The following is a 57,671-nucleotide window of genomic DNA, read 5'->3' as shown; positions in this document are numbered from 1 at the left end:
CGCGGCGCGCGGTGTCGGTGATGTTCTCGTCGCCCGACACGGCGGTCGGCGCGTCAATTCGCTTGGGCGTGGGACCACCCGGCATGCCGGACCGCCCCTCCGAACCGGGGCTGGAGGAGCCCGGATTCTTTCCGCTTTCCATGGCGTTCTCACTCTCGCTGCTGGACAGGGCTCAAGCGGCCCGTTCGCCCATCAACGAGATGGCGAGGGCTTCTGTTCCGGCGGTCATGAGGGGGAAAAACGCCGACGCAAGGGACGGCGGACGTGCCGCCGCAACCTAGGGCGGACCTTCGTTCGCCCGTCTCCCGAACCCAAAGGGCGGGCCCCGTCCGCCCGTCTCCCGAACCCTAAAGGGCGGACGCCAGTCCGCCCGTCCCCGGAGCCCCGCAGCGTCAGCGGAGGGGCATCCGGGGTCCAGCGCATGGATGCTGCCGCGAAGCGGCGCTTCATGGAGACGGCCCATAGTGGCGCGCTGACGCGCGACATATTGCGCTGGGTCCCGGCTCCGGTTCCGCTGTCGCTCCACCGGTCCGGGAACGGGCGGGCCGGAGGCCCGCGCTAACGAAAGACGCTTGCGCTGCGGAACGACGCTTGCGCCACGAACCGGGCCAGCCGGACCGGTCCACTTCCGCCACGACTTCGCCCGTCTCGACGCCCGGCCGCCAAGCAAAAAGCCCGGCCGAGGGGCCGGGCTTTCGCGTTAGATGTCTGGCGTCAGTAGAGCCCGCCGGTGCCCGAGCCCACGGCCCGGTCCATCTCCGGCGACAGGCTGAACGGTCGTCCACCCGTGTCGCCGATGACTGAGAAGGTCTCGGGCGGACCGGTGCCGGGCTTGAAGGCTTCCAGGATCGAGTTCTCGCCCGGGCCGGCGCGCATGCCGGTGCCGCTGGCGACGCGGATGAGCTTGATGCCGGGCGGCACGCGGAACGGCGTGGCCGGCTTGTCGGCCAGCGCGACCTTCATGAAGTCGCGGAAGATCGGGGCGGCGTACTGGCCGGCCGTCGCCGAATTGCCGAGCGAGCGCGGCTTGTCGTAGCCCATGTAGACGCCGACGGCGAGGTCCGGCGAGAAGCCGACGAACCACACGTCCTTGGCGTCGTTGGTGGTGCCGGTCTTGCCGGCCAGCGGCTTGCCGACTTCCTTCACCACGGTCGCCGTGCCGCGTTGCACCACGCCTTCCAGCATCGAGGTGATCTGGTAGGCGGTCAGCGGGTCCAGCACCTGCTCGCGCCGGTCGACGAGGCGCGGCTCGTTCTGGCCGCTGAACTTTTCGGCGTCGCAGCCCACGCACTGGCGCTCGTCGTGGCGGTAGATCGTCTGGCCCCAGCGGTCCTGGATGCGGTCGATCAGCGTCGACTTGATGCGCTTGCCGCCGTTCACGAACATCGAATAGGCGGTGGTCATGCGCAGCACGGTCGTCTCGCCCGCGCCCAGCGACATGGAGAGCAGCGGCGGCAAGTCGTCGTAGACGCCGAAGCGGCGCGCGTACTCGGCGATGAGCGGCATGCCGACATCCTGCGCGAGGCGCACCGTCATCAGGTTCTTGGAGTGCTCGATCCCGTAGCGCAGCGTGCGCGGGCCGGCGAACTTGCCGTCGTAGTTGTCGGGCCGCCAGATCTCCTGCCCCGCGCCGGCGTCGATCTCGATCGGCGCGTCGAGAACCACGCTCGACGGCGTGTAGCCGTTGTCGAGCGCCGTGGCGTAGACGAACGGCTTGAACGAGGAGCCCGGCTGGCGCAGCGCCTGGGTGGCGCGGTTGAACTTCGACTGGTCGAAGGAGAAGCCGCCGACCATGGCCAGCACGCGGCCGGTATACGGGTCCATGGCGACGATCGCGCCCGAAATCTCGGGCATCTGGCGCAGGCGCAACGTCGCGCCCGAGCCCTCCGGCTCGACATAGATCACGTCGCCGGGCGACAGCACCTGCCGCACCGGCTTGCGCGTCCACTTGGCGCCGTCATTGTTGATCGTGCCGATCTCGCGGGCGCGCTCGACGGCCCCCGACGGCTCGCGGCGGGGCTGCAGCCCGACGCGCGCCACGTCGCCGTTGACGTCCAGCACGACGCCGAGCCGCCAGGGCTGGACGTCGCCCAGCGTCGGCACCTCGGCCAGCGCCTCGCCCCATTCGCGCGACGACGACTCGAGCCGCTGGATGGCGCCGCGCCAGCCATGCGCCTCGTCGTAGCGCACCAGGCCGTCGGTCAGCGCCTTGCGCGCCATCAGCTGCATCTTGGGATCGAGCGTGGTGCGGACGGACAGGCCGCCCTCGTACAGCTTCTTCTCGCCGTAGCGGTCGGCCAGCTCGCGGCGCACCTCCTCGGCGAAGAAGCCGGCGGCGAAGGTGTTGGGCGACAGCGAGCGCGGGTTGACGTTAAGCGGCTCCTTGCGCGCCGCCTCCCCGTCCTCGCGCGACACGTAGCCGTTCTCGACCATGCGGTCGATGACGTAGTTGCGCCGCGCGGTGGCCGCCTCGCGGAAGCGGTACGGGTGGTAGTTGTTCGGCGCCTTGGGCAGGGCGGCGAGGTAGGCCGCCTCGGCGATGGTCAGCTCGTGGACCGATTTGCCGAAATAGTTGAGCGAAGCGGCGGCGACGCCGTAATTGCCGAGCCCGAGATAGATCTCGTTGAGGTACAGCTCGAGGATCTTGTCCTTGGTGTAGGTGTTCTCGATCCGCAGCGCGAGCAGCAGCTCCTTGATCTTGCGGTCGAAGGTCTGCTCGTTGGAGAGCAGGAAGTTCTTGGCGACCTGCTGCGTGATGGTGGAGGCGCCCTGCGGGCGCTGGCCCTTCTCGCGGCGCAGATAATAGACGGCGGCGCGGCCGATGCCCTCGATGTCGACGCCCGGGTGCTTGTAGAAATTCTTGTCCTCGGCCGAGAGGAAGGCGGCGACCACCATCTTCGGCACGGCCTGGATCGGCGTGAACAGGCGGCGCTCGCGCGCGTACTCGGCGAGCAGGCTGCCGTCGCCGGCATGGACGCGCGTCATCACCGACGGCTCGTGCGTGGCGAGCTGCGAATAGTCGGGCAGGTCCTGCGAGTATTTCCACAGCAGGAACGCCATGCCGGCCGCGCCGACGAGGAAGACGATCGCTCCCGCGGTGAACAGAAAGCCGATCAGTCGCAGAACGTAACGCATCGGGATCCGGGCCGTCGCTTCAGCATCAGGGGTCGCTCGCGCCGGTCGCTCGCGCGCCGGCCCGACAGGCGGCTCGTCCCCGCGGCGGCGCGCGACGCGGATGACGGGCCTTAATCTACCACTCCGGAGCCGCCGGCAATACAACTCTTGCGGAGGCGGCGCTACGCGCGGTGGTCCGTGATGGGTTGCCCGCGCAATGTGGTCAAAACACGACCGGAGCGCCGCGGAGCCTCAGTTCGACGTTTCCTGGTGCGCCAGGCGCGGGGCCAGGAACGAGATCACCGCGGCGGCGATGGCGTCCGACGCCTTGTCGCGCCACGCCGCCGTCTTCAACAGCTCGACGTCGGACTTGCTCGACAGATAGCCGAGCTCCACGAGGACGGAGGGCACGTCCGGCGCGCGCAGCACGACGAATCCGGCCGAGCGCGCCGGGTTCTTGTTGAGGCGCGACGCGCCGTCGAGCTGGCCTAGCAGCGTCCGGGCGAAGAGATGCGAGAAATTGCGCGTCTCGCGCACCGTGAGGTCGCCCAGGATGCCGGCGATGTCCTCGTAGGTCTCCGGAAGCGCCAGCCCGACGGCGCTGTCGGCGAGGTTTTCCGATTCGGCCAGCCGCGCCGCCTCGGCGTCCGAGGCGCGGTCGGAATTGGTGTAGACGGTGAGGCCGCGCACCTCGGGACTGACCGTCAGCGTGTCGGCGTGAATGGAGACGAACAGGCTCGCCTGCTGCGCCTGCGCCATGCGCACGCGCTCGCCCAGCGACACGAAGCTGTCGCCGTCGCGCGTCATGACGACGCGGACGAGGCCGCTCTTCTCCAGCTTGTCGCGCAACTCCCTGGTGAAGGCGAGCGCGACGTCCTTCTCGATGGTCTGGGCGATGCCGATGGCCCCGGTGTCGATGCCGCCATGCCCCGGGTCGAGCACCACGACGGGCCGGCGGTCGCCGGCCGGCGCGGGCTTGGGCGCGGCCGATTGCGGCAGCGGCGGCAGCGCGGCCACCGCCTGGCGGGAATAGGCCTCGCGGTCGGTCTTGCGCAGCTCGATGGAGAAGGACAGCGCCCCGCCGGCGGCGGGCTCGTTGCGCGCCTCGCCGGGAAGCGCCGGGCTCGCCAGCTCGATGACGATGCGCGAGCGGCCGGGCGCGACCATGCCGTAGCGCAGCGATTTCACCAGCCCCCTGCCCTTGCGGCCGAGATCGAGCGGCGCGGGGAAGTTCACTTCCGGCAGGTCGAGCACGATGCGGTCCGGCTTCTCCAGCACGGAGACGCGCGGCTCCAGCGGAGCGGTGACGGTGAAGGACAGGCGCGCCTGCGTCGCGTCGGCGGCGAGCTGGGCGTCGAGGGCCCCGGGAATCCCGGCGCCCGGCGGCGGGGCGGCGGTCGCGGTCTGGGCGGTCTGGCGCGGCGTCGCGGAGCCGGCGAGCGCGAGGCCGGGTGCGGCGCACAGCGCGGCGGCGAGCGCGACAAGCCGCCACGCGGCGACGCCCGGTCGCTTCGATCCCTCTCCGGAACGCCGCCGGAGCGGCCCGATCATCGGCATGGACACCCTCGGTGAGCGTCGCCCCCGCGACGACGGCCCGGCAAGGCCTTCGCCTTCTTAGGCTATAGGAGCCGACTGGTTAACCAACCGTGACCGGCCCTCGCGGTTTCACCGGCGGCTGTGGCGCGCGCGACACAGTTCACCTCACGCTTGCCAAATCGGCCATTCGGTCGTTAAGAGAGGATCGTCATGCAACCCGCGCGATGCGGTGCGGAAGACCTCGTCCGGGTTTCCCGTCGCTTGTCGCGTTTCGTCTCCCGGCTCTTGGACCCGTTTCCAGTTCAGCCGGGGCACAGGACTTGCTTGATCCGTCAATGTCTCGTGCCCGGCGCCTGATCGGCCCGGCGAGGCGCAACGGTCCGCCGCCCCGTCTCCGCCCAGGAGCCGCGCGCGCGGGCCTCAAAGGTGTCGAGGTCAATGGGCGAGAGCGCGCTGCTCCGAACCCGTCGAGAGCCAATCTCCAGCGGCTGTCGCCAGACAGCCGGCGCTCGCGTTTCTCGCCTCACGAGCCCCGTCCTTTCCGTTCCAGTATCAACCCAGCACGACGCAACCCACGCCGCATTCCGGCGTCAACCGCGCTCTGCTCCCTTTTTCGACCGCCGTTCCGTCTCCAGCCTCGCGCTCGCGCGCCCTTGCGCGCATCGATCGCGGACGAGCCCCGACGGAACCGGCCGACCCGGGGGAGCCGGGCCATTGAGAGTTCCTCATGGCGAACAAGATGCTCATCGATGCCTCGCACCCGGAAGAGACCCGGGTCGTGGTGGTCCGCGGCAATAGGGTCGAAGAGTTCGACTTCGAAGCCGCCAACAAGAAACAGCTCCGCGGCAATATCTATCTGGCCAAGGTCATCCGCGTCGAACCCTCGCTGCAGGCGGCGTTCGTCGACTACGGCGGCAACCGCCACGGCTTCCTGGCCTTCAGCGAAATCCATCCCGACTACTACCAGATCCCGGTCGCCGACCGTCAGGCGCTGCTCGCCGAGGACGCCCGCCAGGAGCGCGAGGCCGACGACGCCGAGGAGAGCCGCCGCGGCCGCGGCAACCGCCGCCGCCCGCGCAACGCCGCCCGGTCCGCCGCCGCCGGCGAGGCGGTGAGCGCCGAAGCCGAGGCGACTGAAGCCGCCGCCCCGCTTGAGGGCGAGCCCGCCGCGACGCCAGGCGAGGAAGCCGGCGAGTCCGCGCCGCACGAGACGACCGCCGACGCGGATGCGACCGCTTCCGTCGAGACCCAGCCCGAGGGCGATGCCCGGCCCGAAGCCGAGACCGCGCCCGAGGCCGAATCGTCCGACCGCTCCGGCGACGACAACCACGACGACCACGACCACCACGACGACGAGGCCGGCGAGGCCCACGAGGAGCCCGTCATCGAGCAGGTCGGCTCCGAGGACGCGATGGAGGAGGTGCCGGAGCGCCCCCGCCAGATCCGCCGCCAGTACAAGATCCAGGAAGTCATCAAGCGCCGGCAGGTTCTGCTGGTGCAGGTCGTCAAGGAGGAGCGCGGCAACAAGGGCGCGGCGCTGACCACCTATCTCTCGCTCGCCGGCCGCTATTCGGTGCTGATGCCCAATACGGGCCGGGGCGGCGGCATTTCCCGCAAGATCACCAACGCGGTGGACCGCAAGCGGCTGAAGTCGGTCGCCCAGGAGCTCGACGTTCCGGAGGGGATGGGCGTCATCCTGCGCACGGCCGGCGCGTCTCGCACCAAGGCCGAGATCAAGCGCGACTTCGAGTACCTGATGCGCCTGTGGGAGACGGTGCGCGAGCTGACGCTGCAGTCCTCCGCGCCCGCCCTCACCTACGAGGAAGGCTCGCTGGTCAAGCGCGCCATCCGCGACCTCTACAACAAGGACATCGACGAAGTGCTCGTCGCCGGCGAGGCGGCCTACAAGGAGTCCAAGGACTTCATGCGCATGCTCATGCCGAGCCATGCCAAGAACGTGAAGCCCTACCGCGACGTTCAGCCGCTGTTCGCCCGGTTCGGGGTCGAGGCGCAGCTCGACGCGATGTTCTCCAGCCAGGTGACGCTGAAATCCGGCGGCTATATCGTCATCAACCAGACCGAGGCGCTGGTCGCCATCGACGTCAACTCGGGCCGCGCGACGCGCGAGCACAATATCGAGGACACCGCGCTCAAGACGAACTGCGAGGCCGCCGACGAGGTGGCCCGGCAGCTGCGCCTGCGCGACCTCGCCGGCCTCATCGTGATCGACTTCATCGACATGGAGGAGAACCGCAACAACCGCACGGTCGAGCGGCGGTTGAAGGAGGCCCTCAAGAACGATCGCGCCCGCATCCAGGTCGGCCGCATCTCGCCCTTCGGCCTGATGGAGATGTCGCGCCAGCGCATCCGCACGGGCGTGCTGGAAGGCTCCACCGTGCCGTGCCCGCACTGCGCCGGCGCGGGCATCGTGCGCGCCACGCCGTCCGTCGCGCTGCACGTGTTGCGCGCCGTCGAGGAGATGCTGATCAAGAGCAACGCGCACAACCTCATCGTGCGCACCCGCACCGAGATCGCGCTGTACATCCTCAACCAGAAGCGCAGCCATCTGCGCGGGCTGGAGGACCGCTTCGGCGTCGACATCACCATTCTCGCCGACGAAACCCACACCGCGCAGCACGCCTTCGCCATCGAGCGGGGCGAGCCGGTGCTGAACCCGCGTCCCATCCCCGCCGCCGTGCATGTCGACAGCGTCGCCATGCCGGAGGAGGAGGAGTTCGAGGACGTGGCGGAAGCCGAGGACGATGAGGACGCGGACGAGCTCGCTCCGGCCGAGGCGCGCGCGCCGGGCGAGGAGCGCGAGCGGTCCGAGCCGCGCGGCGAGCGCGGGCGCGGCGAGCGTCGCGAGGACCGTCCGCGCGACGACCGTCGCCAGGACGAGCGCCGCGCCGAGGGTGACGAAGGCGGCCGTCGCCGCCGCCGTCGCCGTCGCCGTCGCGGCGGTCGCGACCGGCAGGAGGGCCAGCCGCTGAACGGCGCCGCGCCCATGCCGCTCGACGCGCCCCAGCCGGATGTCAGCGGCGTCGTGTTCGGCGGCACCGCCACCATCGAGCCGGGCAGCGACATCGCCGCCGAGCTGGCGCTGAACGAGGCCGAGGGCGGCATGGTGGGCGACGCCGAGGGCCGCGACCGCGGCAACGGCCGCCGCCGTGGCCGCCGTGGCGGCCGCCGCCTGCGCGAAGGCGCGGTCGAGGCCGGAGCCGAGGGCGAGGTGTCCGCCGAGGCCGGCGAGACCGTCGCGCCCGCCGGCGAGGCCCCGACGCCGGAAGCCCCGGCGGCAGAGGCCGCCGAGGCCGCGCCCGTCCGCAAGCCGCGCGCCCGCCGGCCACGCAAGGCCGCAGCCGAAGCGCCGTCCGAGGCCGCCGTCGCGGAGGCCGCTCCGGAGGCCGGAGCGGAGGGCAACGCTTCCGCCCAGGCCGCTGCCGAGGCTCCCGCGCCGCGGCCTGCTCCCGTCGCCGAGGTCGCGCCCGCCCCCGTCCGGGAGGAAGCGCCCGCCCCGGCCGAGCCCGCGCCGACGCCCGAGCCCGAGGTGCTGGCCACCGAGCCGATCGTCATCGGCGCGGAGCCGACCGCGCCGCGCAAGGCCGGCTGGTGGGCCAAGGCCAAGTCGGCGCTGTCCGGCGGCGATTGAGTCGAACGCAATGTCGAGTTAGGCGACGGGCCCTGCGGGGCCCGTCGCTTTTAGGCCCAGTCCTCACCCGCGAGCACGGGAGGCAGGGCATCGGATCACGTCCACGACTCGGGCCTTGAAATCTCTGACCCATCAGGCAGCTCGATCCGATCGGGAAACTGAGCCGATGCAAGGTGGGCTGGGTGCAGGCGGCGGACGAAAGTCGATACGCTTCGAAGTCCTGGGTTCGGATTTGCTACGGGCGTGAGCAATCCTACGATCCGGCCCAGCTTTACGGTCGCGATTCGAATCGGTTCGATCAGATCGCTGTCGTTCGATATAACCGCAGCGACGTCGTACTTGTCCTCAAATGCGTCCAGCAGCATATGACAAGCAAGATTGACGTCACTACCCTTCTCTTCTGTTTTATGTATTTTGACCACGGAAGGCCAGGGTTCCAATAGCTGACCCTGTTGAGGGGGGCGGAACTCCGGCGGATGGACAAGCGCTGCGAATTTCTGCGCGGACAGGAATGTTCCCCGATGCACGGAAATCTCAGGTATTGATGCTAGCGCATTCAGATACGTCTGTTGACGGGCTGGCGCGGTCGGGTCTGTCCGACCTGAGATGTTCGCCGTATAGTATCGAACTCCCCGCACATCGTTTTGGGGATTAAGAACTTCTTCCGCGAGGCGCTTCGGATTTAGCCATTTCAGATGAGGATGTTTTTGAAGCAGGCGGTAATAAAGATTGAAGCCATCGACATAAACAATGGTTCTCATGAAATTAACGCCTAAAAAAGCGAAGGCCGCATCGGGTTGCCCCTAGCGGCCTTCGGGCCGGCAGCACGCTGCTCGGCGGGTAAGGCGTTATATTTAAAGCTAGAAGAGTGGACTGGCAATACTGAACAGGCACCCCGCACTGCAAGCGGCGGAGTTGCAAATGAGCGCGCTCACTCCACGATGTCGACGCCGTCGAAGGGGTGGCGGCCGAGGGGGTCGATGACAAAGCCCTTCACGCCCTTGCGCGTCGCCATGAACACCACCGAGTGCGCGAGCGGCACCCACGGGGCCTGGTCGTGGAAGATCTCCTGCGCCTGGCGGTACAGCGCCTCGCGCGCGGGCCGGTCCGGCAGCCGCTTGGCGCGGTTGACGAGGTCGTCGTAGGTCGGGTCGCACCACCGCGCGATGTTGTTGCCGCCCGTGCGCGCCGAGGTGCAGCCCAGCAGCACGTTGAGGAAATTGTCGGGATCGCCGTTGTCGCCGGTCCAGCCGTAGAGCGCCAGCGCCGGGGTGCCGGCCTGCAGTTCGCGGCGATACTCGCTCCACTCGCGCGTCTCCAGCCGCAGGCGGATGCCGAGCGGAGCGAGGTCGGACTGGATCATCTCGGCGATGCGCTTGCCGTTCGGGTTGTAGGGACGGCTCACCGGCATGTACCAGAGGTCGGCGTCGAAGCCCGACGGGTAGCCCGCTTCCGCCATCGCGCGCTGCGCCTGGGCGCGGTCGAACCGCACGTCGCTGATCGCGTCGTTGTAGGACCACAGCGTCGGCGGGATGGGGTTCTTCGCCACCGTACCGGCGCCCTGGTAGACGGCCGCGACGATGGCGGCCTTGTCGATGGCCATGCTCACCGCCCGGCGCACCCGCACGTCGTCGAAGGGCGGTCGCGAGGTGTTCATCGCCAGATAGCCGACGTTCAGCCCTTCCTGGCTGAGCAAAGTGAGATTGGGGTCCTCGGCGATCTTGGGCACGTCGGCGGGGTTGGGGAACGCCATCACGTGGCATTCGCCGGCCTTGAGCTTGGTCAGGCGCACCGCCGGATTCGGCGTGATAGAGAAGACGAGCGTGTCGATGGCCTGGCGCCCGCCCCAGTAGTCGTCGAAGGCCCGGTAACGGACGGTGACGTCCTTCTGGAAGCCCTGGAAGACGAACGGCCCGGTGCCGATGGGCTGGGTGTCGAGCATGTCCGGCCTGCCGATGGTGAGCAGGCGCTCGGCGTATTCGGCCGACAGCACCACGTTGAACGGCATGGCGAGGTTGGCGAGGAACGGAGCCTCGGGCCGCGTCAGCGTGATCCGCACGGTGCGGTCGTCGACCTTCTCGATGCTCTTGAGCAGTTCGGGCATGCCGAGGTCGCGGAAGAAGTCGAAGCTGTAGCCGGAGATGTTGTGGAAGGGGTGGTCCTCCTTCCACTGCCGCATCAGCGAGAACACCACGTCGTCGGCGTTCATGGTGCGCGTCGGCTGGAACACGGCGTTGGAGTGGAACTTTACGCCCGCCCGCAGATGGAACACGTATTCGACGCCGTCGGGCGACACCGTCCAGCTCTCGGCCAGCGCCGGCTCGACGGTGGTCGTGCCCTTGGCGAACTCGACGAGGTTGTTGAACATCGGCCGGCCGGCGTTCATCCCGGTCGTGGTCGTGACGATCTGCGGGTTGAGCGCCTCGGGGTTGCCCTCGGAGCAGAAGACGAGCGTCTTGGCGACGGCCGGGGCCGACGCCGCGAGCAGCATCACGGCCAGCGCCGCAACGCCGGCCACTCGCCGGCGGGCGCCGGCCATCGCGTCGATCATCCTTGCGTCCCCTCCCCTTCGTGACGTCACACGGCCTCGACCTCGGCTTCGGCCGGGGCGACGGCGAGCGACGTGCCCGGAATGTCGATGCGGAACGTCGTGCCCCGCCCGGGCTCGCTGCTGACCTCGATCTGCCCGCGAAGCGTCTGGACGACGAGGTTGTAGACGATGTGCAAGCCGAGTCCCGTGTTGCCGCGGTGGCGCGCCGTGGTGAAGAACGGGTCGAAGATCCGCTCGATGCGCTCCGGCGGGATGCCCTTGCCGTCGTCGGCCACCTCGATCGCGACGCGCCCCGGGCCGGGCTCGCGCACGGCGATGCGCACGTGGCCGCCGCAGCCGTCGTCGTAGCCGTGGACGGCGGCGTTGACGATGAGATTGGTCAGCACCTGCCCGAGCGCGCCGGGATAGGTTTCCACCGTGAGGCCGGGGCGGCAGTCGACGTCGACGGTGAGGGAGCGCCGGCGCAGCACGGGCCCCAGGCTGGTCAGGAGCTCGTTGAGCCACGTCCGCAGGTCGAAGGCGCGCCGCTCGCCGCTCACCTGGTCGGCCGAGACCTGCTTGAAGCTGTGAACGAGGTCGGCGGCGCGGGTGAGGTTGACGGTCAGCAGCCGCGCCCCCTCGCTCATCCGCTCGGTGAAGGCGATCAGCCGCGAGCGCAGTAATTGCTGGCCCTTCGCCTCCTCGGCGAACTGGCGGGCCTCCTCGCCGACCAGCGTGGCGGTGGTCAGCGCGACCCCGACGGGCGTATTGATCTCGTGCGCGACGCCGGCGACGAGCTGGCCGAGCGAGGCCATCTTCTCGGCCTGGATCAGCGTCGCCTGGGTGCGGCGCAGTTCCTCGAGCGCCGCGTCGGCGCGGTCCACCGCGTCGCGCAGCGCGCCTTCGCGGGCCACGATCTCGTGCACGAAGAAATTGGCGGCGCGCGCCATGTCCCCCAGCTCGTCCTTGCGGTCCGAGTCGCTGACTCCGCCCGACGCGGGGTCCTCGGCAAGGCGGATCATGCTCTGCTGAACGCGGCGCAGCGGCCGCGTGATCTGCCGCGCCACGACGAAGCCCGCCAGCGCGCCGAACAGCAGGCCGAACGACCCGCCGACAAACAGGATGGTGCGGATGGTGGCGCCGAGCCGGTCGGCGGCGCCGGTGAACATGTCGTTGAGCGAGCGCGCCCCTTCCGTCAGCTCGACCGCCGAGCGGTCCATGTCCCACAGCGTGGCGTTCTGCTCGCGCAGCCCGGAGACGGTGGTGAACAGCCGGTCGCGCCATTCGCCGATGGCGTCGATCATCTCGGTCTGGATCAGCGGCGAGATCGGCAGGCTGGCCATGGTGGAGGCGAGCTTGTCGCTCTCCCGCACGATGGCGATGACGGCCTCGATGTCGCGCTTTCCGAGCGCCTCGGAGGTGCGCTGGCCGAGCTTCAGCACGGCGATGGCGATGTTCTGGGTGGCCTGCTCGGTCTCGTTGGCCTGCACGGAATAGGTGAGCAGCTGCGCCAGCTCCTCATGCAGCGCGCGCTGCTCGGTGTCGTCGACCTTGAGCATGCGCTCGCACCACTCGACGAGCGCCGTTTCGGCCGCGGCGCCGCCGGCGTCGAGCCCGGCGAGGTGCTCACCGAGCGTCACCGCGTCGTCCTTGCGCCCGGCCGCCTCGAGCGCGCGCATCAGGTCGAGCACGGCGTTGCGCAGCTGCGAGCGGGCGAAGGCCTGTCCGCGCTCGCGGTCGTTGGCGGCCGCGCCGCCGCGGCCGTCCTCGGCCAGGCGCGCCGCCTGCAGGCGAGCCGCCGCCACCAGGGCCCGCAGCTCCTGCGCCTTGTCGACGATGTCGCGGATGAGGCGAAGCCGCCGGTCCTTCTCGGTCAGCGAGGTGACGATGTCGGCGTTGGAGGCGTGCTGGCGCATGCGCGCCTGCTCGGCAAGGCCGGTGAGCACCGTGGCGCGCTCGGCCATCTCGCGCACAAGCCGGTCGTTGCGCTCGGTGGAGGCGGTGAGCCGGCGCATCTGCGCCGTGTATTGCTCCAGCGTCTGGGAGGCGAGCGCCACCGCCTCCGCCTGCTCCGGAGTGCGCGCGACGCCGGCCAGCGCGGCCAGGTCGTCGCGCGCCCGCAAAGTCTGCGAGGCGAAGCGCTGCGCCGTGTCGCGCCGGTCGGCGGGCGGCGCGATGACGTAGCGGTCGCGCTCGGCGGTGGCGACGAGCAGGTCGCGATAGATGGAGCCCGCCAGCACCGCGCCGTTGCGCGCCCGGTCGGCCTCACGCAGCAGCAGCCAGGCCGCCGCCGCGATGACGGCGGCGATGGCGATTGGAATTCCGCCCACCAAAAAGACTTTGGACGCGATACGCAGGACCGGATCTCCACGCCGGCCCCGGGGCCGGATGCAACCTGAACGTTAACAGAGCCTCCCGGGGAGAAAAGTGCGTCGCGGCACCCACGACCGGCGGTTGCAGCCCTCCCCGCAGAGCGGCTAGCCTGACCGCCCTTGGCCCGGAGCCCCGACGTGTCCGAGTTGACCATCCACCACATCCCCGTCTGCCCGTTCAGCCAGCGCGTCGAGATCCTGCTGGAGCTGAAGGGCATGCGCGACCGGGTGCGCTTCGAGGTCGTCGACATCACCCGCCCGCGCGACAAGGCGCTCCTCGCCAAGACGCGCGGCACGACCGCGCTGCCGGTGCTGGAGACGGAGGACGGCGGCGTCATCAAGGAGAGCCTCGTCATCCTGCGCTACCTCGAGGGCCGCTTCCCCGACCCGCCGGTGATGCGGCGCGACCCCTACGAGCACGCGCTGGAGGGCATGGTCGTGGCGCTGGAAGGCGACTTCACCTCCGCCGGCTATCGCTTCGTGATGAACCAGAACCCCGACCGCCGCGATGCGCTGCGCGACGACCTGCTCGCGCAATACGCGAAGCTCGACGACGCGCTGCGCGCGTGGTCGCGAGGCGGGCCGTTCCTGTTCGAGCGCTTCGGCTACGCCGAGGCGGTGTTCACGCCGATGTTCATGAGATTCTGGTTCGTCGACTACTATGAGGGCGTGGACATCCCCGACACGCCGGCTTTCTCCCGCGTGCGGGAGTGGCGCGACGCCTGCATCGCCCACCCCGCGGCGCGGCAGGTGACGCGCGAGGAGATCGTCAAGCTCTACTACGACTATTCGCGCGGCGCGGGGAACGGCGCCCTGCCGCCTGGCCGCGCCGTGTCGAGCTTCGTCTTCGAGCCGCACTGGCGCGCCCGGCCGTGGCCCCCGCGCGACAAATGGGCGCGCGCGGCGACCGACGCCGAGCTCGGGCTCGCCTGATCACAGCCGGTTCTGGGTCGGCTCGTCGCGCAGGATGTCCTTGAACCGGCGCAGGAAGCGCTCCATCACGGTCAGTGCGCGGTCGATGTCGGCGTCCGACGGCCCGCTGGGCTTCGCCTCGCCGGGCGCCGGGGTCGGCAGCGCCGGGGCGGGTCCGCCGGCCACGCGGGAGCGCAGCTCGGCGTTCTCGCGTGACAGGCGGTCGATCTCGTCCTGGAGCGCGGTGCGCTCGTCCGGCGTGAGGCGGCACTGGTAATCGCCGCCCTGCCTCGTGCACTGGCTCACCGCCCCGGTGCGGGTGTCCATCTTCAGATAGCCGTCCGGGGTCGGCGACATGACGAACCGGCCGTTGGCGTCCTGAGCGCGCGCCGACGGCGCGACGGCGAGGACGGCGGCAAGCATGATGGTCGAGCGCATGTGAACCTCCGGCGCGGAAGCGGGCATCTCCCTAACATCTGGGGACGCCATCGGCTCCGGACGAGGGGTCAGCGGCTCGCGCCGAACGTGCGGTTGATGCTGTCGCTCAGCGAGCCTGAGCGCATCGAGGCGGCGACCTGACCGAAGAGCAGCACCGCCACCAGGGCGGCGAGCGCCCCGGCGAGCGCGGCGGTGAGCCGCGGCGTCGACTTCGCGCGCGGCGGCGGCGCAAGCCGGGCCCGGAACTCCTCTTCCAGCTTCGCCCGCGCCGCCATGACGGCCTCCGCGAAAGCCTGCTCCTGCTCGCCCGTGGCGAGCTGGACGCCGCTCTGGTACAGGCGCGCCACCTCGGCGTTGGCGATCAGCACGGTGCGGCCGTGCACCGCCTCCCCCGGAGGCGACGGTGCGGCGCGCAACAGCGCGATGCCGAGGTCGAGCGCCAGCGCCGGCTGATGCAAGTCGTGGTAGCGGGCGCGCCCGGCGTGTTCGTCCGTGAAGCGCTCGACCGAAACCCAGGTGTCGGCCGGAAGCCCGGTGACGCGCTGGCCGGCGGCCTGGTACACGGCCAAGTGGAAATTAACATCTGGCAATTGCGTGGACATGAAATCTCCCGTCCAAGTCGAATGAACCTGACGGATTTTCGTTACAATTCCATCAATTCGCGGACGCTAAGCCTCGTGACGGCCGGCCGGGTCCGGAGAAGGGCGCGGACGCAGCGCCCGCCGCAGCAGGTTCGACAGCCGGCCCGACCGACGCGGCGGCTCGCCCTCGTCCTGCATCTGGGCGCCGCGCGGCTTGCGCACCAGCTCGACCACCCGCTCGTGATACTCCTCCAGCCCCGGACGATGGCCGATGCTGAGCAGCATGACGTCGGCGAGCTCGTGCTTGAACAGCGACATCATCGAGTCCTGGCTGGCCTCGTCGAGCGCGGAGGTCGCCTCGTCCATGACGACGATCTCGGGCTTCTGCAGCAGCAGGCGCGCGAAGGCGACGCGCTGCTGCTCGCCGCCGGAGAGCGTCTTGTCCCAGCGTTCCTCGTCGTCGAGCCGTCCCGCCAGGTGGCGCAGGCCGCAGCGGTGCAGCGCGTCGAGCATGGCCTGGTGTTGGCTGTCGTCGGGCGGATCGGGGTAGGAAAGCGCCGCCTTGAGCGTGCCGTTGGCGATGTAGGGCCGCTGCGGCACGAACATCACCCGCGCCCCGCGCGGGATCTGGACCTCGCCGTTCCCCCACGGCCACAGCCCGGCGACGGCGCGGATGAGCGTCGACTTGCCCGCGCCGGAATCGCCCTTGATGAGGATCTTTTCGCCGGGCTGGAAGCTCGCCTCGGCACCGTTGATGACGACGCGCCCGCCATATTGGTGGACGCTGAGGTTGCGCAGGTGGATGGCCTCGTCCGGGCTCTCGGTGAGCGTGATCCGCTCTTCCTCGTCCTCGCGGGCGAGACGGCGCAGCGTCGTCCACAGCGCCACCACGCGGTCGGCCGAGGCCGACCATTCGGCGAGCCTGATATAGTTCTCGACCAGCCAGTTAAACGCGAGCTGCACCTGCACGAAGGCCGCCGCGATCTGCATCAGCTGGCCGAGCGACATCTCCCCGGACAGGTATTTCGGCGCGCCGAGCAGTAGCGGCAGCACGGGCGCGAGGATGGTGTTGCCGTGGATGATGAAGGTCATCAGCGATTGCTGCCAGACCACCCAGCGCCAGCGCCCGAGCGCCTCGTCGAGCGTGCCGCCGAGCTGGCGCTCCTCGCCCTCCTCGCCGCCGATCAGCGCGATGCTCTCGGCGTTCTCGCGCACCCGCACCAGCTCGAAGCGCACCTGCGCCTCGGCCGCGTTCTTGCGCTCGGTGTAGCGGATCAGCGGGCGGCCAAGGAAGATCATGACGCCGGAGGTCAGCCCGCCATACAGGGCCGCGCACACCACCAGGTAGCCCGGAATGGTGAAGCCCATGAAAGTGATCGACCCGCCGGCGTTCCACAGCACGCCGACGAACACCGCCGCCATCAGCACGGCGTTGGAGAGGCCGATGGCGAAGTCGACGATCGGCTCGGTGGCGATGCGCACGTCATCGGTCATGCGGAACTCGGGGCTGTCCAGCTCCGGCACCGCGATGCTCATCTGGTAGAAGCGCCGCCCCGCCAGCCACTGGCCGGCGAGCGAGCCGGTGAGCCAGCGCCGCCAGCGCGCCTGGAGCGTCAGGCGGCAGAACACCTGCGCCACCATCGCCAGGATGGCCCCGGCGGCCAGCGCCGCGAACAACAGCATCGCGAAGCTGATCCGCCCCGGGTCGTGGGCGTCGAGCGCGTCGAAGAAATAGCGGTTCCAGCGGTTGATGCCGTACTGGATGGCGATGTTGGCGCCGACGAGCGCGATGATGGCGCCGGTCAGGAGCCAGGCCGCGCCGGCCGACTTTCCCCGCCAGAATCCCGACGACATGGCCCAGAAGCGACGCTGCAGCGAGGCCGCCGGCTGCTCCGCGCTTTCCTCGGTCGCGAAGAGCGCCGTCAGGCCCTGAGGCGCGCTCTGTTCCGGCTCGGTCAAGACTGTCTCCTGGGGTCGCGGCGGCACCGTCCCCCTAAGTGCTTGGCCTTGACCAGAACGCGCCGCGGGCATGCGACGTTCCAGGCGAGTCGCACCACGGCGTTCCCCCGTGAAGAAACGGTTGCCGCCACAGAGCGTTGTCGGAGAACGCTCCTGCGCCAGGGAGGTTGAGCCCGGCGTCCCCCGCTGGGCCGGCTGGAGGGAAACGCCCATGTGGTCTCAGGTCTACAATCCGTTCGGGAGCGCGGTGCTGTCCACCGTCGCGGCCGCCATACCGGTGGTGACGCTGCTGGTGCTGATCGCCAGCGGCAAGGTCCAGGCCCACTGGGCGGCGCTGCTGGCGCTCGCCGTGGCGCTCGCGGTCGCCATCGTCGCCTTCACCATGCCCCCCGGCCTCGCCGTGCGGGCGGCGCTGTTCGGCGCGCTGACCGGTTTCTTCCCGATCGGCTGGATCATCCTCAACGTCATCTTCCTTTACCGGCTCACGGTGGAGAAAGGCTGGTTCGAGATCATGCAGCACTCGATCGGCGGCATCACCAATGACCGTCGGCTGCAATTGCTGCTGATCGCCTTCTGCTTCGGCGCGTTCTTCGAAGGCGCGTCGGGCTTCGGCACGCCCGTCGCCGTCACCGGCGCGGTGCTGATGGGCCTCGGCTTCTCGCCGCTGGCCGCCGCCGGCCTGTCGCTGATCGCCAACACCGCCCCGGTGGCCTACGGAGCGCTCGGCGCTCCGATCGCCGGCCTCGCCGCCGCGACCGGGCTGGACCCGTTCAAGCTGGGCGCGATGGTCGGGCGGCAATTGCCGTTCTTCTCCATCCTGGTGCCGTTCTGGCTCATCTGGGCCTTCGCCGGGTTCCGGGGCATGATCCAGATCTGGCCGGCCATCCTGGTGTCCGGCGCGACCTTCGCCATCACGCAGTTCCTGATGTCGAATTTCCACGGCCCGACGCTGGTCGACATCGTCGCCTCCATGGTGTCGATGGCCTGCCTCATCGGCTTCCTCAAGGTCTGGCAGCCGAGCGTCGTGTGGACGTCCACGGCGCTGCGCGTGCGCGACGAATCCGCCTCGACCATGCCGCCTCCGTCCGCGGCGCCGGTCGCCGCCGAGCAGCGCGAGCGTGTCGTCCAGGCGTGGATTCCGTGGCTGATCCTCAGCATCTTCGCCTTCGTCTGGGGCACGGTGACGTTCAAGAGCTGGGCGAACGGCCTGTTCGCGCCGAACTTCCCCATCGAGGGTCTTCACAACCTCGCCCAGAAGGTGCCGCCCATCGTGGCCAAGCCCGCTCCCGAAGGCGCGGTGTTCGGCTTCACCTTCCTCTCCTACACGGGGACGGGCATCCTGCTCGCCGCCATCGTGGCGGGGCTGTACATGCGGTTCTCGCCGCTCGCCCTGGTGCGCGCCTACGGCCAGACGCTGTGGGTCGTGCGCTACTCGCTGATCACGATCTGCGGCATGCTGGCCCTGGGCACCCTGACGCGCTACTCGGGCATCGACGCCACGCTGGGCCTCGCCTTCGCGGGCACGGGATTCCTCTATCCCTTCTTCGGCGCCCTGCTCGGCTGGCTGGGCGTCGCGCTGACGGGGTCGGACACCGCCTCCAACGTGCTGTTCGGCGGACTGCAGCGCATCACCTCCGAGCAACTCGGCCTGTCGCCCATCCTGATGAGCGCGGCGAACTCCTCGGGCGGCGTGATGGGCAAGATGATCGACGCCCAGTCCATCGTCGTCGCCTCGACGGCGACGGGGTGGTTCGGCCACGAGGGCTCGATCCTGCGCTTCGTGTTCGGCCACTCGATCGTGCTGGCCTGCCTCGTCGGCATCCTCATCATGCTGCAGGCCTATGTCTGGCCGTTCACCGCGATGGTGGTGCAATAGAGAACGGGGGCGGCGCGGCGCGCCGGCCCCGCCCGTCACTCCTGCTGCTGGCCGCAGTAAGCGGATAAACGGCCGCACATATGAAAAGGCCCGCTCGCGGGCGCGAACGGGCCTGATTCCGAAGGGCCGGAGGGCTCAGATGGAGCCGGGCGGCAGCGTTGTCGTGGTGGTCGTGGTCGTCGAGCCGCCCGTCGACGAGGACGTCGAGGTGGTGGACGTGGTCGTCGCGGCGGCGTCGGTCGTCTCCGGCGGGTTGAAGTAGTCCGTCACCGCCTGTCCCGTCGTGTCGTCCAGCGTCAGCCCCAGATTGGCGTTGACCTGGTTCACCACGGACTGGTCGAACGACTTGTTGGCGATGGCGGCCAGCGCGTCGAGCGCCTCCTTCACCTTCGCGTTCAGGTCGTCCTGCGTCGGCGTGGTCGTCGTGGCGGTGGTCGTGGTCGTCGTCGTCTTGCTGGTGGCCGCAGCGTCGGCGGCGGCGATCTCGTCGGCGATCTGCATCGCCTCGAACATCAGGTTCATGTAGGTGGCGATGACGCCGACCGTGGAGTTCGGGGCCGCGTGGGCCAGCGCCGAGGCCGAGGCGTGGGAGGCGTTGAGGCGGCCGAGCTTGTCGGGCGTCGCGAAGACCGTGGCGGTAGTCGTGGTCGTCGTGGTCGTCGTCGCGGTCGACGAGGACGCGCGCGTGGAGGACTTGCTGCCGCCAGAGACAGAGGCGGTCCGCTCCGTCTTCTTCGATCCGCCCTTGAACAGGTCGCCGCTCAGCAGCGAGCCGACGAAGTTCGAGACGGGGTCCTTGCCGCCGGCCTTGCCGCCGCCCTCCCCGCCGCGTCCGTTGCCGCGACCGTCGGCGGCCGAAGCCGCCTCCGCGCCCCGGCCGTTGCCGCCGGCATTGCCGTTGCCACCGCCATTGCCGTTGCCGCCGCCATTGCCGGCGCCTTCGCCGCCCTTCGCGAGCGCCGCCGAGACGCCCGGCGCATGGGACGAGCCGCCGAGGCCGATCGGCTGGGCCGCGAAGACGAGGCCGAGAACGACCGCCGACGCGGCGGATGACAAGCGCACTTTGGACATCGGGCTCTCCTGTAGGCGACCGAACCAACAAGCGACTCGATCATGGACTCGTTGCATTAACTAATTTCGCAGGCGATCACTCAATCTTGATCAAAAGGTGGCGGTTGTGAAGTCCACCCGGCGGTCGGCGCCTGAAACGGCCGCTTCTTCAGGCGCAGCGCCGGCGGAACGGCACCGGATATTGGCGGGTCATGCCCCGCCCATCGCGACAATACTGGACCGCTCGCGCGCTGCTTCGGCGGCGTTATTGAAGCGAATGGTTTCGCGCATGGCGGCAATTGTGTGACAGCACCGGCCGGCGCCGAGGCGCGTCAGGCAGCGTCGCGGCCACGCTCTGGTTTCCTTCTTTCGTTTCGGTCCAGTATTGCGGCGTGATTTCCAGCTGCACCTATGCCGCCCAGCTTTGGCGTTGCTGGTCTGGGGAACCGATACGGACCAGCTTAAGCCACAGCGAACTTTTCCAAAGCTGAGATGTCTTGACACAACCGCCTCGATGACTACCTTCCTGGCACTCTCCCCGCCCGAGTGCCAAGGCCTCGCCGGGGGCTCGCCCATCATCGACCAGAGGAGCGCGACAATGGCATTCCGACCGTTGCACGACCGCGTCGTCGTCCGCCGCATCGAAGCCGAGGAAAAGACCAAGGGCGGCATCCTCATCCCCGACAGCGCCCGGGAGAAGCCGCAGGAAGGCGAGATCGTCGCCGTCGGCTCCGGCGCGCGGGACGAGACCGGCAAGCTCACGCCGCTCGACGTAAAGCCCGGCGACCGCGTGCTGTTCGGCAAGTGGTCCGGCACCGAGGTCAAGATCGACGGCCAGGAGCTCCTCATCATGAAGGAGTCCGACATCATGGGCGTCATCGAAGGCGCCGAAGCCGGCCGCCGCGCCGCCTGACCCATTCGACACCGGAGATCATCAATATGGCTGCCAAGGAAGTTCGCTTCGCCGCGAGCGCGCGCGAAAAGATGCTGCGCGGCGTCGATATCCTCGCCGACGCCGTCAAGGTGACGCTCGGCCCCAAGGGCCGCAACGTCGTCATCGAGAAGAGCTTCGGCGCGCCCCGCATCACCAAGGACGGCGTCACCGTCGCCAAGGAGATCGAGCTCGCCGACAAGTTCGAGAACATGGGCGCGCAGATGGTGCGCGAGGTGGCCTCGAAGACCAACGACATCGCCGGCGACGGCACCACCACCGCGACGGTTCTCGCCCAGTCCATCGTCCGCGAGGGCGCCAAGGCGGTCGCCGCCGGCATGAACCCGATGGACCTGAAGCGCGGCATCGACCTCGCCGTCGAGGAGGTCGTGCGCGACATCCAGGCGCGCGCCCGCAAGGTCCAGTCGAGCGACGAGATCGCCCAGGTCGGCACCATCTCCGCCAATGGCGACAAGTCGGTCGGCGAGATGATCGCCCAGGCGATGCAGAAGGTCGGCAACGAGGGCGTCATCACCGTCGAGGAAGCCAAGACCGCCGTCACCGAGCTGGACGTCGTCGAGGGCATGCAGTTCGACCGGGGCTACCTCTCCCCCTACTTCATCACCAACGCCGACAAAATGGTGGCGGAGCTGGAGGAGCCCTACCTCCTCATCCACGAGAAGAAGCTGTCGTCGCTGCAGGCCATGCTGCCGATCCTTGAGGCCGTGGTGCAATCCGGCCGGCCGCTGCTCATCGTCGCCGAGGACGTGGAGGGCGAGGCGCTGGCCACGCTGGTGGTCAACAAGCTGCGCGGCGGGCTGAAGATCGCGGCGGTGAAGGCCCCGGGCTTCGGCGACCGCCGCAAGGCCATGCTGGAGGACATCGCCGTCCTGACCGGCGGCCAGATGATCTCCGAGGACCTCGGCATCAAGCTCGAGAACGTCACCATCGACATGCTCGGCCGCGCCAAGCGCATCCGCGTCGACAAGGAGAACACCACGATCATCGACGGCGCGGGCTCGAAGGACGACATCGAGGCGCGCGTCGGCCAGATCAAGGCGCAGATCGAGGAGACGACCTCCGACTACGACCGCGAGAAGCTGCAGGAGAGGCTGGCGAAGCTCGCCGGCGGCGTCGCGGTGATCCGCGTCGGCGGCGCGACCGAGGTCGAGGTGAAGGAGAAGAAGGACCGCGTCGACGACGCCCTGCACGCCACCCGCGCCGCGGTGGAGGAAGGCGTCGTGCCGGGCGGCGGCACCGCGCTCCTGCGCGCCAAGCTGGCGGTTCGCGAGCGCCTGACCTCCGACAACGCCGACGTGCGCGCCGGCTTCAACATCGTGCTGAAGGCGCTGGAGGCCCCGATCCGCCAGATCGTCGAGAACGCCGGCATCGAGGGTTCCATCGTGGTCGGCAAGATCTCCGAGAACGCCTCGCAGACCTACGGCTTCGACGCGCAGACGGAGCAGTACGTGGACATGCTGCAGGCCGGCATCCTCGACCCCGCCAAGGTCGTCCGCGCCGCCCTGCAGGACGCCGCGTCGGTGGCCGGGCTGCTGATCACCACGGAAGCGATGGTGGCCGAAGCGCCCAAGAAGGACAGCCCCGCCCCGATGGGCGGCGGAATGGGCGGCGGCATGGGCGGCATGGGCGGCATGGACTTCTGAGCCGCGCCTCTACCCGTCGTTGACACCGAAAGCCCCGGCCTCGCGCCGGGGCTTTTTTCGTCGGCGGCGTCGAGCGGCTACCGCTCCGGCGGGTTCGGCCGCGAGGGCACGTCCGGCATCGGGCGAAGCGAGCCGGTCGCGGTGGGCGGCACGTCCGTGCGCGCGGCGTTCATCACCATCGACAGGAAGCTGTAGTAGCCGCTGACCCCAATGAGATCGACGACCCCTGTCTCGCCGAAGAGACGAGCGGCGCGCCGCCAGGTCTCGTCGCTCACCGATTTGTTTTGGTGCAGTTCCGTCGCGAATTCGAACACGGCCGCCTCGTCCTCGGGCAGGCGGTCGGGGCGACGCCCCTCGGCGATGGCGGCGATCGTCTCCGCGGCCACTCCCTCGCGTTCCGCGATGGGCGCGTGGATCGCCCATTCCACCTGCTGCGACCAGTGCCGCGCGGTGATCAGGATGGCGAGTTCGGACAGGCGCAGCCCGATGGCGCTGCGGTAGCGCAGATACTCGCCCATGCGCTGGGCATGGGTCATCAGTTCGGGGCTGCGCAGCAGCGGAACGAACGGCGAGATCAGCCCGCCGCGCGGACCGTCGATGATCTCCTGCGCCGCGACGCGCTGGCCCTCCGTCCACTGCTCGGGAGGGATCGGCGGCAGTCGGTCGGTCATGCTGGTCATTCCTCCCTCGGGCGGGGCCTTCGAGCGCGCGGAGCGCCTTCCGGAATGGCGTCAGTTCCGGTCGAGCCTGAAGCGATTATCGGCGCCGCGCGACAGCGTCATGCGGTACTCGAAGCGATCCGGCCGGTAGAACAGTTCCGCCGTATAGACGCCCTTGTTCCTGTCGTCGAAAAACGTCCGGCGCAGCTTCAGCAAAGCGCTGCCGGGCTGCACCGCCAGACGCTGGGCGGCGACGTCGTCGGCGAGCGTGGCCGTGATGCTCTGCTTCACCGAATCGACGTTGGCCCCGGCGCGGGAGATCAGGTCGATCATCGGGATGGAGGCGAGTTCGTCGCGCGTGTAGGTGCGGCCGATGCGGTCGAGCACGTAGGTCGTCGACAGCGAGAACGGCCCTTCCGCTAGGCTGCGGACGCGGACCGCGCGCTGGACCATCTCGCCCGTCTTGAGCCCGAGTTCCGCCGCGACCGCGCCCGGCGCGGGCACGTGCTCGAATTCGCAGATCGTGACGGTCGTCTGGCGTCCGATCACCGAGAGGTTCGCCATCAGCCCCTCGATGCCGGCCACGATGGGCGCGCCGCCGATCTGGGCGGCCGCGCTGGCCGAGACGATGGTTCCCCGGCCGCGCGCCCGGTCGACCAGGCCCTCGTCCGACAATTCGTCCAGGGCGCGCCGGGCCGTGATCCGGCTGACGCCGAATCGCTCCATCAGCTCCGCCTCGGTGGGAATCGCCTCGCCGACCTTGTACGCGCCCGTGGTGATCCCTTCGCGCAGGATCATGTAGATGCGGTGATACAGGGGAATGGGCGAGCGAACGGGAGCGAGCCCCGACGGCCCGTCGAGCGGGTCCTGCGCCGCCGGCGCGCGCGCCTCCGCGGCGGATGTCGATGGCGTCGACCCCGCGCGCCGCTGCGTTCCCGATCCCCGTTGCGGGGCGCTCACCTGTCTCACCATTCACCCAACCCCATCCGCGACGGCGGGCCGACCGGCCGTGTCCGGGCCAGACCGGCCGCGCCCCGAACACCGGCTTCGGAGGCGGCGGAAGTTCCGTTTCCACCCATGTCACACGGCTCTTTACAAGAGGCTAAAGATATATCTTTATAACATTTACCGGGTTGGCAAGCGGTTTCTGGCTGCCCCGGCGAGGCCGAAAAGGCCCGCGACAAAAAGCATTTGGATGGAGGCGTACGGTGGAGCTTTCGAACAAGACGGCGCGCGAGCTCTTCGAGGCGATCAAGGCCAAGCCGCCACGCCCGCGCATGGGCTTCGGCCGCAAGCCGGTCCTCATCAACGTCGACCTTCAGAAGTCCTATACGAATGTCGGCGAGTTCGTGACCGCCTACGAGACGGACCCCCGCCAGCTCGAGTACGTCAACCGGCTGGCGGAGCTCGCGCGCTCGAAGCGCCTTCCCGTGGTGTGGACCTACGTCGCCTACATGCAGTCCGGCGAGGATTGCGGGGTCTGGGGTACGCGCTCCAACACCCCGGACTCGCTGCAGAACATCAAGGTCGGCTCCCGCCGCGCCGAGTTCGACGACCGCCTCGTCATCGACACGGTCGGCGACATCATCCTCAACAAGCGGATGGCCTCCGCCTTCCACGAAACCAATCTCCAGTCGCTCATGGTCTGGCACCAGTGCGACACGGTCATCGTGACCGGAGGGTCCACCTCCGGCTGCGTGCGCGCCACCGTGGTGGACGCCATCTCGCGCGGCTATCGCGTCGTCGTGCCGGAGGAGTGCGTGTCCGACAAGCACGAGAGCCCGCACTTCGCCAATCTCTACGACATCGCCATGAAGTACGGCGACGTGGTCCCCGTGGCGGACGTCATCGCCTATTACGAAGCGTGGAAGCAGGCGTGAGGGGACCGGAGATGGCGAGAGATCCCGGCCTCTACGACTACATTCCCTATTACCGCCGCCCGAACATCGTGTGGCCGAACGGCGCGAAGATCGCGGTCTGGATCGCGCCGAACATCGAGTTCTACGAGTTCCAACCCCCGCCGAACCCGATGCGCACGCCGTGGGGGCGCCCACTGCCGGACGTGCTGGCCTACTCCCACCGCGACTACGGCAACCGCTCCGGCTGGTGGCGGATGATGGAGGCGATGGACGAGGCGGGTTTCCGCGGCTCGGTCTCGCTCAACGTCGCCCTGTGCGAGCACCACCCGGAGATCATCGAGGCCTGCGCCAAGCGGGGCTGGGAGTTCTTCTCCCACGGCATCTACAACACCCGCTACACCTACGGCATGAGCCGCGAGGAAGAGGCCGCGATCATCGAGGACTCCGTCGCCACGATCCGCAAATGGACCGGCCAGAAACTGTCCGGCTGGCTGGCCCCGGCGCTCTCCAACAACACCTGGACCATGGACCTGCTGGCCGAGCACGGCGTCGAATACACCTGCGACCTGTTCCACGACGACCAGCCCATGCCGGTGAACGTCAAGTCGGGCCGGCTCATCTCGATGCCCTATTCCCTCGAGATGAACGACGTCATCGTCTACAACTCGAACCTCTATTCGGCCCGGCATTACGGCGAGATCATCAAGCGCCAGTTCGACCAGCTCCGCGCCGAGGGAGAGCGGTCGGGCACGGTGATGTGCATCCCGCTGCATCCCTATCTCGTCGGGCAGCCGCATCGCATCGAGCCCTTCGCCGAGGCGCTGCGCTACATCGCCTCGCACGACGACGCCTGGCTCGCGACGGGGCGCGAGATCGCCGCCTACTTCAACGAGCGCTACTACGACGCGATGGCGCAAGCCATCGCCGCCGCGCAGGCCTGAGGAACATCGCCCATGGCACTCGGAGAAGACTATCTCAACTATCCCTGGCGGCGGCACGGCATGGACCACGACCGCTATCCGTGGTCGAACCTGTTCGAGCGCAAGCCCGTGACATGGCCCAACGGCGCGCGCGTCGCGCTGTGGATCACGCCCGCCGTGCAGTGGTTCCCGCTGGACATGACGTCCAAGCCGTTCGCCATGCCGGGCGGGCTCACCATGCCGTTCCCGGACCTGCGGCACTACACCAACCGCGACTACGGCAACCGCGTCGGCATCTACCGCATCCTCGACGTGCTGGCCGAGCGCAAATTGCCGGCGTCGGTGGCGGTGAACGGCGCGATCGCGGAGCGCTATCCGTCGCTCGTGCGCGACATCGTGGCGGCAGGGCACGAGATCGTGGCCCACGGCCTCGACATGGGCCACGCCCATCACAGCGGGCTCGCGCCCGACGCCGAGAACGAGATCGTCGCCCGGACGCTCCGCCTGCTGCGCGAGGCCTCCGGCCAGGAGGTGACGGGCTGGCTGTCGCCGGGCCGCGCCCAGTCGCACGCCACTCCCGACCTGCTGGCCGAGAACGGCGTCGCCTATTGCTGCGACTGGGCCAATGACGACATGCCGTTCGAGATGAGCACGCGCGGCGGGCCCCTGCTCGCCATGCCGCTCGCCTACGAAACCGACGATCGGGTGGTGATGCTCGATTTCCACCACACGGAGGACTCCTGGGCGGAGCAAGTGAAGGACCGCTTCGACGTGCTTTACCGGGAAGCCGAGAGCCATGGCGGGCGCATCGTGAGCATCCCGCTGCACGCCTGGGTGACGGGCGTTCCCTATCGCATCGGCAAGCTGCGCGAGGTGCTGGACCACATCCTGGCGCACGAGGACGTCTGGCCGGCCACCGGCCGCGACATCGTCGCAGCCTTCCGGTCGCAGGCCTGAGGCGCGCGCGATGGCCAACCTCCCCCATTCCGCCGCTCCCAGGACGATGTTCGACAAGGTCTGGGACCGGCATGTGATCGTCGCGCGCGACGAAGGGCCGTCGCTCATCTATATCGACCGCGACATCATCCACGAAGGCTCCTTCCACGCCTTCGCCGACATGAAGCGCCGCGGCTACTCCGTCCGCCGCCCGCGCCAGATGTTCGGCACGCCTGACCACTACGTGCCCACGACCGGGCGCGAGATCGGCGACGCGGCGACGGCCGAGATCGCCCGCATGATCCGGCAGTTCGACGAGAACATGGACTGGGGCGGCATCCGCAGCTTCCGGCTCCGCGATCCGCGCCAGGGAATCGTCCATGTCGTCGGCCCCGAGCAGGGCATCACCCTGCCGGGCCTCACCATCGTGTGCAGCGACAGCCACACCTCGACGCACGGGGCGCTCGGGGCCATCGCCTTCGGCATCGGGCAGTCGGAAAACATGCATGTCATGGCGACGCAGACGCTGTGGCAGGCGCGCCCCAAAACGATGCGCATCTCCGTCAGCGGCACGCTGGCGCGCGGCGTCCACGCCAAGGACGTCATCCTGGCCATCATCGGCAAGATCGGCGCCGGCGGCGCGGGTGGCCACGCCATCGAGTACGCGGGCCCGGCGGTCCGCGCCATGTCCATTGAGCAGCGGCTGACCATCTGCAACATGTCGATCGAGGCCGCCGCGCGCTGCGGCATGGTCGCGCCCGACGACACCACCTTCCAGTACCTGCACGGGCGGCCCTTCGCGCCGTCGGGGGAGGAATGGGACCGCGCGGTGGCCCAGTGGCGCGCCTTGCCGACCGACGACGGCGCCCGGTTCGATACCGAGGTCGCGCTCGAGGGACATGCCATCGCGCCGATGGTGACCTGGGGCACCAGCCCGGAGGACACCGCGCCCATCACGGGCCATGTGCCCGATCCCGCCGGGGCGCCCGACGCCGGCCGCCGGGAGAGCACGGCCAAGGCGCTCAACTACATGGGGCTGACGCCCGGCACGCCGCTCGCCGACGTCGCGATCGACCGGGTGTTCATCGGTTCGTGCACCAACAGCCGGCTGGAGGACCTGCGCGCCGCCGCCGAGGTGCTGCGCGGCCGCAAGGCGGTCGTTCCCGCCATGGTGGTGCCCGGCTCGACGTCGGTGAAGCGGGCGGCGGAAGCGGAGGGCCTCGATCGCGTCTTCCGCGAGGCCGGCTTCGAATGGCGGGAGTCCGGCTGCTCGATGTGCGCCGCGATGAACGGAGACTTCGTCAAGCCGCAGGAGCGCTGCGCCTCCACCTCCAACCGGAACTTCATCGGCCGCCAGGGCCCGAACGCCCGCACGCATTTGATGAGTCCGGCCATGGCCGCCGCGGCGGCGGTGACGGGCCGGCTCACCGACGTGCGCCGGCTTTTGAACTGAGGCCGCGCCATGACCCCCTTCGTCAAAATGACGGCGCTGGCCGCCCCCATCCCCGGACGCAACCTGGACACGGACCAGATCATCCCCGCGCGGTTCCTGAAGTTCGACCGGTCCGGCGGCTACGGACAGTTCCTCTTCCACGACCTGCGGTTCACGCCCGAGGGGCAGGAGCGGCCCGAGTTCATCCTGAACCGGGAGCCCTATCGGCACGCGAAGGTGCTGGTCACGGAGGAAAACTTCGGCTGCGGCTCGTCGCGGGAAGGCGCGGTCTACGCCCTGTGCGACCATGGCGTGCGGGGCGTGATCGGGCCGAGCTTCGGCGATATCTTCTACAACAACGCGCTCAAGAACGGCCTCGTCCCGGTGAGACTGCCGGAAGACATCGTGGCGAGCTTGCGCGAGACGCTGATGGCCACCCCCGGGGCCGAAGTCGAAATCGATCTCGAGGCGAGAATCGTTCGGCTGCCGGACGGCAGCTCGCACGAACTGGAAATCGACCCCTTCTGGCGCGAATGCATCATGAAGGGCCTCGACGAAATCGAGCTGACCTGGAGCTATATGGAAGATATCCGCCGCTTTGAGGACGCCTACCTCAAGGACATTCCGTGGATCAACAGGTGAGCCCAATCACCGCGGACACTCTCGCTGCAACACAGTGAAACAAGGGAAGGGAAGACAATGACATCTCGGGACGAAAACTGGACGACTTCCGCCATCAGCCGCCGCAATCTGCTGAAGGCCGGCGCGGCGTCGACCGCGGTCGGCTTGATCGGAGCGCCGACCGTGCTGCGCGCGCAGACGCCGACGGTGAAGATCGGCATCCTGGAGCCCCTGACGGGCGCCCTCTCCTACAACGGCACGCAGGCCCGCGCCGGCGCGCAGTTCGCCATCGACGCGATCAACGCGGCCGGCGGCATCAAGAGCATGGGCGGCGCGAAGCTCGAGCCCGTCGTGGCCGACGCGCAGTCGCGTCCCGAGGTCGCGGCGGCGGAAGTCGACAAGCTCGCGCAGGCCGGCGTGTCCGTGTTCATCGGCTGCCAGGCCAGCGCGCTCGGCCTCGCCAGCTCGCAGGCGGCGGCGCGGTACAACCTCGCCCAGGTGTTCGACGTGGGCACCGCCGAGCAGGTCGTGGAACGCGGCCTCAAGAACGTGTTCCGCTTCACGCCCGGCGTGAACAAGTGCACCTCCACCGCGCTCGAGAACCTGAAGACGCTCAACGCCAACGCCGGCAACCCGGTGAAGACGGCGGCCATCGTCCACGAGGACGGCCCGTTCGGCTCCGGCCTCGCCAAGCTGCTCAACGAGCGTCTGCCGGGAATGGGCATCCAGGTGGTGGAGACGATCAGCCACCCCACGCCGCAGCGCGACTTCACCAACATCGCGCTGCGCGTGAAGGCGGCGAAGCCGGACATGATCATCCCGTCCAACTACATCAACGAGTACACGCTGTTCGCGATGGCGCTGCGGCAGCAGCGCGTGGAGACGAAGGCGATCTACTCGATCCTCGGTGGCGGCGCGTCCAACATCAAGTTCGTGCGCGAGCAGAACGACGCGGCCCAGTACGTCATGGACTGCAATCACTGGTACGACCCGCGCAAGCCCGAGTCGCAGGCCCTGGCCAAGAAGGCGGCCGAGGCGAAGCTGGACATGACCTACGACATCATGGTCGCCTATGCCTGCATCCAGCTGATCGCCGACTCGCTGGAACGCGCCAAGTCGGGCGACCGCGAGAAGATGATCGAGGCGCTGGCCTCCTCCACCTACTCCGGCTCGATCATGCCTTACGGACCCACGAAGTTCGTGAACGGCAACAACGAAGGCGCGCAGCCGGTCAACACGCAGATCCGGGGAGACAAGATCGAGCTGGTCTTCCCCAAGGAATACGCCACGGCGGAGGCCGTCTTCCCGATGCCTCCTCGCGGCTGAGGCGTCTTTCCATGCTCCGCGGGCGCTAGCCGCCCGCGGACGCTCCCAAGCGGGAAGCTCCGTCCATGTCCGCACTTATCCTTCCCGCCATGCTCGGCGGCCTGACGACAGGAGCGATCTACGCGCTCGTGGCGCTCGGCCTGACGCTGATCTACGGCGTCCTGCACATCATCAATTTCGCCCACGGCAGCCTGCTCATGCTGGCGTTGTACGGCGTCTACTTCCTGCATGTCTGGCTGGGGTTCGACCCCTATCTCGCGATTCCGATCATCGCGCCTCTCTTCTTCGTGCTGGGCTACGCCCTGCAGCGGGGCGTGATCGCCCCCTTCTCGGGCGGCAAGGAGCAGAACGTCCTGCTCGTGACGCTGGCGCTTTCGATCGTCTTCGACAATCTGGCGCTCTATTTCTGGACCTCGAACACGCGCACGGTGGCCGTCTCCTACGCCTATACGATGGTGGAGGTCGGCCCCGCCTTCATTCCGCTGCCCAAGGTCATCGCCTTCTTCGCCGCGATGCTGTGCGCCGCGATCCTGTGGCTCGTCATCAACCGCACGCGGATCGGCAAGGCCATCCGCGCCGTGGCCATCGAGAAGCGCGGGGCGCAGCTGGTCGGCATCGAGGTCGAGCAGACCTACGCCGTCTGCTTCGGCATCGGGACGGCCTGCGTGGCGGTCGCCGCCTGCCTGCTGATCCCCACCTTCTACGTCACCCCGCAGGTCGGCTACGCCTTCGTCCTCGTGGCGTTCACCACCGTGGTGCTGGGCGGCATGGGCAGCTTCGCCGGCGCGCTGGTGAGCGGACTGCTGCTCGGCGTCATCGAGGCCCTCTGCGGCCTGTTCCTCGGCGAAACGCTGGGGCAGATCGGCATCTTCGTCGCCTTCATCCTCATCCTGCTGTTTCGGCCGGCAGGCCTGTTCGGACAACGCACCGCATGAAACACGCGACGCTCGGCGAGTGGGTTCTCTACGGCGCGGTGTGCGCCTACCTCCTGGCGCTGTACGCCCTTCCTTCGGATGTCTGGCTCGGCTTCACGATCAACGCCCTGATCGTCACGGTGCTCAGCATCGCGTGGAACATCACCGGCGGCTATGGCGGCCAGATGTCCTTCGGCCATGCCGCCCTGTTCGGAACCGGGGCCTTCGTGACCGCGATCCTTCAGGTGCGCCTGGGCGTCAACCCGTGGCTGGCCGCTCCGCTGGCGATCGCCGCGGCGGCGCTGGTCGCCGGCGTCATCGGCGCGCTGTCCTTCCGCTATGGGCTGAAGGGCTCCTACTTCGCGCTTGTCACCCTCGCCTTCGCCGAGGTGCTGCGCATTCTCGCCAGCTCGTTCTCGATCACGGGCGGCGGCCAGGGCATCCTGGTGCCGTACAAGGCGGGCGTCGAGAACCTCCAGTTCGCGAGCCGCGTCTCGACCTACACCCTGGCGCTGGCGCTGGTGGCGCTCGGCATGCTGGTGACGGCCTGGATGCAGCGCTCGCGCTTCGGGGCCTACCTCATCGCGATCCGTGAGAACGAGGAGGCCGCCAAGGCGCTGGGCATCGACACGTTCCGAACCAAGGTGCTGGCCATGGTGCTCTCCGGCGCCATCGCCGGAACCGCCGGCGTCGCCTATCTCCAGACCTTCCTCTTCGTGGACTCGCAGATCGCCTACGGGGCGAGCATGTCCGTGGAGGCGCTTCTCGGGCCGATGATCGGCGGCTCGGGCACACTGTGGGGCCCGCTCGTCGGTACGCTGGCCCTCCATCTTCTCGGCGAGAGCGCCAAGGAGCTCGTGAGCGGCGCGCCCGGGCTCAACCTCGTCCTGTACGGAGTCGTCCTGCTGGTGATCCTGCGCTATTTGCCCGACGGCCTCGTGGGGCTGGCGCGTCGCGTTCGCCTGCCCCGGCGCGCGCCGGCGGCCTCGATGAAGGAGGCGCGCTGATGCTGCGCGTCGCCAACGTCACGAAGCGTTTCGGCGGCCTCGTCGCCGTCAACGACGCATCGCTCACCCTGGAGCAGGGGCGGATCGTCGCCCTGATCGGCCCCAACGGGGCGGGCAAGACGACCCTGTTCGCCATGATCGGCGGCTTTCTGACCCCCGACGCGGGCAGCATCACCTTCGAGGGACAGGAGATCGCCGGCCTGCCGCCTCACGCCATCTGCCGGCTCGGCCTGACCCGCACCTTCCAGATCGTCCAGCCCTTCGCCGGACTCACGGTGCTCGAGAACATCGCGGTCGGCGCGCACCTGCACCATCGCAGCCGGGCGGATGCGCTGGAGCGCGCGCGCCTCGTCGCCGAGCAGGTCGGCATGGGCCGCATGCTCGACCAGTCGGCGCAATCGCTGACGGTGGCCGGCCGCAAGCGCCTCGAACTGGCCCGCGCCCTGGCCACCGAGGCGAAGCTGCTGCTGCTCGACGAGGTGATGGCCGGGCTGATCCCCAGCGAGATCGTCGAGATCGTCGCCACCATTCGCCAGATCCGCGATTCCGGCGTCACCATTCTCCTCATCGAGCATGTCATGCAGGCGGTCATGAGCCTCTCCGAGGAAGCCTATGTCCTGAACCAGGGCAAGATGATCGCGCACGGAACGCCGAAGCAGCTCGTCGCCGATCCCACCGTCATCGAGGCCTATCTCGGCCATGGCGCGGCCGAGCGCCTGAAGGGGGGCGCGCATGCTTGAGGTCGCCGGCATCGTGGCCGGCTACGGCCCTATGGACGTCCTTCAGGGCGTCAGCATGTCCATCGCATCCGGCGAGATCGTCGCCGTGCTCGGCTCGAACGGAGTCGGCAAGTCCACCCTCAACAACGTCCTCAGCGGCATCGTGAAGCCGCGCGCCGGCAGCGTGCGCTTCATGGGGGCCGACATCACCGGCGCCTCGCCGAGCGCCATCGTCGCCGCCGGGCTGTCGCAGGTGCCGGAGGGCCGTCGGATCTTCCCCAACCTCACGGTGCGGGAAAACCTCGAGCTCGGGGCCTATCGGCGCGCCGGGGCGCGCATGAAATCGAATTTCGAGCATATCTGCGACACGTTCCCGCGCCTGCGCGAGCGGCTGGGGCAACTGGCCGGAACGCTCTCCGGGGGCGAACAGCAGATGCTGGCCATCGGCCGCGGGCTGATGGCCGAACCTCTCCTGTTGATCCTGGACGAACCCTCGCTCGGCCTCTCCCCGCTGATGGTCGAGGAGATGTTCAACCTGGTCCAGCGCATCAACCGCGAGGGCCTGTCCATCCTGCTCGTCGAGCAGAACGTCGTGCAGTCGCTCGGCATCGCGACGCGCGCCTACGTGCTCGAACAGGGGCGCTTCGCGCTCGAAGGCGCGGCGGCCGACATGCTGGCCGACCCGCGCCTGCGCCAGACCTATCTGGGACTCTAGGGCGACCGGCGGGCGCCCCGACAAAGCCTGAGAGGAACGCGAGATGAGAACCACGACCAAGCTGCGCGAGCTGATCGCCGCTCCGGGAGCCGTCATGGCGCCGGGCGTGGTCGATCCGCTGTTCGCGCGCATCGTCGCCAAGCACGGCTTCGCGGCCATGTACATGACGGGCGCGGGGACGTCGGCGGCCCGGCTGGGCATGCCGGATGTCGGCCTGCTCACCCTGACGGAAATGGTCGACAACGCGGCGCGCATCGCCGCGGTCAGCGACATCCCTTTGATCGCGGACGCCGACAACGGCTATGGCGGCCCGCTGAATGTGCGCCGCACCGTGCAGCTTTACGAGCGCGCCGGCGTCGCCGCCATCCACATCGAGGACCAGGTTCTTCCCAAGCGCTGCGGCCACCTCGCGGGCAAGCAGCTGATCCCGGCGGCCGACATGGTCGCCAAAATCAAAGCCGCCACGGACGCGCGGACCGACCCCGATTTCGTCCTGATCGCCCGCACGGACGCCCTCGCGCTGCACGGGCTCGACGCGGCGCTCGAACGGGCGGAGATGTACCGGGAGGCGGGGGCCGACGTTCTGTTCGTCGAGTCGCCGGGCGCGGAGCATCTGAAGCCGATCAACGAGCGCCTGCGCTTCCCCTCGCTCTACAACATGGCGACGAGCGGCAAGACGCCGTTCCTGAAGAAGTCCGAGATCGAGGCGCTCGGCTTCAAGATCATCATCTATCCGAACTGGCTGATGCTCGCTGCGATCAAGGCGGCCGAGGGCGTGCTCACCACGCTGCGCGAGGAGGAAACGATCGCCAGCATCGCTCCCCAGGTGCCCTCGTTCCAGCAGTTCTTCGACCTCGTCGGCATGCAGGAGGTGCGCGAACTCGAGGAGCGCTACGGCGTGCCCGAGGAAGCCCGCGCCAACTACTGAGCCGATCCCATCCGGGCCGGCGTCCGGCCCGTCGACCCACCCACACCGGAAAGCAGCAATGCCCGTCCACTCCGCCAAAGAGGTCCAGTTCGACTTCACCGTGCCCGTCGTCGTCATCGGCGCGGGGGCCTGCGGCCTGACAGCCGCCCTCGCGGCCAAGGATGAAGGGGCCGACGTTCTCGTGCTGGAACGCGACGAGCGCCCGACCGGCAGCACGTCCCTGTCGGCCGGACTGATCCCGGCGGCGGGAACGCGGTTCCAGAAGGAAAAAGGCATCGACGACACGCCGGAGATCTTCGCCGCCGACCTGACCGCGAAGGCCAAGGGGAAGAGCGATCCGGCCATCGTCCGCGCCGTCGCCGAGGCCTCCGGCCCGACCATCGACTGGCTGGCGGACCGGCACGCGGTCGAGCTGCATCTGCTCGACGGCTTCTACTATCCCGGCCATTCGCGCCTTCGCATGCACGGGCCGGTCAGCCAGACCGGGGCCGACCTGGAGCAGTCCCTGCTCGCCGCGGCAGAGCGCGCCGGCATCGACATCATCACCAGCGCGTCGGTCGAGGACCTGTACGCCGACGAGAGCGGGCGTGTCGTGGGCGTCGGCTTCCGCCGGCCGAACGGCGAAGTCGAGACCGTCGGGTGCGAGGCGCTGGTGCTCGCCTGCAACGGCTTCGGCGGCAATCCCGCCATGGTGGCGACCTACATCCGGGAGATGGCCGACGCGGAATATTGCGGCCATACCTCCAACACCGGCGACGCCGTGACCTGGGGCAGCGCGCTGGGCGCGGCGCTCGGCGACATGGGCAGCTTCCAGGGCCACGGCTCGGTCGCCCACCCCCACGGCCTTCCGCTCACCTGGGCCGTCATCACCCAGGGCGGCATCCAGGTGAACCTCAACGGGGAACGCTTCGCCAACGAGATGCGCGGCTACTCGGAGCACGCCGAGGAGGTCATCAAGCAGCCGGGCCGCGTGGCCTGGGACATTTTCGACGAGCGCTGCGAAAAGCCCGCCCTCGGCTTCCACGACTATCGCGAGATCAAGAAGCTCGGCGCGATCAAGCGGGCGGACAATCTGGAGGAACTGGCGGCGCTCACCGAACTGCCGCTCGAGGCGCTGCGCCGGACGCTGGACGAGGTGCGCCGCTACGCGGCCGGCGAGGCGTCCGACCCGCTGGGCCGCGACTTCACGACGCAGCCGCCGCTCGCCCCGCCCTATCTCGCGGCGAAGGTGAACGGCGCGCTGTTCCACACGCAGGGCGGGCTCGTCATCGACACGCAGGCCCGGGTGCTACGCGCCGACGGGTCGCCCCTGCCCAACCTGTTCGCCGGCGGGGGCGCCGCGCGAGGCCTCTCGGGCCCGTCGTCATGGGGCTACATGTCCGGCAACGGCCTTCTCGCGGCGACCGTCCTCGGCCGCATCGCCGGCCAGTCCGCCGCGCGGCGGGCAGCCGCGTGACGAGCGCACGACCACACGGAGGACTTGAAGCCATGAAGCGCGTTCTGGTCATCGTCCCGTTTCCGATGACGGACGAAGAGCTCGGCCGCCGCAAGGACCAGCTCAAATCCGTCAAGCTCGGACCCGACATCGCGTTCGACTTCCGGCCCGTCCGGGTCGGCCCCGCCAACTACACCAGCCAGCACGATTTCACGCTGGCGGACTTTTCCATCCTCGACGCCGGCCTCGACGCGCAGGCTGAGGGCTATGACGCCGTGTGCATCGACACGATGAGCGATTCCGGCATGTCGGCGCTGAGGTCATTGCTCACCATCCCGGTCATCGGCCCGGGGCGGCACGCCATGCTCGTCGCCCAGATGCTCGGGGAGAAGTTCTCGATCCTGGTGATGTGGGACCGCTGGAAGCCGCTCTACGCCAAGACGCTCGGCGAACTGGGCATGCGCGACAAATGCGCCTCGATCCGCTCCATCGGGGTGCGCCCGGACAACAAGGCGCTCCTCTCCGGCAAGGAGGACGCCGTGTTCCCCCTCCTGCTCGAGGCCGCCCAGCGCTGCGTCGACGAAGACGGGGCCGACGCGATCATCCTCGGCTCGACGACCATGCACCAGGCCCACGCCTATTTGGCCGAGCGCCTGCCCGTGCCCGTCATCAATCCCGGCCCCCTCACCTACCGGCTCGCCGAAACGGCCCTGCGGCTGAAGCTGACGCACTCAAAAGCCACCTACCCCGCGCCCCTCGTGCCGAAGCCCGACATGATCCGGGCCATCGGCGCGGCCGGCGCCGCGAAAGGAGCGTGACATGGCCCGCATTCTCGTCATCGTCCCCTTCGCGCTCGACGCCGAGGGCATCGAGAACCGCCGCAAGCAGCAGAAATACGTCGAGCTCGACCCCGACACGGAGCTCGTCTACCGGCCGGTCACGGCGGGGCCGACCTCCTTCATGAGTCCCCACGACTGGAGCCTGATGGACCTCGCCATCTTCGAAGCCGGCATGGACGCCCAGAAGCAGGGGTTCGACGCAGTCTGCATCGACACGATGAGCGATTCCGGCATGGCGGCGCTGCGCTCGGTGCTCGACATCCCGGTGATCTCGCCGGGCAAGGCCTCCATGCTGTACGCGCTGACGCTGGGCTCCAGCTTCTCCGTGCTGGCCCAGTGGGAGCCGGCTTTGCCGCGCTACCGCAAGGCCATCCGGGAATACGGCTTCGAGAAGCAGTGCGCATCGGTGCGGTCCTTCGACCAGCCGCCGGACTTCTCCGCGCTGCTCGACGGCAAGGAGGACAAGGTGTTCCCGCGCATGCTGGCCGTCGCCAAACGATGCATCGAGGAGGACGGCGCCGAGGTCATCTGCCTCGGCTCGACCACCATGCACCAGGCGGCGGAGTTCCTGGCCAGCGAACTGCCGGTGCCGCTCGTGAACCCCGGCCCGCTTAGCTACAAGCTGGCCGAGACCTTCCTCGCGCTGGGGCTGCGGCACGGGCGGGCGGCCTATCCCGCGCCGACCGACGGCCGCCAGGACCTCATCCACGCCATGCTGGCCGGCGGCGCCGCGCAGCAGGCCGATGCGGCGGCCCGCGATGCCTGACGCCGCGAGCAAGACCATCGCCGTCGTCGGAACCGGAACCGTCGGGGCGAGCTGGGCGGCGCTCTTCCTGGCCTGCGGCCACGACGTGGCGGCGACGGACCCCGCGCCCGACGCCGAGACCCGGCTGCGCGCCTTCGTCGAGCGCGCCCGCCCGCAGCTGGCGGCGCTCGGCCACACGGGCGACGGCGCCCTGCGCTTCGTCGCCGACGTGGAGCAGGCGGTCGCGACCGCGGATTTCGTGCAGGAGAACGCGCCTGAGGACGAGAACCTGAAGCGGGGATTGCTGGCGCGGATCGACGCGGCGGCCCCGCCCCACGCCATCGTCGCGGCGAGCACGTCGGCCCTGCTGCGCAGCCGCATCGTGGCGGAGTGCCACACGCCGCGCCGCCACATCGTCGCGCATCCGTTCAACCCGCCGCATTTGCTTCCGCTCGTCGAGATCCTGGGCGAGGACGACGACGTCGTGGCGCGGGCCTGCGCGTTCTACCGCTCGCTCGGCCGCCACCCCATCGTGCTGCGCAAGGAGACGCCCGGCCACATCGCCAACCGGCTCACCGCGGCGCTCTACCGGGAAGCGGTGTCGCTGGTGGAACAGGGCGTCGCCAGCGTCGCGGACATCGACGCCGCGCTGTGCCAGGGGCCGGGCCTGCGCTGGGCCATCATGGGCCCTCACCTCACCTATCATCTGGGCGGCGGCGCGGGCGGCATCCGCGGCTATCTGGACCATCTCGGCCCCAGCCAGGAACGACGCTGGGCCAGCCTCGGCACGCCGCGCCTGACCGAGGACGTCAAGGCCGCCATCGCCGCCGGCGTCGAGGACGAGACGAAAGGCGCGTCGATGGCCGAGCTCGAAGCCTGGCGCGACCGCCTCCTCGTCGACATCCTACGTCTCAAGCAGTCGGGCTGAAGGCCGTCACGAACGCGGCGCGGACGGCGGCCGCCCTACGCAACGTCCCCCACGCAACGCTGCGTGCTGCGTCGGGCGGCGATCTCGACGCCGAGGTCGACCACGTTCGGCCCCTCGTAGCTGCCGTCCATCAGCTGGCGCACCGCCGTCACGGCGGCATAGCCGTTGCGGTAGCGGTGCGTGCGCACCGACGAGAGCGAGGGCGAGCAGGCGTCGGTGAAGTCGAGGTCGTTGAAGCCGGCGACGCCCATGTCCCGGGGGACGTCGATGCCCTGGGCAAGGCACTCGAACAGCACACCCAGCGCGAGGCTGTCATTGTTGCAGAACACGGCGTCGAGGTCCGGCGCGCTGGCGAGCGCCCGGCGGAACATCTCCCGCCCCAGGCTGGGCCGGGAGAACTCGAGGAAGGGCGGCACGCCCGGCTCGCTCATCGCGGCCAGTCTCGTAAGCTCCTCGCGCGAGAGGGAGTGGGTGAGGCAGGGCTCCGTCAGGCCGGCGTCCGCCAGCGCCTTCCGATAGCCGCGCAGCCGGCCCGTCGACCTGATGCTCATCCAACCGCTGATGAAGGCGATGCGGCGATAGCCCTGGGCGATCAGGTGCTCGGTCATCAGTCGCCCGGCCTCGTCATGACGAAAGCCGATGCAAAGCTGGATGGGGTCGTCGGTGACGTCCATGATCTGCACCACCGGGCAGCCGGCGTTCTCCAGCATGGCGCGGGCGGCTGGCGTCTGGTCGACGCCGGACACGATCATCGCCGCCGGCTTGTGCCGCAGGAAGCTGGCGACAAGCCGCTCCTCCTCGTGCGGGTCGTAGCGCGTGTTGCCGACCTGGACCTGCAACTTGGTGCCGTCGACGCCATCGTAGACGCCGCGCAGCACGTCGGTGAACACCGTGTGGGAGAGCGAGGGGACGAGCACGCCCAGCACGTCGGTGCGCTTGGAGGCGAGCGCCCGTGCGTTGAGGTCTGGCACGTAGGCGAGGTCGCGCACGGCCTTATCGATCTGGCGGCGCAGCGTCTCGGACACCAGCTCGGGGCTGCGCAGCGCGCGCGACACCGTGATCGCCCCGACACCGGCCAGCGCCGCCACGTCAGCGATGGTGGGTCTCCCGAGGCCGCGGCGCCGCGAGCCCGCGGGCGCGGCTGAGGCCAATCCGGGCTTCTGCCCGGACTTGAGGCCGGCCTTTCCTCCCGCCTTTCCGCCCGCCTTGCCGCCGTCGTTCCGTCGTTTGCGAATGGCGCCCTCCCCTTGCCCGGAGACGTCTCAAATCACAGACGCCGCATGTTGTGCAACACCCGCCACCAGCCCGCCTTTCGCGAACGTGGGACGACCCCGAGCCTCCTTGACTCGCCAATCATGGTAGCGCTACCGTGCCGAAATTGCATCCGTATGCAGCGGATGCGGACAAATCGGCGGCCAAGCCCGCCGGCGTCCGGGACGTCGAGCCCGGGACGAACGAACAAGGGAGGGCGGCGTGGCGATCACCAGGCGAAGCTTTGTGGCCGGAACTGCGACGGCCGTGGCCGCGGCGGGCTACGCGTCGGGCGCGAGCGCCCAGGCGGGCGGCGATACGATCCGCATCGCCTTCGCGGCGCGCGGCAACCGCACGCTCGATCCCGCGGCCTCGATCCAGGGCGCCGACAACTGGTCGATCACCCATATTCACGACGTGCTGGTCACCTCTCCTCCGGGCCGCTTTGCCGAGAAGCCGAGCGAGTTCGTGCCGCAGTTGGCGAAGAGCTGGGAGATGTCGCCCGACGCGCGCACCTGGACCTTCCAGCTGCGCGAGGGCGTGCAATTCCACAAGGGCTACGGCGAGATGACGTCCGAGGACGTCGTGTTCAGCATCGACCGCGCCCGCGACCCCAAGCAGGGCGGCGGCAACCGCTCGCTCTACGAGAACATCGCGGAGGTGAAGGCGAACGGGAAATACACCGTCGTCGTGACGCTGCGCCAGCCCGACCCGCTCTTCATCGGCGGCACGATCCAGGATTATTCCTGCGTCATCATGTCGAAGAAGGCGACGCTGGAGAAAGGCGAGAACATCGGACGCGACCCGATCGGCACCGGCGCCTACGAATTCGTCAGCCTCGATCCCGATCCCTCGAAGGGGATCATGATGACGGCGAACCCGAAATGGTTCGGAGGCGCGCCGCCGACCAAGAACCTGCATGTCATGTACATCCTCGACACCACCGCCCGCACGCTGGCGCTGCTGTCGGGCACGGTCCACATGATCGAGGGCGTTCGCGCGCCCGGCTGGACCCAATCGATCCAGCAGAAGAACCCGAACATGCAGTTCGACGTCGCGGCGCCGGGCAGCCTGTTCACGATGCATTTCAACATGTCGCGCAAGCCGCTGGACGACGTGCGGGTGCGCCGCGCTTTCGCCTACGCGATCGACCGCGACGCCATCGCCAAGGCCATGGCGCCGATCAGCCGCCGCACCTGGGGCCTGAACGCGCCGAGCTTCCCCGGTGGCCTGACGGCGGACAGCCTGCCGCCGGAACTGCGCTACCCGTTCGATCCCGCCAAGGCGAAGGCGCTTCTGGCCGAGGCCGGCTTCCCCAACGGCTTCAGCATGGACGCCTATACGAGCCAGCGCGAGGACTACAAGTCCGTGATGCTCATCGTGCAGGAGCTGATGCGCAAGGTCGGCGTCAACATCAACCTGCAGGTGATCGACCACACCACCTTCCACGCCAACAACCGGAAGGACATGAACACCATCCCGCAGAACTCGTCCGCCTATCCGCCCGTGCCGGCCCTGCCGCTCGGCGACAACCTGGCGAAGTCCTCCGAGGTGAAGCCCGACGGGAGCGGCGGCACCAACTACTCCCATTACGGCGTGCTGATCCCGGGCATCGACGAGCTGCTCGACCAGGCCGGCGACGAGCCCGATTTCGAAAAGCGCATCGCCATCATCCAGAAGGCCGAGCGCAAGGTGCTGGAGGACGTGCCGCTGATCCCGATCAGCACCAACGGCTACCTCATCGTGCGCGATCCCAAGGTGAAGCTCGGCTACGAGGTGAAGTCAGGCTACGCCTTCTGGCCGCTGAGCAAGGCGACGATCTCCTGAGGCGTCGCCTCGCCGCGCAACGAAAGCCGCCTCATGGGACGCACCATCGCCAGGCGCCTCGTCGACGCCATTCCGACGTTGCTGCTGGTGCTGACGCTCGTCTTCGTGGCGATGCGCATCCTGCCGGGCGACCCGGCCCTGGCGGTCCTCGGCGAGCACGCCACGCAGGCGCAGCTCGCCGAGTTCCGCCGCAAGATCGGGCTCGACCTGCCGATGTGGCAGCAATATCTGAGCTTCATCGTCAACTCGGCGACCTTCAACTTCGGCAACTCATTCGCCAATAACTTCTCGGTCAGCCAGCTCGTCCGCCTGAACCTGCCCTACACGGTCGAGCTGACCATCGCCGCCACCATCATCGGCACGGTGATCGCCATTCCGGTCGGCGTCGCCTCGGCCGTCAACCGCGGCAAGGCGATCGACTCCGGGTCCCGCGTCTTCTCGCTCATCGGCTACGCGGTGCCCGACTTCTTCCTCGGCGCGGTGCTGCTCATCGTCTTCGCGCTCAATTTCGGATGGTTCCCGATCAACGGGGGCGGAGACGGGTTCGCCGACCGAATGTGGCATCTGGCCCTGCCGGCCCTGGCGCTGGGGCTCATCAAGGCCGCCTTCGTCAGCCGCCTGACGCGCTCCTCGCTGCTGGAAGTGGCGCGCAAGGACTATGTCCGCACCGCCCGCGCCAAGGGCGCGAGCGAGCGGCGCGTCATCTATCTCCACGCGCTGCGCAACGCGCTGCTGCCGGTGATCACCGGGCTCGGGCTCAGCATCCTCTCGACGCTATCCGGCTCGGTGGCGATCGAACTGATCTTCGGCCGGCCGGGCCTCGGCAGCATGCTGGTCGGCGCCATCGAGACGCGCGACTACCCGGTGATCCAGGCCGGCATCGTGGTGTTTTCGCTCTTCGTCGTGCTGGTGAACCTGGCGATGGACATCATCTACACGCTGGTCGACCCGCGCGTCGGAGACGTCGCATGAGCGCGGTCGCTCCCTCCCCGAGCGCGCCCGCCGCCCGCCGCGCACCGCCCGACGGCGTCATCGCGCAGCTCTGGCGCAACATCGTCCACGAGCCGCTCACGCTTTTCTTCTTCGTCGTGCTGGTCGCCATCGTGCTGATCGCCGCGTTCGCGAACGTCATCGCGCCCTACGATCCGGTCGAGCAGAGCCTGCTCGCGGTGAACCAGGAGCCCACGGCGGAGCATTGGCTCGGCACCGACCAGTTCGGCCGCGACGTGCTCTCGCGCATTATCTACGGCGCGCGCACCTCGCTGGTGCTGGGCCTCCTTTCGCCGGCGATCGCCGCCACCATCGGCACGGCATTGGGACTGGTCGGCGGCTATTTCGGCGGCTGGCCGGACCGGGTTCTCGGCCGGGTGATCGACCTCCTGCTCGCCTTCCCCGCCCTTCTGCTCGGCATCCTGGTGGCCGCCGCGCTGAGCTCCGGGTTTTGGTCCATGGTCGCGGTGCTCACCATCGCCTTCGCGCCGCGCTTCGCCCGCATCGCCCGCGCCTCGACGCTGTCGCTGCGCAACGAGCCCTTCGTCGAGGCGGCGGTGGCGGCGGGCGTCGGCCACCCGCGCATCATCCTGCGCCACATCCTGCCCAACATCGCCGGGCCGGTGGTCGTGGTGCTGACCTTGTGGATCGCCACCGCGATCCGGCTCGAGGCGACACTGAGCTTCCTCGGAATGGGCACGCAGCCGCCACAGGCGAGCTGGGGCAACATCATCCGCGACGGCCTCAGCAACATGTACGGGTCCGCCTGGCCGATCATCAGCGCCGGCGTGTCGATCACCATCACCGTGCTGGCCTTCAACATGATCGGCGACGCCGTGCGCGACGTGCTGGACCCAGAGACACGCGCATGAGCGCTCCCGACGCCGTCCCGCTGCTGCGCGTGCGCGACCTCGCCATCGAGTTTGGCCCGCCCGACGCGCCGCTGCGCGTCGTCGACGGCGTCGGCTTCGACCTCGCCCGGGGCGAGTGCATCGGCATCGTCGGCGAATCCGGCTCGGGCAAGAGCATGACGTCGCTCGCGATGATGCGCCTGATCCCCGAGCCGCCGGGCCGAATCGCCGGCGGCCGCGTCGAGTTGGAGGGGCGCGACCTGCTCTCCCTCCCCGTCGACGCCATGCGCGACATCCGCGGCCGCGAGATCGCCATGGTGTTCCAGGAGCCGATGAGCTCGCTGAATCCGGTGATGACCATCGGCGCGCAGATCGGCGAGACGCTGCTGCTGCACGACCCGATGAGCCCCGCGCGGCGGCGCGAGCGCGTCATCGAGATGCTCGGCCTGGTGGGAATCCCGAGTCCGGAGGATCGCCTCGACGCCTATCCCCACGAGTTCTCCGGCGGCATGCGCCAGCGTGTGATGATCGCCATGGCGCTCGCCTGCAACCCGAAAGTGCTGATCGCCGACGAGCCGACGACCGCGCTCGACGTGACCATCCAGGCCCAGGTGCTCGACCTGATGAAGCGGCTTCGCGAGCAGCTTCACACCGCCATCGTGCTGATCTCGCACGATCTCGGCGTCATCTCCGACATCGCCGACCGCGTTATCGTCATGTATTGCGGGCGCGTGGTGGAGACGGCCAACATCGCCGACATCTTCGAACGCCCCGCGCACCCCTACACCGAGGGGCTGCTGCGCTCGATCCCGAGCGGCTCGAACAGCGGCCGGCGGCTCTACCAGATCCCCGGCACCGTGCCCTCGCCGCAGGATCGCGGGCCGGGCTGCGACTTCTACGACCGCTGCCCGCGTCGCATGCCGGAATGCCTGCTCGCCAAGCCGCCCTTGTTCGACCTCGGCCGCGGACAGGCGGCGGCCTGCTACGCCGCGGCGCGGGAGGCCGTGTCATGAGCGAGGCGCTGCTGCGGGTCGAGGGCCTGACCAAGCTGTTCGGGTCGCGCCGCCGCGTCGGCCTGTTCGGCCCGTCGCGGGCCGGCGTGCGGGCGGTGGACGACGTCAACTTCGCCGTCGCGCCCGGCGAAACGCTGGCCCTCGTCGGCGAGTCCGGCTGCGGAAAATCGACCACCGGCCGGCTGCTGCTGCGCCTGATCGAGCCGACGTCGGGCCGCGTGCTGTTCCGGGGCCGCGACATCGCCAGCGCCGGCGCGCGCGACATGCACGCCATCCGCAAGCATCTCCAGATCATCTTCCAGGACCCCTACGGGTCGCTCAGCCCGCGCCGCACCGTGGTCGACATCGTCGCCGAGCCGCTGGAGGCCCACGGCATGGTCCGAAACGCGGCCGAACGGCGCGAGCGCGTCGCCGGGCTGCTCGAGCGCGTGGGACTGTCTCCCGACTCCATGAACCGCTACCCGCGCGAGTTCTCGGGCGGCCAGCGCCAGCGCATCGGCATCGCGCGGGCGCTCGGCGTGGGACCCGCTTTTATCGTTGCCGACGAGCCCGTCTCGGCGCTCGACGTCTCCGTGCAGGCGCAGATCGTCAACCTGCTGCAGGATCTGCAGGAAGAGCAGGGACTGTCCTACCTGTTCATCTCGCACGACCTGCGCGTCGTGCGCCACATCGCCCATCGCGTGGCGGTGATGTATCTCGGCCGCATCGTCGAGGAAGGGCCGAAGGAGCAGATCTTCACCGCTCCCCAGCACCCTTATTCGCAGGCCTTGCTCTCCGCCGCGCCCGAGCCCGGGCCGGCGCGCGCCAGCCGGCGCATCATCCTGCAAGGCGACGTGCCGAGCCCGACCGCCATTCCCTCCGGCTGCGGCTTCCGCACGCGCTGCCCGCTGGCGCAGCCCGTGTGCGCGCAGGAGCGGCCCGCGTTGCGCGAGGTCGCGCCGGGCCAGCGCGCCGCCTGCCACTTCGCCGCGCCGAACCCGATCCCCGCGCCGGGCGGCCGCGCCCCGCAAGCCGCCGCGTGACCCGCATGGCCGCCCTCGCCTCGCGCCTGAATGCGGCCGCCGATGGTAGCGCTACCGTCCGCGCCGGGCGTCGCGCGACCGGGCCGCGCGGGCGCGCGCCACGCCTCACTCCCTTTCCGCGATCCGAGCCCGGAGCCACGCCATGACCCTTCCCGCCGCCGTCCACATCGACGCGCCAGCCGCACGCTTTCCCGAGAGCTCGCCGGTCGCCTGGGCCGCCGAGCACCTGCGCCGCGCGCTGGCCGCCCGCGACATCGCCTCGGCCCCGAACGCGGCCACGGTGGTGACGCTGGCGCTGGGCTCGGACGCGCCGGCGCGCGCCGCCGCCTCGGCTGCCGGCGTCGCCCTCCCCGACGCGGCGGAGGCCATGGCGCTTCTGCCGGCGGGGCAAGGCGTCTTGGCCTGGGGCGCGGACGAGCGCGGGCTGGTCTACGCCCTCACCGAGCTCGCCGACCGCGTGAGCCACGGCGCGGACCCGCTGTTCGGCCCCGACCTGCCGCTCGTCGAGCAGCCCTCCGCCCGCGTGCGCAGCATCGCCCGCCTGTTCTGCTCGGAAGCCGAGGACAAGGGCTGGTTCCACGACCGCCAGTTCTGGCACGAATATCTGTCCATGCTGGCCACGAACCGCTTCAACCGGTTCAACCTGACGCTCGGCATGGGCTACAACTATCCCTATCACAACAACTACATCACCGACGTCTACTTCTACTTCCCCTACCCGTTCCTGCTCGAGATGCCGGGTTCCGGCGTCGACGTGAAGGAGCTGAGCCCCGAGGAGCGGGACGCCAACCTCGAGACGCTGAAGTTCATTGCCCGCGAGACGGCGCGGCGCGGCATCGACTTCCACCTCGCGCTGTGGACGCAGCGCTACGATTTCGACGACGTGCCCAAGGCGTGGCACACGGTGCGCGGCATCACCGACGACAACCTCGCGCCCTATTGCCGCGACGCGCTGACGCGGCTTCTGCTGGAAGTGCCGCAGATCAAGGGGCTCACCTTCCGCGTCCATGTGGAGGGCGGCATCGCCGAAGGCGACTACGCCTTCTGGGAGCAGGCCTTCGCCGGCGTCGCCGCGGCGGGGCGGCCGGTCGAGATCGACATGCACGGCAAAGGGCTCGACCTCGAGACCATCGCCATCGCCCGCGCCTCCGGCATGCCCTTCGCCGCCTCGCCGAAATACATGGCCGAGCACATGGGGCTGCCCTACCACCAGTCCGCCATTCGCGAGAAGGAGTACCCGCCGCCGGTGGCGCGCAGCCAGCGCGAGCAGCTCAGCGAGGGCTCGCGCAAGTTCCTGCGCTACAGCTACGGCGACCTGCTGCCGAAGGAGAAGGACTGGAAGGTCGTGTTCCGCATCTGGCAGGGCACGCAGCGCGTGCTGATGTGGGGCGACCCGGCCATGGCGGCGGGCTATGGCCGCTACTCCATCTTCTGCGGCGCGGAGGGCGTCGAGCTGCTGGAGCCCAATTCCTGGAAGGGCCGCATGGGCACGGGCATTCCCGGCCAGCGCTTCCACTACCAGCAGATGGGCCTCGCGCCGAAATGGGACTGGCAGAAGCACGCCTACCAGTTCCGCGTCTGGGGCCGGCTGCTCTATTGTCCGGATGCGCCGCGCGACAGCTGGATGCGCCACCTGCGCGCGGCCTGCGGCGACGCGGCCGAGGCGTGCGAGCGCGCGCTGTCGCTGGCCAGCCGCGTGCTGCCGCTGGTGAGCCTGGCGCACGGCCCCTCGGCGTCGAACAATCATTACTGGCCAGAGGTCTATTCGAACCTGCCGGTCTCGCCGGTCGGCACGAGGCGCCCCTATGGCGCGGACATGGAAGGCCCGGTGCGCTTCGGCAACGCGCCGACTTTCGATCCCCAGCTCTTCGCCACCCCGCGCGAATACGCCGAGGCTCTGCACGCCGGGCGCCCGGAGGGCCGCTACACGCCGCTCGACGTCGCCGACTGGCTGCAGGCCCTGGCCGACGGCTGCGACGAGGCGCTGATCGCCATCCGCCGCAGCGACGCGTTCGCCACGCCCGACGTTCAGCGCGTCGCCATCGATGTCGGCATCTTGTCGGGCATGGCCCGCTTCTTCGCCGGCAAGTTCCGCGCCTCGGTGTGGGTGGAGCTGTTCCTGATCTCGAAGGCGTCGGCGCTGCTCGACCGGGCCGAGGCGCAGCTCAAGCGCGCGCATCTCGCCTGGGCGAGCGCGGCCGATATCGCGCGCGACGTCTACCACGACGATCTCACCTTCGGGAACCAGACCTGGCTACGCGGCTCCTGGCAGAAGCGGCTGCAGGAGATCGAGATCGAGCTCGTCGACATCCAGGCGCTGCGCAACGACGCGCCGCACGAGACGGTGCAGCCCGACGCCGGCACGCGCGCCGCCATCGCCGCCATCGAGGCGCGTCGCCCGACCGCGGGCGGAACGCTGCGGATCGAGGCCGCCGACAGCTTCGAGGCCGGGACCGCCTTCTCCGTCCGCGCCGTCGGCGGGGGCACGGGCGCGACCTTGCACTACCGCCACGTCAACCAGGCGGAGCGCTGGAAGAGCCTGCCGATGCGGCGCGACGGCGACGCCTGGGCGGCGGAGATCGACGCCGACTACACGCGCTCGCCCTGGCACCTCCAGTTCTACGTCGCCGCGACGGGCCCCGAAGGGACGAGCATTTCGCCCGGCCTCGCCGCCGACCTCTCCAACCAGCCCTACCGCGTCGCCCTGCAGGCCTGACCCACCGCGCGCCAACGAGGATCGCCATGACCGAACGACAGCCCTGGTACAAGACCACGTTGCGCTGGGCGCAGACCAACCTCACCGAGATCGACCCGTCGCGCTACGACGACCCCTGGTGGCGCAACCACTGGCGGCGCACCCGCGTGCAGGGGGCGATCATCAACGCGGGCGGCATCGTCGCCTACTACCCGTCGAAGTTCCCGCTTCACCACCGCGCGGTCGCGCTGGGCGACGGCGACCTTTACGGCCAGGTGGTGCGCTCGGCCCGCGACGAGGGGCTGAAGATCATCGCCCGCATGGATTCCAACCGCGTCGCGGACGATTTCTACCGCGCCCATCCGGACTGGATCTGCGTCGACGTCGAAGGCCGCCCCTACCGCCAGGCCGACAAGTACGTCACCTGCATCAACTCCCCCTATTACAGCGAGTACCTGCCGCGCGTGATGGAGGAGATCATCGAGCGCTCGAAGCCCGACGGCTTCTCCGACAATAGCTGGCCGGGCATGCCGCGCGAACGCATCTGCCACTGCCGCAATTGCCGCGAGCGCTTCTTCGACTACGCGCGGCTCGACCTGCCGCGCGCGCACGACTGGTCGCAGGAGAACTACCGCCAGTGGATCCGCTGGAACTTCACCCGGCGCACCGAGCTGTGGGATTTCAACAACGAGATCACCACGAAGGCCGGCGGCAAGGACTGCATCTGGAGCGGCATGATCAGTGGCGACGTGCTGAACAACAACAACCGCTTCATCGACCTGAAGGAGATCCTGCCGCGCGCCAAGATCGTCATGCTCGATCACCAGCGCCGCAACGCCATCGACGGCTTCGCCGATAACACCGAGGCCGGCAAGCGCCTGCACGAGGTCGGCGGCTGGGACAAGCTGATCCCCGAGAGCACGCCGCAATACCAGCTCGGCGCGCCGGCCTTCCGCCTCGCCAGCATGCCGCCGGCGGAGGTCCGCCTGTGGTCGTCCTCCGGGTTCGCGGGCGGCATCCAGCCCTGGTGGCACCATATTGGCGCGATGCACGAGGATCGGCGGCAATACCAGACGGCCGAGCCGATCTTCCGCTGGCACGAGGCGAACGAACAGGTTCTCGTGGACCGCAAGCCCGTCGCCGATGTCGGCATCGTCTGGTCGCAGCGCAACCACGACTTCCACGGCCAGGGCAAGGCGGCCGAGCGCACCATGGGCCCCTATCGGGGGGTGATGAAGGCGCTCGACCGGCACGCGCTCACCTATCTGCCGATCCACGCCGACGACATCGCGGGCGCGACGGGCCGGGTGAAGGCGCTGATCCTGCCCAATCTGGGCGCGATGTCGGACGCGCAGGCCCGCGCCGTCGAGGCGTTCGCCGCCGCCGGCGGCGCGGTGATCGCGACGGGCGACACGGGAACCGCCGGCGAGTTCGGCGAGCCGCGCGCCGACTACGCGCTCGCCGGCCTCTTCGGCGTGCATCGCGGCGAGGGCAGCCGCGGCGGCACGGAGCCGATCGACACCAATATCGAGGTCAGCAGCCGGCACACCTATCTGCGCCTGTCGCCGGAACTGCGGGCCGGCGTCGACGGCCCCACCGACAGGACGGCGGCGGCGACGAGCGAGACGCGCCACCCCGTGCTGGCGGGGCTGGAGCAGTGCGACACGATCCCCTTCGGCGGCTATCTCCCGGTCGTCACGACGGATGCGGGAACGCAGGTGCTGGCCACCTACATCCCCGACTTCCCGATCTACCCGCCGGAGACCTCCTGGATGCGCCAGCCGCGCAGCACGCTGCCCGCCGTCGCGGCGCGCACGGCGGACTCGGGCGCCAAGCTCGTCTGGATCGCGGCCGATCTCGACCGCTGCTTCGCGCGCGACGACAACGCCGAGCACGCGCTGATCATCGCCAACGCGGTGCGCTGGGCCCTGGGCGGCAACGCGGCGGTGACGGTCGAGGGCGGCCTGGGCGTGATCAGCCCCAGCCTCTTCGAGCAGGGCGCGCGCACCGTGCTCCACCTCAACAACCGCCTGCTGACCTCGCGCGTGCCCGGGCGGCAGGATCGCCTGGTTCCCATCGGCCCGCTCACGGTGACCGTTCCGGGCGAGAAGCGAGGCGGCGCCAGGCTGCTGGTGGCTGGGACGACCGCCCCCTCCCGCATCGAAGCCGGCCGCACCGTGTTCACGATCGACTCGGTGCTCGACCACGAGGTCGTCGTGCTTGAGTAGCGCCGGCGCAGGAGCCGCCGCATCTCCACTTCGCCCGTCGCGACCGTACGGCCGCGACGTCGGTGGGCGAGGGTCGATCGCCCGGATGAGGCAGGCGGTTCTTTGACAACCTCGGTCGACGTCGTCTTCACGGTGATGGGCAACAACGATGCCCCTGCCCTCTCCTCCGCCGTTGTCGACGCGTCGACGTACGACATCGCGGGTGGATATCCCGGCGGATCCGACCCGCGTATGGCGGTCGACACCCACGCGGCTCTGACGGTGGCCGATTTCGTCTTGTCCCGAACGACGCCCGTCGACGATGTCTGCGTGATGCTCCTGATGCCTTTTGACCTGCCTCCAAACGGTCCAAAAACGAGCGGGCGACCAAGGGTCGCCCGCCCGATATCGTTGGCCAGCGCAGCATCTAGGCGACGATGAAGAAATCGTTCGCCGTCAATGTTCCCGTCAGGTTGACGTCGGCGATCTTCAGCGCCGTTCCTGCGCTCACGAGCGCTGCGAGGTTCTGCGTGTTGTCCGCGCCGCTCTCGACGAAATAGAGATCGTTGCCGGACGTGTCGTAGACGAACGCGCCGTTTCCGGTGACGTCCAGGCCGCCCAGCGTGACGCCTGTTCCCGCCACGGACTGGAACTGCGCCGCGTTCAGCGTGGCTCCGGCGCCGGATCCACCATTGCCCATCGCCCCGAAGACCGTCTCGTCGATATAGAACGTGTCGTCCGCCGTCACGAAGGTGACCTGGTCGACATTGGTCGATCCCGTGACGCCGACGCTCGCGTCGACACCGCCGTCTGCCGCGGCATCGCCCGCAGTTCCAGAAACCAGCGTGTCGGCGAAGTTGACGATGTCGGCCCCGCTGCCACCGTCGATGGTGTCCGCTCCGGCACCGCCGATGATCGTGTCGTTGCCGCCCGACGACAAGGCGTTCTGCCAGTCGCCGTAGATCAAATCGTCGCCCGATCCCCCGTTGATGGAATCGGCGCCGCCCGTGGCCGCGTACGCGCTTACGATATCGCCGTCGCCGAGGATCGTGTCGCCGCCGGCCCCTCCCAAGAGCGTGTCGTTGCCGCCGATCGCGTAGTTCGTGGGAGTCTGGACATCCGCCCAGTCGCCCACAATCAGATCGTCGCCGTCGCCGCCGTCAACCTGGTCGTTTCCGCCAATGGCGTATTCGACATTGAAGCCGGATTGATCCGTCGCCTGCGCGGTCTGGCCTTCGCCGTAGAGCGTATCCCCGCCGGCGCCGCCGCTGATCGTGTCATTGCCGCCGAAGATGTCGGCTCCGTCGCCGTTCGTCACCGCGGTGAACTGGTCGCCGGCGATCGTGTCGCCTTCGTCGCCACCGTCGATCACATCGTTGCCGCCGACGATGTCGTCGTAATAGCCCGACGTCGACGCGCTCAGCGCGTCGCCGGCCATCGAGTCGGCGCCACCCTGGCCATACAGCGTGTCGTTGCCATCGCCACCGGCGATCGTATCGAATCCGCCGTACTCGGTTCCCAACGTGATGTAGCTGTCGCCGTAGACGAGATCGTCGCCCGCGCCGCCGTCGATGGAATCGTTGCCGTTCCAAAGGGCATACGCTCCCCCGGCGGACGCATAGAAGAAGTCGCCGAAGATCGTGTCGTTCCCGCCATCGCCCGCAAGGTTGTCAGCGCCGCCGACAATGGGCGATCCCACGGTGGTCGCATAGACGCCATCACCGATGATGACGTCGCCGTCATCGCCGCCCGCGATGGCATCGGCGCCTCCATAGATGCCGGCGTTATAGGACGAGGTCGTTGCGTTCCACGCGTCGCCGATCAGCGTGTCCGCACCCGCGCCGCCGCTGAGATTGTCTGACGCACTATAGATGTCCGCAAGACCGCCAGACGTGGACACCGAATACTGATCGCCCACGATGAAGTCATCACCCTGGCCACCGACCAGCGAATCCGACCCACTGAAGATGTCGGCGCTGTAATACGTTGTCGATGCGCTCCACACATCGCCGACAAGCGAGTCGTTGCCCTCCTGTCCATAGAGGGTGTCGTTGCCGTCGCCGCCTACTACCGTGTCATTTCCGCCGGACGACGCAGCGTTCTGCCAGTCGGCATAGACCACATCGTCGCCCGAGCCGCCATCGATAGAGTCATCGCCGCCGGTCGCAGAGTAGGCGCCCACCGTGTCTCCGTCGCCGAGGATCGTGTCGCCTCCGGCCCCGCCCGAGAGCGTGTCGTTGCCGCCGACGGCGTAGTTCGTGGGAACCTGGACATCCGCCCAGTCGCCTACGATGCGATCGTCGCCATCGCCGCCGTCGACATTGTCGTTGCCGCCGATCGCGGATTCGACATTGAAGCCGTATTGGTCCGTCGCCTGGGCGGTCTGGCCTTCGCCATAGATCGTGTCGCCGCCGCCGCCGCCGGTGATCGTGTCATTGCCGCCGAGGATGTCGGCGCCGTCGCCGTTCGTGACCGCGGTGAACTGGTCGCCGGCGATCGCGTCGCCGTCGTCACCGCCGTCGATCGAGTCATTGCCGCCGATGATGTCTTCGTAATAGCCGGACGTCGACGCGCTCAGCGCGTCACCGGCAACCGAGTCCGCCCCACCCTGCCCGTAGATCGTGTCGTCGCCATCGCCACCGGCGAGCGTATCGGCGCCGCCCGAGATGATGTCGGTGCCCGGATCCACCGTCTTCCAGTCGCCGTAGATCAAATCGGACCCGGCTCCGCCGGAGACGATGTCGTCGCCGCCCTCGACGGTCTCCCCGAAGTACCCGTAATTGTTCGGCGCGCCGGCGCTCTCGCCATCGCCGTAGATCGTGTCGCCGCCCCCGCCACCCTCGATGGTGTCGTTGCCGCCATAGACGTTGGCCAGGTCGCCCGCCGTCACGGCGGAGAACTGGTCGCCGGCGATCACGTCGCCGTCGTCGCCGCCGTCGATCGAGTCATTGCCGCCGAGGATGCTGCCGGCTGGACCATAGGCCGTCGTCGATGCCGTGCTCTCGTCGCCGGAGATGACGTCCGCGCCGCCCTGCCCGTAGATGGTGTCGTCGCCGTCGCCGCCCGTGATGGTATCGGCGCCGCCCGAGACGATGTCGGTTCCCGGATCGACCGTCTTCCAGTCGCCGTAGATCAAATCGGACCCGGCTCCGCCGGAGATGACGTCGTCGCCGCCGTCAACCGTCTCCCCGAAATACCCGTAATTGTTCGGCGCGCCGGCGCTCTCGCCGTCGCCGTAGATCGTATCGCCGCCGCCGCCACCCTCGATGGTGTCGTTGCCGCCATAGACATTGGCCAGGTCGCCCGCCGTCACGGCGGAGAACTGGTCGCCGGCGATCACGTCGCCGTCGTCGCCGCCGTCGATCGAGTCATTGCCGCCGAGGATGCTGCCATCCGGACCGTAGGCGGTCGTCGATGCCGTGCTCTCGTCGCCCGAGATGACGTCGGCGCCGGCCTGTCCGTACAACGTGTCGTTGCCGCTATCGCCGGCGGCGGTGTCGTTGTCCTGTTCGCCGTAGACGAGGTCGTCACCCGCGCCGGCGCTGATGAGGTCGGCATCGGCAGGAGGCACGCCGTTGGCGCCGTCGCCGCCATAGATGGTGTCGTTGCCGTCGCCGCCCTGGATTGTGTCGTTGCCGTCGAGGGTCGCCGCATCGCCATAGATCAGGTCTGCGCCGGTTCCGCCGTCGAGGCTGTCATTGCCAAGGCCGCCGTTCAGCGTGTCGTTGCCGCCCAGTCCCAGCAACGTGTCGTCGCCCGCGCCGCCGTCGAGAACATTGCCCAGATCGTTGCCGGTGAAGCTGTCGTTGCCGGCGCCCCCGATCAGCCCCTCGATGCCTGCTATGGTATCGTTGCCATCGCCGCCGGAAATCGTGGCGTTCCCATGGGCGTCGAGCACGACCGTGACGCCATTGGGATCGTCGAACGACAGGATGTCGTACCCGCTGCCACCATTGACACTGTCGGCCCCCAGCCCGGCGTTCAGCTTGTCGTCGCCGTTGCCACCCAGAAGCGTGTCATTGCCGGCGCCGCCGGACAGCGTGTCGTTGCCGTTCTCGCCGAAGACGCAATCGTTGCCGTCGTCGCCCTGCAGGCTGTCGGTGCCATTGCCGCCATAGATGGTGTCGTTGCCCGATCCCCCGAAGACCGTGTCCTTGGCGTTCTCGGCGATGTCGACCGCTGAAGGATCGGACAATTCCTTGATCAGGTCGTTGCCGGCCCCGCCATACATCAGGTCCTTGCCGTTGCCGCCGACCAGCGTGTCGTCGCCGTCGCCGCCATTGAGCGTGTCGTGGCCGTTTTCACCCAGGAGCGAGTCATTGCCCGCGCCGCCGAGCAGGCTGTCGAAGCCGTTTCCCCCGAAGAGCGTGTCGTTGCCCCCAAGGCCCGAAAGCGTGTCGTTCCCGTCATAGCCGAACATCGAGTCGGCATCGGGGGTCCCGATCTTGTTGTCGTTCTTGGGGGAGCCTTTGTAGAGCTTCGGACCAGCCATAACGATCTCCTGCATGGGAGTGATGCGCCGACGTGCCGAGGGGGATTGAGGGGATTTTGGGCCGCCAATTAACGGGCGTCAACCGATTCTTAACTTATAATAATCGACGTCTTAACGCATTGTGGATGAATTGTTTTTAAGCGTATAAGTTCAGGCGCAAGCCCCGCGATCCCGCCGCAACCGGATCGGTGGCCTGAGCTCATCTGCAGGGGATTCCCGATGTCGGAGACGATGCCGGAAGGGCGCATTGAGCACGCTCAGGCTGGGCAGCCGCCCTTGAGGCCAGCCCCCAAGATCGCATTTAGCTGCTCGCGCCATTTCAATGGATGGCTGACCGACGAAGGCATCAGTCTTGCGCTCACGTCCTATAAGACGGGACTGCTTCTGTTCGTCGGCGCCGGGAAATCGGGTCGGCCGCGCCTGTTTCGCCGCGCCTTCCCGCGCACGCTCGGCATGTATGTCGACCGCGAGACGCTGTGCCTGGGCACGCTCTACCAGATCCTGAGGTTTCGCAATACGCTCCAGGCGAACCAGAAACACGGCGAGGCGGATCGTTTCTACGTGCCGCGCACCGCCTGGATCACCGGCGATATCGACGTGCACGACATGGCCCTCGACAAGGAGGGTCGCCTCGTCTTCGTGAGCTCCCTGTTTTGCTGCCTGGCCACCACCAGCGACACCCACAGCTTCACACCGCTGTGGCGGCCGCCCTTCATTTCACGGCTTGCGGCGGAGGACCGCTGCCACCTCAACGGTCTCGCCATGAAGGATGGCGCGCCCGCCTGGGTGACGGCGATTTCCGAGACGGACGTCGCGGATGGCTGGCGCGACCACCGCCGCACCGGTGGCGTCGTCATCGACGTGCAGCATGGCGAGATCGTCGCCCGGGGCCTGTCGATGCCGCACAGCCCGCGCTGGCACCAGGGGCGACTGTGGCTGCACAATTCCGGGACGGGCGATTTCGGCTACATCGACGCCGCGCGCGGCACGTTCGAGCCCGTCGCCTTTCTCCCAGGCTACCTGCGAGGGCTCGCGTTTCACGGCAGATATGCCGTCGTGGGCACGTCGAACGCCCGCGGCGAAAAGCGCTTCGAGGGGCTCGCCCTCGACGACCGGATCACCGAGAAGCAGACCAGCCCTTTGTGCGGGATTTTCGTGATCGACACCGAAACGGGTGACGTCGTGCACTGGTTCGTCTTCTCGAGCGGGATCCTCGAACTTTACGACGTGGGCGTCATCGAGCAATGCCACTGGCCGATGGCGCTCGGCTTCCAGACCGACGAGATTTGCCGGACCTACGATCTTGCCGAACGCATGCCGCCCTCGGCGCTGCGACCGAACGGCGGCGCTCCCATGCCGTCCGGGGACATGGCCGTTCACTGACGGCCAGGCGCCGGACGGCGGCGGAGCTACCCCAAGTCGTGGTGAAATGAGCACCCGCTGCGTGTGCTGGCTACCTTGAACAGGGACTTCTTCGAACCTGGAAACCCGCGAGAGCTTTCTCGTCGGTGGTCAACCTTGCAGCCGCATCGGATCGCGAGCGAATTCACATCGGTTAAGCAAATTTCGTGGCCAGCACGTCAGGGCGAATTGCGGGTCAACAATGCCATTCATCCATCTGCAGCTGTGTGATTTGTCACCTGCGCAGGTCGCCGTTTGACATGATTCGATTTAGCTCTTGCTACAAAAATTAACTTTCCGTTAACTTGTGCCTCGATGCGGTCCCTCCTCTGCCCGGCGTGCCTGTCGGGTGGAGTCCGATTTCGCGTGGAGTTCCGGTATGGCCGATCTGACATCAGCTGGCAGCTCCTATTCCGGCTCCTCTGGCGACATTCTCGTGTTCTACGAGGACGGTGTGGTCTCTGGGTCCGGCCAGTACCGCGACTTTTTGTCGATGCAGAACAACGGGACGGAGACCGGCTTCAACTCGGACATTTCGAGCGACTACCTCAATGTCCAGGCGTCTCAGACGACGACGCTGAAGCTCAGCTCGCTGGAAATCGTCGAGTACGGCGGGGTTCAGTACTATGCCATTCGTTTGGACATCAACGAAGGCCAAGGCGGCACCAATCCAAAACTCACGCTGACAGATTTCACGGTCTATCAATCGACGGAACCCGCCGATTCCAGTGATGTCGGCACATATCCGAATTTCTCGGGGTTCACCGAGATCGTCTCCATTACCGAGGATCTCAATCTCCTCGATCACGAGTCCGGCAGCGGACACGACGACTACCTCTTCCTGATCAAGGTCAGCGCGTTCGACGGCCAGGGAGACTACGTGACCGTCGCCGCGACCTTCGACGGCGCCAGCGCCGGCAAGGAGGGCTTCCGCGCCCTCGTGGTGCCGACGTTCGACATCTCGGGCACCAAGTTCCTGGACGCCAACGGCGACGGCCAGACCACCGGCGACTCCGGCCTGGGCGGCGTCACCGTCTACGTCGACATGGATGGCAGCGGCACGCTCAACACCGGCGACATCTCCACGGTGACTGCCGCGGACGGCACCTGGTCAATCACCGGCCTCGGTCAGCTCGCGGTCGGCAAGAGCGTGCTCGAGGACTTACCAGACGGCTATCAGCAGACTTTGGGCCAGGCCGGCTACACGCTCGACGGAACGAACCAGACCGGGCTCAACTTCGCCAATTTCGCGCTCTTCGACATTTCCGGCACCAAGTATGTCGACGCGGACGGTGACGGCGTGATCGACCCCGGCGAGGTCGGACTG

At 68.7% G+C, this 57,671-nt stretch carries 43 protein-coding genes (1 of these 43 running past the window's edge); 29 read left to right on the top strand and 14 right to left on the bottom strand.

Annotated elements, in window-relative coordinates; all coding sequences use genetic code 11:
* The 3 genes from NK718_RS13245 to NK718_RS13235 all read right to left on the bottom strand — a co-directional run.
* Nucleotides 1-85, bottom strand: the beginning of a protein-coding gene (locus NK718_RS13245) for a hypothetical protein (protein WP_254743060.1). Its footprint begins 1,085 nt before the window's first position; 85 of the gene's 1,170 nt are visible here — the first part of the coding sequence; the start codon lies at nucleotides 83-85; its stop codon lies off the left edge, out of view.
* 629 nt (nucleotides 86-714) lie between these two features.
* A complete protein-coding gene (locus tag NK718_RS13240; protein WP_254743057.1) occupies nucleotides 715-3,135 on the bottom strand; it encodes a penicillin-binding protein 1A in 2,421 nt (806 codons plus the stop codon).
* Between the two features lie 231 nt (nucleotides 3,136-3,366).
* Entirely contained in the window at nucleotides 3,367-4,671 is a 1,305-nt protein-coding gene (locus NK718_RS13235; protein ID WP_254743054.1) for an N-acetylmuramoyl-L-alanine amidase, read from the bottom strand.
* A gap of 706 nt (nucleotides 4,672-5,377) precedes the next feature.
* Here NK718_RS13235 and NK718_RS13230 point away from each other — a divergent pair.
* The gene (locus NK718_RS13230; protein WP_254743052.1) at nucleotides 5,378-8,299 is read left to right on the top strand and encodes an Rne/Rng family ribonuclease; all 2,922 of its coding nucleotides are present in this window, start codon (nucleotides 5,378-5,380) and stop codon (nucleotides 8,297-8,299) included.
* Nucleotides 8,300-8,394: 95 nt separating this feature from the next.
* Here NK718_RS13230 and NK718_RS13225 read toward each other — a convergent pair whose 3' ends face one another.
* The 3 genes from NK718_RS13225 to NK718_RS13215 form a co-directional block, all read right to left on the bottom strand.
* The gene (locus NK718_RS13225; RefSeq protein WP_254743049.1) at nucleotides 8,395-9,060 is read right to left on the bottom strand and encodes an NYN domain-containing protein; all 666 of its coding nucleotides are present in this window, start codon (nucleotides 9,058-9,060) and stop codon (nucleotides 8,395-8,397) included.
* A 170-nt stretch (nucleotides 9,061-9,230) separates the two neighbouring features.
* Nucleotides 9,231-10,850: an ABC transporter substrate-binding protein gene (locus NK718_RS13220; RefSeq protein WP_254743046.1), complete on the bottom strand. Its 1,620-nt coding sequence runs from the start codon at nucleotides 10,848-10,850 to the stop codon at nucleotides 9,231-9,233.
* Between the two features lie 26 nt (nucleotides 10,851-10,876).
* Nucleotides 10,877-13,159: a sensor histidine kinase gene (locus NK718_RS13215; RefSeq protein WP_254743043.1), complete on the bottom strand. Its 2,283-nt coding sequence runs from the start codon at nucleotides 13,157-13,159 to the stop codon at nucleotides 10,877-10,879.
* 180 nt (nucleotides 13,160-13,339) lie between these two features.
* Here NK718_RS13215 and NK718_RS13210 point away from each other — a divergent pair, with 180 nt between their 5' ends.
* Nucleotides 13,340-14,134 carry a glutathione S-transferase family protein gene (locus NK718_RS13210; protein WP_254743040.1) on the top strand — a complete coding sequence of 265 codons (795 nt, stop codon included), beginning with the start codon at nucleotides 13,340-13,342 and terminating at the stop codon, nucleotides 14,132-14,134.
* On the opposite strand, the gene NK718_RS13205 is transcribed toward NK718_RS13210, so the two are convergent.
* From NK718_RS13205 to NK718_RS13195, 3 genes are all read right to left on the bottom strand, one after another.
* Nucleotides 14,135-14,551, bottom strand: coding sequence for a hypothetical protein (locus NK718_RS13205; RefSeq protein WP_254743037.1), 417 nt, complete (start codon nucleotides 14,549-14,551; stop codon nucleotides 14,135-14,137). It abuts the gene before it with no gap.
* Nucleotides 14,552-14,619: 68 nt separating this feature from the next.
* Nucleotides 14,620-15,153: a hypothetical protein gene (locus NK718_RS13200; protein WP_254743034.1), complete on the bottom strand. Its 534-nt coding sequence runs from the start codon at nucleotides 15,151-15,153 to the stop codon at nucleotides 14,620-14,622.
* 66 nt (nucleotides 15,154-15,219) lie between these two features.
* Entirely contained in the window at nucleotides 15,220-17,091 is a 1,872-nt protein-coding gene (locus NK718_RS13195; protein ID WP_254743031.1) for an ABC transporter ATP-binding protein/permease, read from the bottom strand.
* A 211-nt stretch (nucleotides 17,092-17,302) separates the two neighbouring features.
* On the opposite strand from NK718_RS13195, the gene NK718_RS13190 reads away from it, so the two are divergent.
* A complete protein-coding gene (locus tag NK718_RS13190; RefSeq protein WP_254743028.1) occupies nucleotides 17,303-18,967 on the top strand; it encodes an L-lactate permease in 1,665 nt (554 codons plus the stop codon).
* Nucleotides 18,968-19,102: 135 nt separating this feature from the next.
* Here the strand turns inward: NK718_RS13190 and NK718_RS13185 are convergent, their stop codons facing one another.
* Nucleotides 19,103-20,038 carry a hypothetical protein gene (locus NK718_RS13185; protein WP_254743026.1) on the bottom strand — a complete coding sequence of 312 codons (936 nt, stop codon included), beginning with the start codon at nucleotides 20,036-20,038 and terminating at the stop codon, nucleotides 19,103-19,105.
* Nucleotides 20,039-20,615: 577 nt separating this feature from the next.
* Between NK718_RS13185 and groES the strand changes: the two genes are divergently transcribed.
* Both groES and groL read left to right on the top strand, forming a co-directional pair.
* Complete coding sequence (gene groES, locus NK718_RS13180; protein ID WP_254743023.1) at nucleotides 20,616-20,930, top strand: co-chaperone GroES; 315 nt, start codon at nucleotides 20,616-20,618, stop codon at nucleotides 20,928-20,930.
* Between the two features lie 26 nt (nucleotides 20,931-20,956).
* The gene (groL, locus tag NK718_RS13175; protein WP_254743020.1) at nucleotides 20,957-22,612 is read left to right on the top strand and encodes a chaperonin GroEL; all 1,656 of its coding nucleotides are present in this window, start codon (nucleotides 20,957-20,959) and stop codon (nucleotides 22,610-22,612) included.
* Between the two features lie 77 nt (nucleotides 22,613-22,689).
* On the opposite strand, the gene NK718_RS13170 is transcribed toward groL, so the two are convergent.
* Both NK718_RS13170 and NK718_RS13165 read right to left on the bottom strand, forming a co-directional pair.
* A complete protein-coding gene (locus NK718_RS13170) occupies nucleotides 22,690-23,292 on the bottom strand; it encodes a carboxymuconolactone decarboxylase family protein (protein ID WP_254743017.1) in 603 nt (200 codons plus the stop codon).
* A 51-nt stretch (nucleotides 23,293-23,343) separates the two neighbouring features.
* The gene (locus NK718_RS13165) at nucleotides 23,344-24,231 is read right to left on the bottom strand and encodes a GntR family transcriptional regulator (RefSeq protein WP_254743014.1); all 888 of its coding nucleotides are present in this window, start codon (nucleotides 24,229-24,231) and stop codon (nucleotides 23,344-23,346) included.
* A 248-nt stretch (nucleotides 24,232-24,479) separates the two neighbouring features.
* Between NK718_RS13165 and NK718_RS13160 the strand changes: the two genes are divergently transcribed.
* From NK718_RS13160 to NK718_RS13090, 15 genes are all read left to right on the top strand, one after another.
* Nucleotides 24,480-25,151 (top strand): isochorismatase family protein, encoded by a 672-nt coding sequence (locus NK718_RS13160; RefSeq protein ID WP_254743011.1) that lies wholly within the window; start codon nucleotides 24,480-24,482, stop codon nucleotides 25,149-25,151.
* A gap of 11 nt (nucleotides 25,152-25,162) precedes the next feature.
* Nucleotides 25,163-26,071 carry a polysaccharide deacetylase family protein gene (locus tag NK718_RS13155; RefSeq protein WP_254743008.1) on the top strand — a complete coding sequence of 303 codons (909 nt, stop codon included), beginning with the start codon at nucleotides 25,163-25,165 and terminating at the stop codon, nucleotides 26,069-26,071.
* A 12-nt stretch (nucleotides 26,072-26,083) separates the two neighbouring features.
* On the top strand, nucleotides 26,084-27,007 hold the full coding sequence (locus NK718_RS13150) for a polysaccharide deacetylase family protein (RefSeq protein ID WP_254743005.1): 924 nt from the start codon (nucleotides 26,084-26,086) through the stop codon (nucleotides 27,005-27,007).
* Between the two features lie 10 nt (nucleotides 27,008-27,017).
* A complete protein-coding gene (gene leuC / locus NK718_RS13145) occupies nucleotides 27,018-28,439 on the top strand; it encodes a 3-isopropylmalate dehydratase large subunit (RefSeq protein WP_254743003.1) in 1,422 nt (473 codons plus the stop codon).
* Nucleotides 28,440-28,448: 9 nt separating this feature from the next.
* Nucleotides 28,449-29,060: a 3-isopropylmalate dehydratase small subunit gene (leuD, locus tag NK718_RS13140; protein WP_254743000.1), complete on the top strand. Its 612-nt coding sequence runs from the start codon at nucleotides 28,449-28,451 to the stop codon at nucleotides 29,058-29,060.
* Nucleotides 29,061-29,117: 57 nt separating this feature from the next.
* Nucleotides 29,118-30,365 carry an ABC transporter substrate-binding protein gene (locus tag NK718_RS13135; protein WP_254742997.1) on the top strand — a complete coding sequence of 416 codons (1,248 nt, stop codon included), beginning with the start codon at nucleotides 29,118-29,120 and terminating at the stop codon, nucleotides 30,363-30,365.
* Between the two features lie 65 nt (nucleotides 30,366-30,430).
* Nucleotides 30,431-31,300 (top strand): branched-chain amino acid ABC transporter permease, encoded by an 870-nt coding sequence (locus NK718_RS13130; protein WP_254742994.1) that lies wholly within the window; start codon nucleotides 30,431-30,433, stop codon nucleotides 31,298-31,300.
* Nucleotides 31,297-32,286 carry a branched-chain amino acid ABC transporter permease gene (locus tag NK718_RS13125; protein WP_254742991.1) on the top strand — a complete coding sequence of 330 codons (990 nt, stop codon included), beginning with the start codon at nucleotides 31,297-31,299 and terminating at the stop codon, nucleotides 32,284-32,286. Before NK718_RS13130 ends, NK718_RS13125 begins: the two co-directional genes overlap by 4 nt.
* Complete coding sequence (locus NK718_RS13120; protein WP_254742988.1) at nucleotides 32,286-33,026, top strand: ABC transporter ATP-binding protein; 741 nt, start codon at nucleotides 32,286-32,288, stop codon at nucleotides 33,024-33,026. The genes NK718_RS13125 and NK718_RS13120 overlap by 1 nt, the downstream gene beginning before the upstream one ends.
* The gene (locus NK718_RS13115) at nucleotides 33,019-33,720 is read left to right on the top strand and encodes an ABC transporter ATP-binding protein (protein WP_254742986.1); all 702 of its coding nucleotides are present in this window, start codon (nucleotides 33,019-33,021) and stop codon (nucleotides 33,718-33,720) included. The genes NK718_RS13120 and NK718_RS13115 overlap by 8 nt, the downstream gene beginning before the upstream one ends.
* A gap of 43 nt (nucleotides 33,721-33,763) precedes the next feature.
* On the top strand, nucleotides 33,764-34,648 hold the full coding sequence (locus tag NK718_RS13110) for an isocitrate lyase/PEP mutase family protein (protein ID WP_254742984.1): 885 nt from the start codon (nucleotides 33,764-33,766) through the stop codon (nucleotides 34,646-34,648).
* A gap of 58 nt (nucleotides 34,649-34,706) precedes the next feature.
* The gene (locus tag NK718_RS13105) at nucleotides 34,707-36,104 is read left to right on the top strand and encodes an FAD-dependent oxidoreductase (RefSeq protein WP_254742982.1); all 1,398 of its coding nucleotides are present in this window, start codon (nucleotides 34,707-34,709) and stop codon (nucleotides 36,102-36,104) included.
* A gap of 32 nt (nucleotides 36,105-36,136) precedes the next feature.
* On the top strand, nucleotides 36,137-36,901 hold the full coding sequence (locus tag NK718_RS13100; RefSeq protein ID WP_254742980.1) for an aspartate/glutamate racemase family protein: 765 nt from the start codon (nucleotides 36,137-36,139) through the stop codon (nucleotides 36,899-36,901).
* Between the two features lies 1 nt (nucleotide 36,902).
* Nucleotides 36,903-37,688 carry an aspartate/glutamate racemase family protein gene (locus tag NK718_RS13095; RefSeq protein WP_254742978.1) on the top strand — a complete coding sequence of 262 codons (786 nt, stop codon included), beginning with the start codon at nucleotides 36,903-36,905 and terminating at the stop codon, nucleotides 37,686-37,688.
* A complete protein-coding gene (locus tag NK718_RS13090; protein WP_254742976.1) occupies nucleotides 37,681-38,595 on the top strand; it encodes a 3-hydroxyacyl-CoA dehydrogenase NAD-binding domain-containing protein in 915 nt (304 codons plus the stop codon). The genes NK718_RS13095 and NK718_RS13090 overlap by 8 nt, the downstream gene beginning before the upstream one ends.
* A gap of 35 nt (nucleotides 38,596-38,630) precedes the next feature.
* Here NK718_RS13090 and NK718_RS13085 read toward each other — a convergent pair whose 3' ends face one another.
* On the bottom strand, nucleotides 38,631-39,746 hold the full coding sequence (locus NK718_RS13085) for a LacI family DNA-binding transcriptional regulator (protein ID WP_254742974.1): 1,116 nt from the start codon (nucleotides 39,744-39,746) through the stop codon (nucleotides 38,631-38,633).
* A gap of 322 nt (nucleotides 39,747-40,068) precedes the next feature.
* Here NK718_RS13085 and NK718_RS13080 point away from each other — a divergent pair, with 322 nt between their 5' ends.
* The 7 genes from NK718_RS13080 (at nucleotide 40,069) to NK718_RS13050 (ending at nucleotide 50,472) form a co-directional block, all read left to right on the top strand.
* Entirely contained in the window at nucleotides 40,069-41,673 is a 1,605-nt protein-coding gene (locus NK718_RS13080) for an ABC transporter substrate-binding protein (protein ID WP_254742972.1), read from the top strand.
* Nucleotides 41,674-41,706: 33 nt separating this feature from the next.
* Nucleotides 41,707-42,645 carry an ABC transporter permease gene (locus tag NK718_RS13075; protein WP_254742970.1) on the top strand — a complete coding sequence of 313 codons (939 nt, stop codon included), beginning with the start codon at nucleotides 41,707-41,709 and terminating at the stop codon, nucleotides 42,643-42,645.
* Complete coding sequence (locus NK718_RS13070; protein WP_254742967.1) at nucleotides 42,642-43,535, top strand: ABC transporter permease; 894 nt, start codon at nucleotides 42,642-42,644, stop codon at nucleotides 43,533-43,535. The genes NK718_RS13075 and NK718_RS13070 overlap by 4 nt, the downstream gene beginning before the upstream one ends.
* Nucleotides 43,532-44,527 (top strand): ABC transporter ATP-binding protein, encoded by a 996-nt coding sequence (locus NK718_RS13065; RefSeq protein ID WP_254742964.1) that lies wholly within the window; start codon nucleotides 43,532-43,534, stop codon nucleotides 44,525-44,527. The genes NK718_RS13070 and NK718_RS13065 overlap by 4 nt, the downstream gene beginning before the upstream one ends.
* Nucleotides 44,524-45,549: an ABC transporter ATP-binding protein gene (locus NK718_RS13060; protein ID WP_254742961.1), complete on the top strand. Its 1,026-nt coding sequence runs from the start codon at nucleotides 44,524-44,526 to the stop codon at nucleotides 45,547-45,549. The genes NK718_RS13065 and NK718_RS13060 overlap by 4 nt, the downstream gene beginning before the upstream one ends.
* Before the next feature lie 142 nt (nucleotides 45,550-45,691).
* Nucleotides 45,692-48,265 carry a hypothetical protein gene (locus NK718_RS13055; protein ID WP_254742958.1) on the top strand — a complete coding sequence of 858 codons (2,574 nt, stop codon included), beginning with the start codon at nucleotides 45,692-45,694 and terminating at the stop codon, nucleotides 48,263-48,265.
* A gap of 26 nt (nucleotides 48,266-48,291) precedes the next feature.
* Nucleotides 48,292-50,472 carry an alpha-amylase family protein gene (locus NK718_RS13050; RefSeq protein ID WP_254742955.1) on the top strand — a complete coding sequence of 727 codons (2,181 nt, stop codon included), beginning with the start codon at nucleotides 48,292-48,294 and terminating at the stop codon, nucleotides 50,470-50,472.
* Nucleotides 50,473-50,878: 406 nt separating this feature from the next.
* On the opposite strand, the gene NK718_RS13045 is transcribed toward NK718_RS13050, so the two are convergent.
* Nucleotides 50,879-54,943, bottom strand: coding sequence for a beta strand repeat-containing protein (locus tag NK718_RS13045; protein WP_254742952.1), 4,065 nt, complete (start codon nucleotides 54,941-54,943; stop codon nucleotides 50,879-50,881).
* Between the two features lie 219 nt (nucleotides 54,944-55,162).
* On the opposite strand from NK718_RS13045, the gene NK718_RS13040 reads away from it, so the two are divergent.
* Entirely contained in the window at nucleotides 55,163-56,326 is a 1,164-nt protein-coding gene (locus NK718_RS13040; protein ID WP_254742949.1) for a TIGR03032 family protein, read from the top strand.
* 397 nt (nucleotides 56,327-56,723) lie between these two features.
* Nucleotides 56,724-57,671, top strand: a 948-nt coding sequence (locus NK718_RS13035; protein WP_254742946.1) for a hypothetical protein, incomplete at its 3' end; no start/stop codon positions are given.

This window comes from Alsobacter ponti (assembly GCF_024294805.1).
GTDB classification, from domain to species: Bacteria; Pseudomonadota; Alphaproteobacteria; order Rhizobiales; family Beijerinckiaceae; genus Alsobacter; species Alsobacter ponti.
This window is presented reverse-complemented; position numbering and strand designations above follow the sequence as displayed.

Excerpts from the sequence above, each read along its gene's own strand:
- NK718_RS13240 (WP_254743057.1), bottom strand. The coding sequence starts at position 3,135 with ATGCGTTACGTTCTGCGACTGATCGGCTTTCTGTTCACCGCGGGAGCG.
- NK718_RS13235 (WP_254743054.1), bottom strand. The coding sequence starts at position 4,671 with ATGCCGATGATCGGGCCGCTCCGGCGGCGTTCCGGAGAGGGATCGAAG.
- NK718_RS13230 (WP_254743052.1), top strand. The coding sequence starts at position 5,378 with ATGGCGAACAAGATGCTCATCGATGCCTCGCACCCGGAAGAGACCCGG.
- NK718_RS13225 (WP_254743049.1), bottom strand. The coding sequence starts at position 9,060 with ATGAGAACCATTGTTTATGTCGATGGCTTCAATCTTTATTACCGCCTG.
- NK718_RS13220 (WP_254743046.1), bottom strand. The coding sequence starts at position 10,850 with ATGATCGACGCGATGGCCGGCGCCCGCCGGCGAGTGGCCGGCGTTGCG.
- NK718_RS13205 (WP_254743037.1), bottom strand. The coding sequence starts at position 14,551 with ATGCGCTCGACCATCATGCTTGCCGCCGTCCTCGCCGTCGCGCCGTCG.
- NK718_RS13200 (WP_254743034.1), bottom strand. The coding sequence starts at position 15,153 with ATGTCCACGCAATTGCCAGATGTTAATTTCCACTTGGCCGTGTACCAG.
- NK718_RS13190 (WP_254743028.1), top strand. The coding sequence starts at position 17,303 with ATGTGGTCTCAGGTCTACAATCCGTTCGGGAGCGCGGTGCTGTCCACC.
- NK718_RS13185 (WP_254743026.1), bottom strand. The coding sequence starts at position 20,038 with ATGTCCAAAGTGCGCTTGTCATCCGCCGCGTCGGCGGTCGTTCTCGGC.
- groES (WP_254743023.1), top strand. The coding sequence starts at position 20,616 with ATGGCATTCCGACCGTTGCACGACCGCGTCGTCGTCCGCCGCATCGAA.
- groL (WP_254743020.1), top strand. The coding sequence starts at position 20,957 with ATGGCTGCCAAGGAAGTTCGCTTCGCCGCGAGCGCGCGCGAAAAGATG.
- NK718_RS13170 (WP_254743017.1), bottom strand. The coding sequence starts at position 23,292 with ATGACCAGCATGACCGACCGACTGCCGCCGATCCCTCCCGAGCAGTGG.
- NK718_RS13155 (WP_254743008.1), top strand. The coding sequence starts at position 25,163 with ATGGCGAGAGATCCCGGCCTCTACGACTACATTCCCTATTACCGCCGC.
- NK718_RS13150 (WP_254743005.1), top strand. The coding sequence starts at position 26,084 with ATGGCACTCGGAGAAGACTATCTCAACTATCCCTGGCGGCGGCACGGC.
- leuC (WP_254743003.1), top strand. The coding sequence starts at position 27,018 with ATGGCCAACCTCCCCCATTCCGCCGCTCCCAGGACGATGTTCGACAAG.
- leuD (WP_254743000.1), top strand. The coding sequence starts at position 28,449 with ATGACCCCCTTCGTCAAAATGACGGCGCTGGCCGCCCCCATCCCCGGA.
- NK718_RS13135 (WP_254742997.1), top strand. The coding sequence starts at position 29,118 with ATGACATCTCGGGACGAAAACTGGACGACTTCCGCCATCAGCCGCCGC.
- NK718_RS13130 (WP_254742994.1), top strand. The coding sequence starts at position 30,431 with ATGTCCGCACTTATCCTTCCCGCCATGCTCGGCGGCCTGACGACAGGA.
- NK718_RS13125 (WP_254742991.1), top strand. The coding sequence starts at position 31,297 with ATGAAACACGCGACGCTCGGCGAGTGGGTTCTCTACGGCGCGGTGTGC.
- NK718_RS13120 (WP_254742988.1), top strand. The coding sequence starts at position 32,286 with ATGCTGCGCGTCGCCAACGTCACGAAGCGTTTCGGCGGCCTCGTCGCC.
- NK718_RS13115 (WP_254742986.1), top strand. The coding sequence starts at position 33,019 with ATGCTTGAGGTCGCCGGCATCGTGGCCGGCTACGGCCCTATGGACGTC.
- NK718_RS13110 (WP_254742984.1), top strand. The coding sequence starts at position 33,764 with ATGAGAACCACGACCAAGCTGCGCGAGCTGATCGCCGCTCCGGGAGCC.
- NK718_RS13105 (WP_254742982.1), top strand. The coding sequence starts at position 34,707 with ATGCCCGTCCACTCCGCCAAAGAGGTCCAGTTCGACTTCACCGTGCCC.
- NK718_RS13100 (WP_254742980.1), top strand. The coding sequence starts at position 36,137 with ATGAAGCGCGTTCTGGTCATCGTCCCGTTTCCGATGACGGACGAAGAG.
- NK718_RS13095 (WP_254742978.1), top strand. The coding sequence starts at position 36,903 with ATGGCCCGCATTCTCGTCATCGTCCCCTTCGCGCTCGACGCCGAGGGC.
- NK718_RS13090 (WP_254742976.1), top strand. The coding sequence starts at position 37,681 with ATGCCTGACGCCGCGAGCAAGACCATCGCCGTCGTCGGAACCGGAACC.
- NK718_RS13075 (WP_254742970.1), top strand. The coding sequence starts at position 41,707 with ATGGGACGCACCATCGCCAGGCGCCTCGTCGACGCCATTCCGACGTTG.
- NK718_RS13070 (WP_254742967.1), top strand. The coding sequence starts at position 42,642 with ATGAGCGCGGTCGCTCCCTCCCCGAGCGCGCCCGCCGCCCGCCGCGCA.
- NK718_RS13065 (WP_254742964.1), top strand. The coding sequence starts at position 43,532 with ATGAGCGCTCCCGACGCCGTCCCGCTGCTGCGCGTGCGCGACCTCGCC.
- NK718_RS13060 (WP_254742961.1), top strand. The coding sequence starts at position 44,524 with ATGAGCGAGGCGCTGCTGCGGGTCGAGGGCCTGACCAAGCTGTTCGGG.
- NK718_RS13055 (WP_254742958.1), top strand. The coding sequence starts at position 45,692 with ATGACCCTTCCCGCCGCCGTCCACATCGACGCGCCAGCCGCACGCTTT.
- NK718_RS13050 (WP_254742955.1), top strand. The coding sequence starts at position 48,292 with ATGACCGAACGACAGCCCTGGTACAAGACCACGTTGCGCTGGGCGCAG.
- NK718_RS13045 (WP_254742952.1), bottom strand. The coding sequence starts at position 54,943 with ATGGCTGGTCCGAAGCTCTACAAAGGCTCCCCCAAGAACGACAACAAG.
- NK718_RS13040 (WP_254742949.1), top strand. The coding sequence starts at position 55,163 with ATGTCGGAGACGATGCCGGAAGGGCGCATTGAGCACGCTCAGGCTGGG.